The organism is Streptomyces sp. NBC_01508, from assembly GCF_045040315.1.
Classification (GTDB): domain Bacteria; phylum Actinomycetota; class Actinomycetes; order Streptomycetales; family Streptomycetaceae; genus Streptomyces.
In genome coordinates this window covers 4,518,469-4,576,139 of record NZ_CP109419.1, presented here as the reverse complement: position 1 = coordinate 4,576,139, position 57,671 = coordinate 4,518,469, and the positions used below count along the sequence as shown (strand labels likewise).

The following is a 57,671-nucleotide window of genomic DNA, read 5'->3' as shown; positions in this document are numbered from 1 at the left end:
AGTGAGCTATTACGCACTCTTTCAAGGGTGGCTGCTTCTAAGCCAACCTCCTGGTTGTCTCTGCGACTCCACATCCTTTCCCACTTAGCGTACGCTTAGGGGCCTTAGTCGATGCTCTGGGCTGTTTCCCTCTCGACCATGGAGCTTATCCCCCACAGTCTCACTGCCGTGCTCTCACTTACCGGCATTCGGAGTTTGGCTAAGGTCAGTAACCCGGTAGGGCCCATCGCCTATCCAGTGCTCTACCTCCGGCAAGAAACACACGACGCTGCACCTAAATGCATTTCGGGGAGAACCAGCTATCACGGAGTTTGATTGGCCTTTCACCCCTAACCACAGGTCATCCCCCAGGTTTTCAACCCTGGTGGGTTCGGTCCTCCACGACCTCTTACAGCCGCTTCAACCTGCCCATGGCTAGATCACTCCGCTTCGGGTCTTGAGCGCGCTACTATGTCGCCCTGTTCGGACTCGCTTTCGCTACGGCTTCCCCACACGGGTTAACCTCGCAACACACCGCAAACTCGCAGGCTCATTCTTCAAAAGGCACGCAGTCACGACGCGAGGAACAAGTTCCTCGCGCGACGCTCCCACGGCTTGTAGGCACACGGTTTCAGGTACTATTTCACTCCGCTCCCGCGGTACTTTTCACCATTCCCTCACGGTACTATCCGCTATCGGTCACCAGGGAATATTTAGGCTTAGCGGGTGGTCCCGCCAGATTCACACGGGATTTCTCGGGCCCCGTGCTACTTGGGAAATACGCAAGAGAGCCGCACAGATTTCAGCTACGGGGGTCTTACCCTCTACGCCGGACCTTTCGCATGTCCTTCGCCTACCTGTACGGTTTCTGACTCTCCGACCAGCCGGCAGACTGATCAAGTGCACTCCCACAACCCCGCATGCGCAACCCCTGCCGGGTATCACACACATACGGTTTGGCCTCATCCGGTTTCGCTCGCCACTACTCCCGGAATCACGGTTGTTTTCTCTTCCTGAGGGTACTGAGATGTTTCACTTCCCCTCGTTCCCTCCACACTGCCTATGTGTTCAGCAGCGGGTGACAGCCCATGACGACTGCCGGGTTTCCCCATTCGGACACCCCCGGATCAAAGCTCGGTTGACAGCTCCCCGGGGCCTATCGCGGCCTCCCACGTCCTTCATCGGTTCCTGGTGCCAAGGCATCCACCGTGCGCCCTTAAAAACTTGGCCACAGATGCTCGCGTCCACTGTGCAGTTCTCAAACAACGACCAACCACCCGCCACCCCACCGCATACACAGTGAGTTCACCGGGGCCGGCAACCGAAGACACAAGCAGCTCACGCAGCCCGTACCCTCAGACACCCAACAGCGCGCCCGGCCCAGCCCTTCACGATCCCGTTCCACGCCGAAGCAGTACTGGGAAACCACGAAAAACTGTGCCGAATAGTCAACGTTCCACCCATGAGCGACCACCGTCGGACAGGTGCCGACGAAATGGTTCCTGGACCACCCGACCCAAGGGGTCCGATGGTCTAGATGCTCCTTAGAAAGGAGGTGATCCAGCCGCACCTTCCGGTACGGCTACCTTGTTACGACTTCGTCCCAATCGCCAGTCCCACCTTCGACAGCTCCCTCCCACAAGGGGTTGGGCCACCGGCTTCGGGTGTTACCGACTTTCGTGACGTGACGGGCGGTGTGTACAAGGCCCGGGAACGTATTCACCGCAGCAATGCTGATCTGCGATTACTAGCAACTCCGACTTCATGGGGTCGAGTTGCAGACCCCAATCCGAACTGAGACCGGCTTTTTGAGATTCGCTCCACCTTGCGGTATCGCAGCTCATTGTACCGGCCATTGTAGCACGTGTGCAGCCCAAGACATAAGGGGCATGATGACTTGACGTCGTCCCCACCTTCCTCCGAGTTGACCCCGGCGGTCTCCTGTGAGTCCCCATCACCCCGAAGGGCATGCTGGCAACACAGAACAAGGGTTGCGCTCGTTGCGGGACTTAACCCAACATCTCACGACACGAGCTGACGACAGCCATGCACCACCTGTACACCGACCACAAGGGGGGCACCATCTCTGATGCTTTCCGGTGTATGTCAAGCCTTGGTAAGGTTCTTCGCGTTGCGTCGAATTAAGCCACATGCTCCGCTGCTTGTGCGGGCCCCCGTCAATTCCTTTGAGTTTTAGCCTTGCGGCCGTACTCCCCAGGCGGGGAACTTAATGCGTTAGCTGCGGCACCGACGACGTGGAATGTCGCCAACACCTAGTTCCCAACGTTTACGGCGTGGACTACCAGGGTATCTAATCCTGTTCGCTCCCCACGCTTTCGCTCCTCAGCGTCAGTAATGGCCCAGAGATCCGCCTTCGCCACCGGTGTTCCTCCTGATATCTGCGCATTTCACCGCTACACCAGGAATTCCGATCTCCCCTACCACACTCTAGTCTGCCCGTATCGAATGCAGACCCGGGGTTAAGCCCCGGGCTTTCACACCCGACGTGACAGACCGCCTACGAGCTCTTTACGCCCAATAATTCCGGACAACGCTTGCGCCCTACGTATTACCGCGGCTGCTGGCACGTAGTTAGCCGGCGCTTCTTCTGCAGGTACCGTCACTTTCGCTTCTTCCCTGCTGAAAGAGGTTTACAACCCGAAGGCCGTCATCCCTCACGCGGCGTCGCTGCATCAGGCTTTCGCCCATTGTGCAATATTCCCCACTGCTGCCTCCCGTAGGAGTCTGGGCCGTGTCTCAGTCCCAGTGTGGCCGGTCGCCCTCTCAGGCCGGCTACCCGTCGTCGCCTTGGTAGGCCATTACCCCACCAACAAGCTGATAGGCCGCGGGCTCATCCTGCACCGCCGGAGCTTTCAACCGTCCCCCATGAGGGGCACAGTATTATCCGGTATTAGACCCCGTTTCCAGGGCTTGTCCCAGAGTGCAGGGCAGATTGCCCACGTGTTACTCACCCGTTCGCCACTAATCCACCCGAAGGCTTCATCGTTCGACTTGCATGTGTTAAGCACGCCGCCAGCGTTCGTCCTGAGCCAGGATCAAACTCTCCGTGAATGTTTACCCGTAATCGGGTGACACCACGAGAGCGGAACAGTCGACCGGAATAAGGCCAACCGTTCACAGCGTCCTCGCTGTGTTTCTATCAAAGGAACCTCAACCCAATCCACAACAGTGGACGAGGTCGGGGTATCAACATATCTGGCGTTGACTTTTGGCACGCTGTTGAGTTCTCAAGGAACGGACGCTTCCTTTGTACTCACCCTCTCGGGCTTTCCTCCGGGCTTCCCTTCGGTCTTGCTTTCCTTCGTCTCCGACTCTATCAGAACCTTTCGGCGCCTGATTCCCAGTCAGCGGGGCTTGTCTTTCCGGCCCTTCGGCCGTTCCGACGTTTCAAACTCTAGCCCGTTTCCCCGTCGACTCACAAATCGAGTCCCGGTAATGGATTTCGGCATGCCGAAATGGTTCCCGGTCGAGGGCGTCTCGCAGAGTTTGTGTGCCGCATTCAAGCGGCCGGAGTGTGTCGCGGATCCGTTACGGCTCCATGACAACTCGAAGAACCTTACGGACCGGTCCGGGTGGTGTCAACTCGGGCTGTTCGCCCTCCGTCAGTCCAGGTCGGTCAGGCGCCCGCCGGCATCCGGCTGGGCGTGTTCCACGCGGCGGAGCAGGCGGATCAGCAGTTCGCCCAGCACTCCGCGGTCGTCGCCCGAGAGGTCTTGGAGCAGGTCTTCTTCGAAGTCGGAGGCCATGCGCATGGCCTCCAGCCACTTCGTGCGGCCCTCGTCCGTCAGCTCGACGATCACCCGTACCCGGTTGCTCTCGTCCCGGTCGCGCGTGACCAGGCCCTCGGCCGCCATGCGGTCGACGCGGTGGGTCATCGCGGCCGGGGTGAGGCCGAGGCGTTTGGCCAGTTCACCCGGGCCGAGGCGGTACGGGGCTCCCGCCACGACCAGGGTCTTGAGGACTTCCCATTCGGCGTTGCTGATGCCGAGGTCGGCGAGCTGCCTCCCGTACGCCACGTTCATCCGGCGGTTGAGCCGGCCGAGCGCTGTGACGACCTGCTCCACCTGGGGGTCGAGGGCGTCGAACTCTCGCTGATAGGCGGCGATCTGTTCGTCGAGGCTCGGTTCCCCGGGGGTGTCTGACATGCGGCGCAGTATGGCACGCCGGCCGTTGGCGTTGAAGTCCTTCAATGTGTATTGTTGACGTTCTAACTTTAGCTTTGAAGTCTTCAGGTTTGAGGTCTTCCAGTCTTCTTCCTCCGAGGTAGGTGAGTGTGACCAGGGTGATGGGCGCGGCGATGCGCCGGATCCAGACAGGGACCGCGCTGAGCGCGTTCGGGCTCGGGTTCACCGTCCCGTATCTGTATGTGTATGTGGCCCAGGTCCGGGATCTGGGCGCCGGTACGGCGGGGGTCGTGCTGGCGGTCTTCGCCATGGCCGCGCTCGTCGCCCTGCCCTTCGTCGGGCGGGTGATCGACCGGCGCGGGCCGCTGCGCGTCGTCGTCGGTGGTGCGGTGCTGGCCTCCGTGGGTGCCTTGGCCATGGGGGTGGCGGCGGATGTGCCGACCGCCGTGCTCGCGGCGGCGCTGCTCGGCGGCGGCACGGCCGTCATGCAGCCCGCGCTCGCCACGATGATCGTGTGGTGCTCGACTCCGTCGACCCGGACGCGGGCCTTCGCGACGCAGTTCTTCCTGCAGAACCTCGGGCTCGGCATCGGTGGTCTGATCGGCGGGCAGATCGTCGATGTCGGCAGGCCGGGAAGTTTCACCCTGCTGTTCGTTATCGAGGCCGCGATGTTCCTGGTGCTGGCCGCCGTCGCGGGGACCGTACGGATGCCTCGTACGTCCGCCGCCTCGACCGTGCTTCCCAAGGGGGCCGCGCGGGGCGGGGGGCTGCGGGTGCTGCTCGGGCACCGGGCGATGGTGTGGCTGTGCGCGCTGGGCTTCGTGCTGTTCTTCGCCTGCTACGGGCAGTTCGAGTCCGGGCTGGCCGCGTACGGGACCGAGGCCGCCGGGATCGACCCGTCGACGCTCGGTATCGCGCTGGCCGCGAACACCGCCGTGATCGTGGTCGCGCAGTTCGTCGTGCTCAGGCTGGTCGAGCGGCGCAGGCGGAGCCGGGTCATCGCGGCGGTCGGGCTGATCTGGGCGCTGGCCTGGGTCATCGCGGGGTACGCGGGACTGGGGCACGGCAGCCAGACGATGGCGACCGCCGCCTTCATCTCCACGTACGCGCTGTTCGGGCTCGGTGAGTCGATGCTGTCGCCGACCGTGGCGCCGCTGGTGGCCGATCTGGCGCCGGAGGAGATGGTCGGGCAGTACAACGCCGCTTTCGCTCTGGTCAAGCAGCTCGCGCTGGCCCTAGGACCCGCGGTGGGCGGGCCGATGGGGGCCGCGCTGCACGGCCCGTACATCGTGACGTTCGTGCTCTTCTCGCTCGGCGTCAGTGTGCTGGCGCTGCGGCTGGGCCGGCGGCTTACCCCCGTACAGGACCAGCCTTCACTCGCGTACGCGACGCGTGTCGTGGCCGTGCACAAGCCGGAGCCGGAGACCGCCGTGGCCGCCTCCTAATGAGGCAGCGCGAACTCGCACCAGACCGCCTTGCCGCCGCCCGGTGTGCGGCGGGAGCCCCAGGACGAGGCGATCGTCGCGACGATCGAGATGCCGCGGCCCGCCTCGTCCGCCGGTTCGGCGTGGCGGCGCAGTGGCAGGTGGTCGTCCCCGTCGGTGACCTCGATGATCAGCCGGCGGTCCGTACGGCGGAGTCTGAGCCGCATCGGCGGGGTGCCGTGCTGGAGGGAGTTGGCGACGAGTTCGCTGGTGGCGAGGACGCCCAGGTCGCGGAGTTCGACGGGGAAGCGCCACGAGGAGAGCACTCCCGAGGCGAACGCGCGGGCGCGCGGGGCTGCCTCGACTCCGCCGAGCAGGTCGAGCGCGGCGTTGTGGAACAGCTCGGCGGCCTGCCCGGTGCGGGCGGGGTGCTGGAGGACCAGCACCGCGACGTCGTCGTCGTGCTCGGCCGTGACGCCCATCGCGCGGATCAGCCGGTCGCAGACGACCTGGGGTGATCCCTTGGCGCCGGCGAGCGCGCGTTCCAGGGATGCCACGCCCTCGTCGATGTCCTCGCTGCGGCGCTCGACGAGACCATCCGTATAGAGGACGGCGGTGGAGCCGGGGGCCAGGTCGATGGTGCCGGACGTGTGGATCCAGCCGCCGGTGCCGAGCGGGGGTCCGGTCGGGTCAGCGGCGCGGGCGACCGTGCCGTCCTCCGCGCGTACGAGGATCGGCAGGTGGCCCGCCGACGCGTAGACGAGCCGACCCTCGTTGGGGTCGTGGACGGCGTAGACGCAGGTGGCGATCTGGCTGGGGTCGATCTCGGCGGCGAGTCCGTCGAGCAGTTGCAGGACTTCGTGCGGGGGCAGGTCGAGGCGGGCGTACGCGCGTACGGCGGTGCGCAGTTGGCCCATGACGGCTGCCGCGCGGACGCCGCGGCCCATGACGTCGCCGATGACCAGGGCCGTACGGCCGGCGCCGAGGGTGATCACGTCGTACCAGTCGCCGCCGACCGCCGCGTCCGTACCGCCCGGCTGGTATGTGGCGGCGACGCGCAGGTCGTCGGGCTGCTCCAGCTCCTGGGGGAGGAGCGAGCGCTGGAGGGCGACGGCGGTCTCGCGCAGTCGGCGCTCGCTGGCGCGCAGGCGCTCGGCGGCCTCGGCGTGGTCGGTGACGTCGGCGGCGAAGATGAGGACGCCGCCGGATCCGCTGGTCTCGACGGGGGTGCAGGTCACCGTGTACGAGCCGTCGCGTGCGACGGTGGCGGAGCCGTTCGCCGACGCGTGTGCCGACGGGGTGGTGGAGGTGGTGGTGTCGGCCGCCTGGACCTTGCGGGACTTGACCGTACGGGGCTTTCCGCTGCGCAGCACCTGGTCCATGAGCGGCATCAGGCCCAGCTCGACCAGCTCGGGGCAGCCCTCGGCCGCGGCCGTGCCCGGCTCGCGTGGTCCGAACGCGTCCACGTAGGCGTCGTTGACGTACGCGACGCGGTGGTCGCGGCCGTACACCAACGCGACGAGGGCGGGGAGACCGCCGAGGACGTCGCGGACGGACAGCTCTTCGAGGGCGGGGATTCCCGTCGGTGCTCCGTCCTGTCCTGCGTCCTGCTGTCCTGCGTCCTGCTGTCTTGCGTGCCGGCGTGCGTCCTGGCGCCCGGCGCGGCTGTCGCCGTGTTGTTCGAATTCACCGCGGGCGGCGGGCACAGCACTCGCGGAACTCGGCGATTGCGCCTCCCCAACGTCCGTCCGCGCGGCGATGCGGCGCTGTGTACCGGGGAGCCGGGCGCTCCAACGCGTGAAATTCACGGATTTTCAGGCCTCATGGTGTCGTCGCTGTTCGCCTTGGCGGGCTACCGGATCGCTCTCTGCGGAATCACTCTGTGCAGATGTGAACCCACCTATGGTCACACGTTCAGTGTGGCCGACCGCACTGACATCGGACGTCAGCGGTCTCTGGGTCGTTCCGCTCCGGCGGCGAGTTCGAATTCGGCACGTGGGTGCTCCAGGGAGCCGAGGGAGACGATCTCCCGTTTGAAGAGCCCCGAAAGGGTCCACTCCGCGAGCACGCGCGCCTTGCGGTTGAAGGTCGGGACGCGGCTGAGGTGGTACGCGCGGTGCATCAGCCAGGCCGGATAGCCCTTGAGTTTACGGCCGTACACCTGTGCCACGCCCTTGTGGAGGCCGAGCGACGCGACGGAACCGGCGTAGCGGTGACGGTAGTCGTGCAGCGGTTCGCCTCTGAGGGAGGCGACGATGTTGTCGGCGAGGACCCGGGCCTGGCGGACGGCGTGTTGCGCGTTGGGGGCGCATTCGGCGCCGGGCTCGTCCGCCGTCAGGTCGGGGACGGCGGCGGCGTCACCGGCCGACCAGGCGTGTGCGACGCCGTCGACGGTGAGCCTGGCCGTACAGGCGAGCCGGCCGCGCTTGTCAAGGGGGAGATCGCTGGCGGCGACGATCGGATGCGGCTTGACGCCCGCCGTCCACACGACGGTGCGGGTGGGGAAGCGGGTGCCGTCGCTCAGTACCGCCACCCGGTTCTCGCAGGAGTCGAGGCGGGTTTCGAGGCGTACGTCGATGTTGCGGGCCCGCAGCTCGCGGACCGCGTACTTGCCCATGTCGTGGCCGACTTCGGGAAGGATGTGGTCCGAGGCCTCCACCAGGATCCACTTCAGGTCGTCGGCCTTGACGTTGTGGTGGTAGCGGGTGGCGTAGCGGGCCATGTCGGCCAACTCTGCGAGCGCTTCGACGCCCGCGTAGCCGCCACCGACGAAGACGAAGGTCAGTGCGGCGTCGCGCAGTTCCGGATCGCGGGTGGAGGACGCGATGTCCATCTGTTCCAGGACGTGGTTGCGCAGGGCGATGGCCTCCTCGACGGTCTTGAAGCCGATGCCGTGTTCGGCGAGACCGGGGACCGGGAGGGTGCGGGAGACCGAACCGGGGGCGAGGACGAGTTCGTCGTAGGTCATCTCGAAGGAGCCGGGAGGCTGGTCCGGGTCCGGGACGTGGGCGTACGGGCCGGTGGAGTGGGGGCCGTTGGGGTGCGGGCCGTTGGGGTGCGGGCCGTTGGCGGGCGCCTTCGCCGCGGCCTCTTCCTCCGAGGCGAGGGTGGTGAGCGTCGCGACGCGCTTGGCGTGGTCGATGGATCTGGCCTCACCGACGATGATCGTGCAGTCCGGCAGAACACGGCGCAGCGGCACCACGACATGGCGCGGGGAGATCGAGCCGGCGGCGGCCTCGGGCAGGAACGGCTGGTAGGTCATGTACGCGTTGGGCGACACGACCACCACCTCCGCCTCGCCGCGCTTGAGCTTCTGCTGGAGCCGGAGCGCGGTGTACATCCCGACGTAGCCGCCGCCGATGACGAGAACGCGTGCGCGGGGCGGTGGTGCGGGGGTCGTCCCCCGGGAGATCTCTGCCTTCACCACCCCATCAGGCATCGGGCTCCTGGGTTTGTCCACAGCCCCGGCAAATTGTGTGACCGGAGCCCTACGACGGTCCCATCTGCGCAAATCCCCCTGTGGCAGGGAAGGTTCGCAGGTCAGCGGGTACGGGGCCAGTGGCAGGAGAGTGCCGAATCAGGCATCTTCCGGTCCTTGCTCCGATCGGGGGGCGCACTGTGCGGAACCACCCCCTTCTGAATTCACCGGGGCTCAACTATGTTCGTACTTCGTCGGGGTGTCGACCGTGACTAGGTCGAAGCCCCGACTGTCAGGCGGGGAGGTCTCCGGGGGGAGACGTCATTACCGGGGGAACGCTTATGCACATTCAGGATTCTCATTGGCAGGCCGTCGTATCCGTGGACGGCAACGGACGCGCGGGTTCGGGCGGGATCGGCCGCGCCGCGCCCCTGCGCGTCGACGCGCAGCGCAATCTTGAGCACGTCCTGCGGGCGGCTCGCGAGGTGTTCGGCGAACTCGGCTACGGGGCGCCGATGGAGGACGTGGCGCGCCGCGCCCGGGTCGGGGTCGGTACGGTCTACCGGCGGTTTCCCAGCAAGGACGTGCTGGTCCGCCGGATAGCCGAGGAGGAGACCTCCCGGCTGACGGAGCAGGCTCGTGCGGCTCTGGGGCAGGAGGACGAGCCGTGGTCCGCGCTCGCCCGTTTCCTGCGGACGTCGGTGGCTTCCGGCGCGGGCAGGCTGCTGCCGCCGCAGGTGCTGAAGGTCGGGGTGGACGTCGACGAGTCGACTCTCGTGCAGGGCCTGCCGGACCAGGCGGACGAGGCGCGGGTGCCGCAGCAGCGGCAGTCCGGGCATCCGGATCTGCGCGTGGTCGGGGCGGGTGAACACACCGGGCAGCACGCTTCGGTGGCCCTGGGGGCCACGGAATCCGCCGGCTCGGCGGGCGGCGCTGTGGGCTCGGTGGGCGCTGTGGCGTCCGTGGGCGCCGGTGGCGGCGACCTGGTGGAGCAGGCGTCCGGCACGGTCGAACTGCTCGATGTCGTCGGTCAGTTGGTCGAGCGCGCCCGGTCGGCCGGCGAGCTGCGGCCGGGTGTGACGGTGGCCGATGTCCTGCTGGTGATAGCCACGGCGGCGCCCGCGCTGCCGGACGCGGCGCAGCAGGCGGCGGCTTCGGCACGGCTGCTGGACATCCTGCTCGAAGGGCTGCGGTCCCGGGCGGCTTAGGCCCTGTCCGGCGGGGTGCGCCAGGGCGTTCGGCGCGTCAACTTGAGGCTGTGGGGCGGCTGTCGGACGGCAGTTCGCCCGACGATCGCGCCGCCTCCGCCATGATCCGTCGTCCTGGCTGCCCGCCGGACATCTGTGGTGCGGAACATCCAGGTAAACGGCGTTTCAGCCGTGGCTGGTCGCCCCAGGCGCGTGCGGTCGCGGGCCGGGGGGCCGTTCCGGTGACGGATCACGGAGGAGTGGTCCCTGTCAACGGGGGTTTGGCGGTGGCGGGCGCTGTGGCACGCTGGCCCGGTGTTTCGGGTCTGCAGGACGCTACGGGGGCTTCCGCGATGAGCGGTGACGGACGGGACGAGCCACTGGGTGGCGGCGGCGCCGGCGGTACGGAGACGGGTGGGCCGCCGTCCGGGCAGGTGCCGAACCAGGGCGGGCCAGGTGGGTCTTCGGGGGCGGCCGGTCCGACCGAGCCTGTCGGGCCAGTTGTTCCTGCCGGGCCTGTCGTTCCTGTGCCGCCACCGGGCGAGGCGGACCCGAGTGTGCCGCCGCAGCGCGAGGGCGGTGGCCATCCGGCCGATCCGCCCGAGCCGTACGTCACGGAGCCGTACGTCACGGAGCCGTACGTCACGGAGCCGTACGTCACCGAGTCGTACGCGACCGAGGCGGGGGACGCGGGCGCCGCCGGGGCGGAGACCGGCACCAGGACCGTCGGGGCCGATGCGCTCGGCGACGGGCCGGACGTCGAACTGCCGCCCTCGGACGCCGAGTTGATCCAGCGGATGCGGGACGGCGACGACGGCGCGTACGAGGAGCTGTACCGGCGGCACTCGACAGCCGTACTGCGCTACGCGCGTACATGCTGCCGTGACGCCCACACCGCCGACGACCTGACGGCCGAGGTGTTCGCGCGCACGCTCCAGGCGGTGCGCGGGGGTGCGGGGCCGGAGCAGGCGGTGCGCGCGTATCTGCTCACGACCGTACGGCGCGTCGCCGCCGCGTGGACGAAGACCGCCAAGCGCGAGCAACTGGTCGACGACTTCGCGGTGTTCGCCACGCAGTCCGCCCGCGCGGCCGAGGTGTCGGACGACGACACCCTCGATCTGGGCGCCGACGTGCTGGCCATGCACGAGGCCGAGCGGTCGCTCGCGATGCAGGCGTTCCGCAGTCTGCCCGAGCGCTGGCAGGCGGTGCTCTGGCACACCACCGTCGAGGAGGAGTCGCCCAGCGAGGTCGCGCCGCTGTTCGGTCTGACGGCCAACGCCACGGCCGTGCTGGCCAGTCGGGCGCGTGAAGGTCTCAAGCAGGCGTATCTCCAGGCGCATGTGAACACGGCGGTCGCCTCGGCCGGCGACTGCGCGCGGTACGCCGACCGGCTCGGCGCGTACGCACGCGGCGGGCTGCGGATGCGGGCCGAGCGCGGGCTGCGCAAGCACTTGGACGAGTGCGCGAAGTGCCGTCTCGTGGCGGGCGAGTTGGCGCATGTCAACGCCGGGATTCCGGCGGTGCTGCCGATCGCGGTCATCGGCTGGTTCGCGGCCGGGTACTCGTTCAAGGCCGCCGGGGTCGCCGCCGGTGGTGTCGCGGGTGCGGCCGGTGCGGGTGCGGCGGCCGCGGCCGGTGGTGCGTCGGGTTCGGCGGGAGGTACCGCCGCGGCGGGTGGTGCCGCGGCCGAGGGGCTGGGCGCGCCGATGAAGGCGGGGATCGCGGCCGTGGTCGCCCTCGCCGCCGCGGCCGGGCTGGTGTGGGCCCTGTCGGGTGACGAGGTGCCCGACAAGCCGCAGGCGAAGCCGCCCGTCGTACTGCCGGTCCAACCGGAGGAGCCCGCGCCGCCACCGGAGTTGAAGCCGCCGGCGGCTCCCGCCCCGGCGCCCCGGCCGGCCCCGCCGTCCGAGAAGCCCGCGCCGAAGCCGGAACCGAAGCCGAGCCCCACGCCGACGAAGGCGAAGCCGACCCCGCCGAAGCCCAAGCCCCCGGCGCCGCCCCCCGCCACGCCGAAGCCGCCCGCCCCGCCGCCTCCGCCCGCGCCGGAGGTGTACCAGGTGAACCAGCTCAAGTTCGACGTGACGGGCGACGGGTCGGGGCCCGAGGTGCTGATCGGGCAGAGCAGTTGGCTCTGGCAGCGCCCCGGCATGTCGATCGGCGGCACGCGGTACGGGCACGGGGCGTCCATGCACGCTCCCGGTTCGGTGACCATCCAGCTCAACCGCCGGTGCGCCGGTTACCGGGCGATGGTGGGTGTCGACGACATGACGCTCGGGCTGGGCGCGCTGCGCTTCTCGGTGTACGGCGACGGCGGCCGGCTCTGGCGGTCCCCGGTGGTGCGCGGTGGCGACGCGGCGGTGCCGGTGAATGTGGGCATCGGCGGGCAGGAGAGGATCCGCCTGGTGGTCGAACCGCACACGCCGTTCGGATCGGTGGCGGTGGCCGACTGGGCGCAGTCCAGGATCAGTTGCGGCTGAGCCGGCCCCGGCGCGCCGACCCCGGCGCGGCGGCCCCGTGCGGCGGCCGGGACCGACGAGCCCGACGGATCCGGTGAACCTGCCGGTCACCACCCGCCTACGGTTGCAGCGTCCGGCCCGGCATCACACCGCCCGGCATCACGCCACCAGGCATCACGCCGCCCGCCACCGCGCGTTGGCGGGGGGCCGCCGTGCCCGTCCAGCAGGTGCCGCGGCGCGAGAGCAGGCGCCTGAGCCACAGTTCCGTGGAGACCAGGTCGGCGATCCCGTCGAGCGGGATCGGCTCGCCCTCGGCCGCCTTGCGCAGCGCCTTGCGCACCACGCGTGCCTCGATGAGGCCCGCGTCGGCCAGCAGCGGCGCGTCGAACAGGGCCATCAGGTCGCCGACGGCGGCCCGCATCCCGGTGCGGGTCGCGGCGGCCGATGTCGCGTGCGTCGCGGCGCCCCAGCCCGGCGGCAGGTCGTGGATGCCGGCCCCCGCGAGGACCGTGCGCAGGATGTCGGAGCGGGCGCCGGGCTGGACCCGTAGCGATTCGGGGAGTTCCCGGCAGGCCCGTACCACCTGGTTGTCGAAGAACGGCGCGTGGAGCCGCTGGCTGCGGATCTCGGCGGCTTGCTCGAAGATCCGGTGGTCGGCGGCGTGCCGGGCCAGCGCGGCCCGTGCGCGGGCCTCTCCGGGCCGCTGGACGGACGTGGGGCGGATCGCCGCCGCCGTCAGCCGAACCGATACTTCAGCCAGCGCCTCCCCCGTGAGCCAGCGCGCCGCCGGTCCGGGCCGCGACCAGGTGAGCGCGGCGAGCGAGGCGCCCAACGGCCCGTCCGCGGCGGGGGCGTCGCGGTCGCGGTGGGCGCCGGGGAGCTGGGCGGCGGCCTCTTCGAGGCCGGTGCGGTACGGCGTACGGGCGAGGCGGCGGGCCGCGCGGTAGACGGTCAGCGGTACGAACAGCGAGCCCGCCGAGGGTCCTTGGGCCTTGGCGAGCGCGGTGGTCGGCCGCAGCAGGTCGCGGCGGCGCCGGTCGATCAGCAGGTCGGCCAGGCGTGCGGGGTGGGCGTCCAGCACCTCGCGGGCCCCGGCCCCGGTGAAGTGGTCGGCGCTGCCGGCGGCGAGCCGGCGGCGGTGGCGTTCGGCGGTGACGAGGGACGGGCCGGGCTCGTCGGTCAGCGGGCCTTCCAACTCGGCGTACGGCAGGGCCTCTTCGCCCGCCGCGACGACCACGTGGTGCAGCCGGGGGTTGGAGGCCATGGCGCGGGCGCGTTCCAGTTCGGCCTCGCGCCCGCCGGTGGCCAGGTCGTTGAAGGTGACGGCGAGGAGCCGTTCGCCCGCGCCGGTGCCGTGGCCGAGGACGGTGCCGGGCGCGCCGGGCAGTCCGGCGGCGAGCAGGGCGAGCGTGCCCGACGCGCTGCCGCCCGACAGGTCGGCGCCGATGCCGGGGACGGGTCCGCCGCGGGCCGCGCGCCGGTCGGCCGGTCCCATGCCGGGGACGGGCCCGGGGTCGGGCGTCGCCGTCTCGGGGGCGTGCCGCGGCGCCAGGAGCCTGGCCCGTACGGCTTCGACGAGGGCGTCCCTGACCCCCTCGACGGCCCGCTCGGGGTCGACCTGGGGGGCGGCGACGGCGAGCGAGGCGACCTGTTCGTAGCCGGTGATCTCGCGGGAGCCCTCGCGCAGGACGAGCGCGTGGCCGGGCGGGACGCGTTTGACGCCCTGGTACGGCGTGGAGTCGCGTAGCGCCTCGGGTGTCTCGGGGCAGGCGAGCAGCGCCGCGAGGTGCCCGATGTCCAGCTGTGCCTCGATGAGGTCGGCGAGCGGCAGGGCGGCGGTGGCGAACGCGGTGCCGTTCGCCCACGGCGTGTGGAAGACGGGTCTCGCGCCCGCCAGGTCACCGGCGACGGTGATCCGGCGGCCGATCTGGGCGACGGCCGTGTAGCTGCCGGGCCAGGCGGTGAGATGGCGCAGGGCGCCGCCGCGGGCCGCGAACAGACCGATCTTCAGCTGTTCGTCGGTGGCCGAGCAGCAGCCGAACACGGCGAGCCGGGTGAAGGGGTCGACGCTGACGACGCGTACCTCGTCATCCCGCCAGTCGCCGACGGCCCACAGCGGATCCGGGTCGCCCCACAGGAGTTGGGACCCGACGGGGTGGATCGTGCGGCCCTCGGAGCGGTCGCCCACGGAGCCCGCCGTGCCGAAGCTCGCGGCGACACTGCTCCACCCCACCAACCAGCGCATCGCCGCCTCCACAGCCTGTGGATCAAGAGTTGTACCCGTCGTCTTCGGTCGTTCGTGAACATGCTGCCACGACAACGGCGCACAGGAGGGGCCCCGAGGAGGGAGCGCGAAATGTGAACGCGCCCCCGGCAAAGGACAATTGGTGCAGTGAGGGGCTCAGGCCGGACAGGCAGCATTCAGCCAATCTCCGAGCCCGATCCGCCGACGACACGTCGGCAAACGTACAGTCCGGGAGGCACCTTCGCCTCCCGGACCGATCCGCCACCCGCGGGGAAATGAGGCGGCGGTGTCCCCCAGCCCACTGGTTCCAGTACGCAGTGGGCCGACCCACGCAGCACTCATGGAAGCGCTCCCGGTCTCTTTTGGCCAAGAGCGCACGGCCGGGCGCACGGCCACACACCCGGAGCACGTTCGATCCCGGGCGGGTTTTACCCGTACGCGCGTACGGACAACAATCCCGCCATCCGGACGTCCGCCCCTTAACGGTAGGGATGCGGCGAACTACGCTGGGTTTACGAATGCCACGGGGTCCCTCACAAGAGGGTCCGGCGGGGCGGCCGTCTGTGTGTCGAGGGGTGGCGCATGTCCAGGGAGCTACGCGGGCCGAACGAGAAGCTCGGCACCGTTCTCGCCCTCGCGGGAATCAGCAACGCCGGTCTCGCCCGGCGGGTCAACGACCTCGGGTCGCAGCGCGGTCTGACGCTTCGATACGACAAAACCTCAGTGGCGCGGTGGGTTTCGAAGGGGATGGTTCCGCAGGGTGCGGCGCCCCATCTGATCGCCGCGGCCATCGGCGCCAAGCTGGGCCGGCCCGTACCACTGCACGAAATCGGCCTGGCCGACGCCGATCCGGCGCCGGAGGTGGGTCTCGCCTTCCCGCGCGACGTGGGTGAGGCGGTGCGCTCGGCGACCGATCTCTACCGGCTGGACCTGGCGGGCCGGCGCGCGGGCAGCGGCGGCATCTGGCAGTCGCTGGCCGGTTCCTTCGCGGTCAGCGCGTACGCCACGCCCGCTTCACGGTGGCTGATATCGCCCGCCGACTCGTCCGTCGCGCGGGACGCGGCGATGGCCGAGGCGGCACGCAGAGCGCACGCGGCGCACGGCGGACCCCCGTTGACCGCACCGGGCTCACCGGGTGCCGCGGGCGCGCCGGGCGCCCCGGGGGCCGACGCCGCCGGCGAGCTCTCGCCACTGCGGGTGGGCCACAGCGACGTCGCGAAGCTCCGCGAGGCGGCGGCCGACGCCCGCCGCTGGGACTCCAAGTACGGGGGCGGGGACTGGCGTTCGTCGATGGTGCCCGAGTGCCTGCGGGTCGACGCGGCGCCGCTGCTGCTCGCCGCGTACAGCGACGAGGTCGGCCGCGGTCTCTTCGGCGCGACCGCCGAACTGACCAGGCTGGCCGGGTGGATGGCCTTCGACACCGGTCAGCAGGAGGCCGCGCAGCGCTACTACATCCAGGCGCTGCGCCTGGCCCGCGCGGCGGCCGACGTACCGCTCGGCGGGTACGTACTGGCCTCGATGTCCCTCCAGGCGACGTACCGCGGCTTCGCCGACGAGGGCGTCGACCTGGCCCAGGCGGCGCTCGAACGCAACAGGGGTCTCGCGACGGCCCGCACCATGAGCTTCTTCCGCCTGGTCGAGGCCCGCGCGCACGCCAAGGCGGGCGACGCGGCGGCGGCCGGAGCCGCGCTCAAGGCGGCGGAGGGCTGGCTGGAGCGCTCGCGCGGGGGTGACGCGGATCCCAGCTGGCTGGGCTTCTACTCGTACGACCGCTTCGCCGCCGACGCCGCCGAGTGCTACCGCGACCTGAAGGCGCCGCGGCAGATGCGGCGCTTCACGGAGCAGGCGCTGTCCCGGCCGACCGAGGAGTTCGCGCGGTCGCACGGGCTGCGCCTGGTGGTGAGCGCGGTCGCCGAGCTGGAGTCCGGCAATCTGGACGCGGCGTGCGCGGCGGGGACCCGTGCCGTGGAGGTGGCGGGGCGGATCTCGTCGGCGCGCACGACGGAGTACGTACGGGACCTGCTGCACCGCCTTGAGCCGTACGGCGACGAGCCGAGGGTCGCGGAGCTGCGGGAGCGGGCACGTCCGCTGCTGGTGGCGCCCGCGTAGCCGTACGGGGCCGGCCGGGCGGGGCCTCGTCCCGGGCCGGCGGCCGCTCGCTGCTCGCTGTTCGCTGTTCGCTGTTCGCTGCCCGAATGCTTGATGAACGATGTGGGACACGCGTAGCACCCCGTTGGTTTAAGGGCATTGTCAGTGGGCCAGTGCACTATCGGGGCGGGAGGTTGCGCGGGTGATGAAAGACGGCTCGGGCCGCGTGGGCGGCCGTGGCTTCGACTGCGACGTGCTGGTGATCGGCGGAGGCATCGTCGGTCTCTCGACGGCGTACGCACTCACCCGGGCCGCCCCGGGCACCCGTGTGACGGTCCTGGAGAAGGAGCCCGGCCCGGCGCGGCACCAGACGGGGCACAACAGCGGCGTCATCCACAGCGGGGTGTACTACCGCCCCGGATCCCTCAAGGCGCGCTACGCGATCAAGGGCGCCGCCGAGATGGTCAAGTTCTGCGCGGAGTACGGCATCACGCACGAGGTCACCGGCAAACTCATCGTCGCCACCGGCCGGGACGAACTGCCCCGGCTGCACGCCCTGGTCCAGCGCGGCCGGGAGAACGGGATCCCGGTCCGGGAGCTGGGCCCCGCGCAGATCATGGAGTACGAGCCGGAGGTGCGCGGCCTGGCCGCGATCCATGTCGGCACGACCGGGGTGTGCGACTTCGCTGCCGTCGCGGCGCGGCTCGCCGATTCGGCCCAGGCCTCGGGCGCGTCCGTGCGGTACGGCGCGGAGGTCACCGCCGTCGACCGGCGGGCGTGGGGTGTCGCCGTCCGTACGGCCGCCGGGGAGGTGATCAGGGCCCGCGCCCTCGTCAACTGCGCGGGGCTCCAGTGCGACCGGGTGGCGCGGCTGGCGGGCGACGATCCGGGCATGCGGATCGTCCCGTTCCGGGGCGAGTACTTCGAACTGGCCCGGCCCTCCCTCGTCCGCGGTCTGGTCTATCCGGTGCCGGATCCGGCCTTTCCGTTCCTGGGGGTGCATCTGACGCGCGGTGTCGACGGCGGCGTCCATGTCGGCCCGAACGCGGTGCCCGCGCTGTCCAGGGAGGGCTACTCCTGGTCCGCCGTGCGCCCCCGTGAGCTGGCCGGCACACTCGGCTGGCCCGGCTCCTGGCGGATAGCCCGCAGACACTGGCGCTACGGCGCGGGCGAGCTGCGCCGCTCGCTGTCGAAACGCGCCTTCGCCACCGCCGTACGCCGGCTGCTGCCCGCCGTGACGGACGCGGACCTGCGCCCCGCGACGGCCGGGGTGCGCGCCCAGGCGGTGCTGCGGGACGGCACACTGGCCGACGACTTCCTGATCCGGCGGGCCCCGCGCACGGTCCATGTCCTCAACGCCCCGTCACCGGCGGCGACGGCGGCGCTCCCGATCGGCCGCGAGGTGGCGGGGCAGGCACTGGCGATACTGAGGGAGGCCGACGGCGGCTAGGGTCTTTCGTTTGGATCAGGCCGGATGAGGGAGCGGGGTCTGGTGCCGTGGATCGCAAGGCGGAGGAGGGAGGCATGGCGGGAGCCGTGCCTCCCCTTCCGCCATCAACGCGGCGAGGCGCGGCACCAGACCCCGCGAGCCCGGCAAGATCCAAACGAAAGACCCTAGGGCCTGCCCGGCGGGTCCGTACGATTGGAGGATCCTGTCCGATCCGACGTGCCCGGGAAAACGTGTCCGAGACCCAGATGAATGTGAACAGCGACGGTGACCGCGACGGTGACGGTGACAGCGTGCGCACCGACGGCGGGCGCGCCGACCGCGCCGACCCCCGGAGCCGGATGTTCCCCGAGGGCACGGGCCCGGCCGCCGACCCCGCCGGATCGCACTTCGAGCGGCGTATCCGCAGCTTCCAGCCGCGCCGCAGCCGGGTGACGACCGGCCAGGCCGACGTCCTGCGGCGGCTGTGGCCCTCCTGGGGCCTGGACATCGACGGGCAGCGGGTCCTCGACCTCGACGCCCTGTTCGGCGGGCTCCCGGTGGTCCTGGAGATCGGGTTCGGCATGGGCGAGGCGACCGCGCTGATGGCCGCCGACGATCCGGGCACCGGGATCCTCGCCGCCGACGTCCACACGCCGGGGCAGGGGAACCTCCTGCGTCTCGCCGAGCGGAACGGGCTGTCCAACATCCGGGTGGCCAACGGCGACGCGATCATCCTGCTGCGCGAGATGCTGCCGCCCGCGTCGCTGGCCGGGACGCGCGTCTACTTCCCCGACCCGTGGCCCAAGACGCGCCACCACAAACGGCGGCTGATCCAGCCCGAGTTCCTCGACCTGGCCGCGCTCCGGCTGAAGCCGGGGGCCGTACTGCACTGCGCGACCGACTGGGAGCCGTACGCCGAGCAGATGCTCGACGTGCTGACCGCGCACCCCGCCTACGAGAACACGTCCCCGGACACCGGCTACGCGTCCAGGCCCGGCTACCGGCCGCTCACCCGGTTCGAGGGGCAGGGCCTGGACAAGGGGCATGCCGTAAGGGACCTGGTCTTCCGCCGGGTCGCGGACGAGGCCCCGGCAGAAGCGGCCCCGCCCGAAGCCGACCGGCGCTGACCGGCGCTGACCGGCGCCGACCGGGACGAGTCGCCGGAAGGAGTCGCCGGAAGGAGTCGCAGGGAGGAGTCCGGCACCGTCGCGCGTTGTCAGTGGCGCTCGTTAGGGTCAGTGGGTGTCCGAACCGTCCCGACCGCCGCCGCAGCACCCGCGTCAGCCTCCGCACGCGCACCCACAGCCGCAGCAGCACCCGCACCACCAACACCCGCCGATCCCCGCGTACGAGCGGCAACAGCAGCTCGGTGACATGTGGGCCGCCGTGCCGGAGCGTTCCCGCTGGCGCTACCGGCCGCACCGCTCGCTCTGGCGGCACCCGGCCGTCCGCGCGGGTGCGGTGGTCATCCTGCTCGCCCTGTGCGGCCTGCTGATCCTGTCGCTCGTCCGGGAACAGACCGGCACCCAGGGCTTCCTGGTCGGCCTCGGCCTGGCGCTCCTGCCCGTGCCGCTGCTGCTGGCGGCCTTCCGCTGGCTGGACCGGGTCGAACCGGGCCCCTGGCGGAATCTGATCTTCGCCTTCGCCTGGGGCGCCTGCGCCGCCGCCCTCGTGGCGATCACGGCGAACTCCTTCGCGACCGAGTGGATAGCCACCGCCACCGCCGATCCCAGCGGGGCCGAGTCGCTGGGCGCCACGGTGGTCGCGCCGATCGTCGAGGAGAGCGCGAAGGCCGCCGCGATCCTGTTGATCTTCCTCTTCCGTCGGCGGTCCTTCACCGGCCTCGTCGACGGAGTCGTGATCGCCGGCTTCACCGCGACCGGTTTCGCCTTCACCGAGAACATCCTCTATCTCGGCAGCGCCTTCGGCGAGGACCAGCAGATCGGCAACTCGGGCCTGGCGTCCGTGACCGCGGCGACCTTCTTCGTCCGGGTCGTGATGTCACCGTTCGCGCATCCGCTCTTCACGGTCCTGACGGGCATCGGCTTCGGCATCGCGGCCCTCGCCACCCGCCGCCAGCGCGTCCGCCGCCGGCTGATGCCGGTGCTCGGCCTCGCGCTCGCCATGGGCATGCACGCGCTGTGGAACGGCTCCGCGTCGTTGTTCGGCCCGTACGGCTTCTACGCGGTGTACGCGGCCTTCATGGTGCCCGTCTTCGCCCTGCTCACCTGGCTGGCGATCTGGAGCCGGCAACGCGAACTGCGCACGGTCTCGGCCGAGTTGCCCGCCTACGCGGCGGCCGGCTGGCTCGCCGAGACCGAACCGCTCGCCCTGTCCTCGATGCGGGCGCGCTCGATGGCGCGCGAGATCGCGGGACGCACGTACGGCCCCGCGGCGGCCCGCACGGTCCGCGAGTACCAGGCGTTCGCGACGTCCCTGGCATTCCTGCGCCGGCGCGCGGGGCGCGGCACGGCGGGCCCCGACTACGTCGAGCGCGAGCAGGAGCTGCTGCACCACCTGTGGCAGCGCCGGGAGATGGCGTCGCCCGCGCTGGCGTACGCGGCGCGGGCGACGGGGCGGGTGTGGACGCCGCCGCCGTACATCGACTACGGCGGCTACAACCCGTACCGGAACTGAGTCCTGCTCCGGTACGGGTTCATCCTGCTTCGGTCCTGCTTCAGTCCTGCTTCGATCAGGGCGTGAGGCCCTTGCCCCGCAGCCAGCTCATCGGGTCGATCCCGCTGCCGCCCGCGGTGTGCACCTCAAGGTGCAGATGCGCGCCGGTGACGTTGCCGGTGGCTCCCACGCGTCCGATCGTCTCGCCGGTGGTGACCTTCTGGCCGACGCCGACGGTCATCGAGGACAGGTGGGCGTACCAGATCTCCGTACCGTCCTGAAGCTCCAGCACGATGCGGTAGCCGTACGACCCCGACCAGCCGGCCGACTTGACGGTCCCGCTGTGCACGGCCTTGGTCGGCGTGCCCGTGGGGGCGGCGAAGTCCAGGCCGGTGTGCTGCCCGGAGGACCACATGGAGCCGGCCTGGCCGTAGGTGGAGGTGAGCGTGTACGAGGAGGTGGGGAGCGAGAAACTGGCGGCCAGCTTTTCGAGGCGCTCCTTCTCGGCCTTGCGCTCCGCCGCTTCCTTGGCCTTGCGCTTCGCCTCGGCGGCCTTCTCCTCCGCGTCGGTCTGCTGCTTCTTGGCCTCGGCCGCGGCCTTCTCGGCGGCGGCCGTCTCGGCGCTCGCCTTCTGGGCGGCGTCGGCCTCGGCCTGCTGCTGCTCCGCCTGCTGGAGGATGCGGGCGCGCAGCGCCTCGCCGGAGTCGGTGGTGCCCTGCTGGGCGTCCGCGGCGGTGAGGCCCGCGGTGGTGAGCGGCGCGGGCGTCTCGTCGCTCTTCTTGTCGCCGTCGGACATGAAAGACCCGACGCCGGGAAGGGACTTGGCGTCGGGGAAACTGTCCGAGATCGCGTCGGGAAGTGATATCGAGACCGCGGGCTTGTCCTGCGCGGAGGCGATGCCTCCCGCGCCAACCGCGGCGATGACTCCCACTCCGAGGACCGTGGAGCTGCGGGCGAGAGCGTTGCGCTGTTTGGCGACACGGTGCTTGCCGCGTACGGGACGGATGGACTCCGCAGTGGGATTCCACTCCTCCCAGTCCCTGTTCGCCTCGCCGTCGGCGAGATCTGTGCCGGTGAACCGGCTGCCGGGGCCGAAATGGGCCGGGGCTGAGGCTTCGGGGGCAGGCCTGTTGGACGCCACTGGGGCGCTCTCCTTTCCTTCCTTCTCGCCTACCGGGTTAGCTGACGGGTTCGGAGCAGGAAGGTCTCCTACGAGCGTTCTTGACCACACGAGGCAGCAAGAGGCGCCCGATTCACCCCAATTGGTGGTTCCCCGGTTTCCTTGCGGAATTCGGCGCGTGCGCACGGTGCCGTCTCTTTCGACGGCTGGGACAACCGCGCTGCGTTATCGAACGTTAATAGACGACGGGGGCTTATTCCAAGCTGTTCCGGGTGATCGTTAGCGACAGCGGCCCGGACCAACCGGGACACAAGCAGGCGGAATCGGGCGAGTTGATCGCCCCTCGGAGGGTGTGCGATCACACACTCGAACTGACGGTGCGTCAAGTGTTATGCGGAGTGGTGTGCCCCAACTACGCAGCGTGGTAGGCGAGATGACACCACGACGGACGGGCGGTGGGACGGGACAACGGAACGGGACGGCAGTTGGACGCGTATCACGACAGGGCGGGACGGCGTCACGGCACGACGGGCATCGTCCGGCGCCGATCCGGCTGCCCCTCGGTGGGCCGTATGACGGCCAGCAGCGCCATGTCGTCCGTACTGCCGCCGCCGGTGTGCAGCCGTACGTCCCCGACGATCGCCTCCAGCATTTCGTCCGGGCCGGGGAAGATCCGGCCCGCCAGCCGTTCGCGCGGGTCGTAGAAGACGCCCTTCGTGTCGCGCGCCTCGGTGAGCCCGTCCGTGTAGAGCAGCAGCGTCGCCCCGGACCGGTAGGGAACCTCGTCCGCGCGGTCCGGCCACGCCCCCAGCTCGCCCATCCCGAGCGGCAGCGCCGGGTCGGCGGGCACCACGACCGTCAGCCCGCCGTCCGGGCCGAGCAGCAGCGGCTCCGGGTGCCCGCGGTTGACCACACGCACCATGCCTTCGGTATGCGGGATCTCCGCCAGTACGGCGGTGGTGAAGCCCTCGAACAGGTCGATGCCGGTACGCCGCGTGCCCTCACGCGCCAGCGCCCGCTCCAGCCGCTGCGCGACCCCTTCGAGCGAACTCTCCTGCTCGGCGGCCTCCCGGAAGGCACCGATGATGACGGCCACGGTCTCGACGGCGCCCATGCCCTTGCCGCGTACGTCGCCGACCACCAGCCGTACCCCGTACGCCGTGTCCTGGACGGCGAACAGGTCACCGCCGATGAACGCGCCCTCCTCCGCCGCCTCGTAGCGCGCGGCGACGTGCAGCCCGCCGATCCGGGCATCGGGCGTGGGCAGCACGGCGCGCTGGGCCGCCTCGGCGATGACCCGCGCCGACGCGAGCCGCTCACCGCTGCGGCGCACGACACCGTTGATGGCCAGCGCGAGGACGGAGACGGTGAAGACGGTCAGCCCGTCGCTGAGCGTTTCGATCTGGGCCGCCCCGTTGTACAGGTGCAGCCCGACGGCGGCGCTGGTCGCCAGGGCACCGATGACGAAGGTGCGCGCGAAGGAGAAGAACGGGGCGGCGACCAGGGGAGCGGCCGAGAAGAGCGGGGCGGAGGTGAAGGCCGTCGGGGTCGCCTCGTCCAGGATGACCGCCACCACGATGACCAGGCCGGGCAGGATCTCCAGGAACGGATGCGGCGCGCGGGCGGCGTGCCGGGCGCGCCGGCGCCTGGCCGTCCTCCGGCCACCGGAACCGAAGCCGGGGAAATGCTTGCCCGTGGCACGCCAGCCGTTCCACGTGGGGTCGTCCGGGGGAGTGTCGGCCTCGCGGAAGCCGGCGTCGGCCCGCCGGAAGGCGCGCCCGAACCCGCGCCCGAACCGGCGTTCGATCCTCTGCCCGATCCCCCGCCGGACGCCGTGACCGAGGCTGCGGAGCCCGGTGGGCCGACCGGGACGGCGGACAGCTCCCCGGTCGGGACGCTCGTCGCGCCCGCCGTCGCCGGTCCCGCCGTTGCCCGCCGTCCCGTCGTCCCCGCTGTCTCTCAGGTGCCCCACCGGTGGCCTCCTGCCCGGTCCGTCGACGGCTGCGGACGGTACCGCGCCCTTCCCAGGCTGGCCCCTTCCGCGCCGTGCGGCGACCCGCCGTCGACCGAGTGGGCTACCGCTGGGCCGGTGCGGCGACCGGGGCGGCATGGACACACCGGACATGCCCGGATGCACGCGGGCACGACGAAGGCCCGGATCCAGTGGATCCGGGCCTTCGTCTTCTACCAGTAGCGGGGACAGGATTTGAACCTGCGACCTCTGGGTTATGAGCCCAGCGAGCTACCGAGCTGCTCCACCCCGCGCCGTTGAATGCAACAGTACGCCATCCGGACCAAGATCATCTCCATTTACCCGGCCGGGCTCCCGATCGGCCTAAGCCGCCTCCACCACATCGGCGTGGACCGCCGCCGCCCACTCGACCAGCAGCCGCTGATACTCCTCCTGCTCGGCGGGGGACAGCGTCCGGCCCGCACGCGCCCACAGGGCACGGATCTGCGTGTTGACGACGGCGGCGGGACGCACGGACGCACTCGCGTCAGAGGAAGCTGACATGGAGTAAGGCTACGGCCAGCCACTGACAATCGGCAGAGCGTGTATCCCCAAGACCTCGTATAGCCACCGTCCGGAGCCCCGCAGCACCTACGCTTACACCGGTGATCGAAACCATCGTGTTCGACGTCGGCGAGACTCTCGTCCGCGACGACCGCTACTGGGCTTCCTGGGCCGATTGGCTCGGCATCCCCCGCCACACCATCTCCGCGCTGGTCGGCGCCGTCACCACCCAGGGCGGGGACAACGCCGACGCCCTGCGCCTCATCAAGCCGGGCATAGACGTCGGCGAGGCGTACCGGGCCAGAGAGGCCGCCGGCCGGGGCGAGCACCTGGACGAGTCCGACCTCTATCCCGACGTACGGCCCGCCCTGGCCGGTCTGCACCAGCTCGGCGTGCGCGTCATCATCGCCGGCAACGAGACCACCAAGGCCGGTGAGCTGCTCCGGGGCCTCGATCTGCCCGCCGATCTGGTCGTCACGTCCGGCGACTGGGGCGTCGCCAAGCCGTCGGCGGAGTTCTTCGCGCGTGTCGTGGAGGTGGCGGACACCACGCCGGAACGGATTCTGTACGTCGGCGACCACCCCATGCACGACCTGTTCCCCGCCCGGCGGGCCGGGCTGCGGACGGCGCATCTGCGCCGGGGGCACTGGGGCTATCTGTCGGCGGACGATCCGGACGTCGTCGCGGCGGCGGACTGGCGGATCGATTCGCTCACGCAGCTGACGCCGATCGTGGCGGAGCTGCGGCAGCCGGCCTGAGCGGGCGGGCCGAGTCGGGCCGGGCCGCCGGTCATTCGGAGCCGTACTCGTGCGGCAGCCCGCCCTGCCACTCGACCCAGGCGGCATCGTCGAGCAGTTCCCACGCGTCAGGCAGCCCGGCGAGCCGCAGGAATTCGATCAGGTGGTCGTCGTTGTGGGCGAGTCCCATGATCCGGCCGCGGACAGTGACCCGCCGGCCGCCCGTCCCGGACGGCCGGTGTACGACGATCGGTGCGTCACTCATACGGTCAAGAGTGCGACTCCCGGGGCCGGGGCGCAGCCCCGGGGTCCGGTCTTTGCCCGGAGAGCACCGCGAAATGGACCGTTTACCAGCCCTTCCATGCGCTTTGTCGCCGCCCGGATGCGGGATGCGACGGGCGCCCCGATGCTGGGGAAGGCAGCAACCCCACGAGGGAGGACGAGCCATGTCGATGCTCGACAAGCTCAAGGGCCTGGTCAAGGGCCACGAGGACACCGTGCGAAAAGGCGCCGACAAGGCGGGTGACGCCATCGACAAGAAGACCGGGAACAAGTACAAGAGCCAGGTCGACACGGCCCAGCAGAAGCTCGACGAACAGCTGGGTTCCGAGCAGCGGCCCACGCCGGGCGACAACCGCCCGCCGCAGAGCTGATCCGAGTCAGCGGCCCGCCGAGGGCTCCGACCGGTCCCCCGTTCCGGTCGGAGCCTTCGCGCGTCGTACGGCCCGGCTGCGACCGCACCCGCGACCGCGGCTACGGCTGCGGCTGCGGCTGGGCCGTGTCCGCGCCGACGTACTGCTCCGCGAACTCCCCCACCGGCTCGATCGGCGCGATGATGTCGATCAGCACCCCGCTGGGGTCGGCCACGATGAAGTGCCGCTGCCCGAAGTCCTCGCTGCGCAGCGCGAGTACGGGGGTCAGCCCCGCGCCGCCGACGAGCCGCTCCCACTCCGCGTCCACGTCCGCCACCTCGAAGTTGAGGAGCAGGCCCTGAACGGGCTTGCCGTAGCCCTCGGGCAGCGTCGGGTGGGTGGGGTCGAGGAGCGCCAGTTCGTACGGGACGGGCGGCCCCGGCCGCCGCAGGCTCACATACCAGTCGGCCTCGAACGCGATCTCGAAGCCCAGCAGCTTGGTGTAGAAGTCGCGGGACTCCTGGAGCCGCGGGGTGGCGATCACGGGATAGAAGCTGGTCAGCTTCATGGCGGATTCCTCTCGCACTCTTTCGCATACCATCGGCATGCGAAAGCCACGCTATTCGCATACCTTTGGTATGTCAACTGGGAATGCCCATCGTGAATGTCAATCGGAGGGGGCCGCGATGCCGCAGCAGTACGGAGTCAGGGCCAGGCAGCGGGAGCAGACCCGGCAGACCTTGCTGCGCGAGGGCCGCAGGCTCTTCGAGGAGAACGGCTACGGCGCGGTCAGCCTCGCGGAGATCGTCACCGCCGCCGGGGTGACCAAGGGCGCGCTTTACCACCACTTCGACGGCAAGACCGCGCTCTTCCGTGCCGTACTGGAGGACGTCCAGGCGGAGGTGGGCCGGCGCGTCGCGGACGCGGCCGACGCGCGGGACGACTCCTGGGACCAACTGGTCGCGGGCTGCCAGGAGTTCATCACGGCGACGACCGCGCCGGACATTCAGCGGATCATGCTGGTCGACGGGCCCGCCGTACTGGGCTGGACCGAGTGGCGGGCGATGGACGAGGCGTCGTCGGCCCACCATCTGACGGAGGCGCTGACCGCGCTCGTCGAAGAGGGCGTCATCGCCGCGCAGCCGGTGGCGCCCCTCGCGCACCTGCTGTCGGGCGCGATGAACGAGGCGGCACTGTGGCTGGCGACCTCAGCGGACCCGGCGGATCTCGTCGACACCCGGGCTGCGCTGGGGCGGCTGCTCGGGGTGCTGCGGGTCGGCTGACGGATCGCCGGACGACGGGGCGGGGACGGGGGCCGGAGCAGGAGCCGGGGCCGTCGGAGAGTGGCGCGGCTGCGCCAGCACCACCGCGGCGACCACCGTCAGCGCACCCACGATCTGGAGCGGTGACAGCGCCTGGTCCAGGACGAGATAACCGAGAGCCGTCGCGGCCAGCGGCGACGCGAAGCCGAGGAAGGACACGGCGAGCGCGGGCAGCCGTTCCACGCCGCGGAACCACACCACGTACGAGAACAGCGCGCCCACCAGGCCGAGATAGCCGAATCCCGCGACGTTGGCACCGGTGACGGACGCGGGCAGCCCCTCGGCGAGGAGCGTCACGGGCGTCAGGACCAGCCCGCCGACGGTCAGTTGCCAGCCCGTGAAGTTGAGCAACCCCACCCCCTCCGGCCGCCCCCAGCGCTTCGTCAGTACGATCCCGGCCGCCATGCTCACCGCGCCGAGCAGCCCGGCCGCGACGCCCACCGCGTCGAGACCGGCGTGCGGCCGGAGCACGAGCAGCCCCACACCGGCGACCCCGAGCACACAGGCGCCGGCATGGACCGGCGTGATCCTCGCCCTGAGCAGCGGCACCGACAGGAGCAGTACCACCGTCGGCTGGACGGCCATCACGAGCGCCGCGACGCCGCCGGGGAGGCGGTAGGCGGCGACGAAGAGGAGGTAGAGGAAGGCGCCGATGTTCAGCACACCGAGCACGAGCGCGCGCCACCACCAGATACCGCGGGGCAGCGCCCGGCCGACGGCCAGGAGTATCAGCCCGGCGGGCAGGGCTCGTACGGTCGCGGCCAGCAACGGCCGGTCGGGGGGCAGCAGTTCGGTGGTGACGAGGTAGGTGGAGCCCCAGATCAGCGGCGCGAGGGAGGTGAGCGCGGAGTCGGCGATGACGCCCCTCGGGCCGCCGCCGCGGCCGTCCTTGCCGGTCCGGCCGGCCGTTCGGTTCACGGCGCGCCCACCGCGGCCTGGGCGGTACGCCGCCGCGTGGAGCCGGAGTCGGATCCGGAGGCGGAGTCGGAGCCGTAACCCCGTCCGTACCGCGCGTCGAACGCGTTCCGCGCGAGCGGGCGTCGGCCGGGGTGGCCGCGCCGTTCGGCCGGTCTGCCCACCGGCAGCAGCAGCGCGACGTGCAGGTCGTCGCGGTCGTCGCGGTCGTCGATGCCGACGACCTTCTTGACCTCGGTCTCGTCCCAGCCGTTCATCGGCGAACTGGCGAGGCCCATCGACGCGGCGGCGATCATCGCGTACGTCGCGGCGATGACCGCGTCCTTGACCGCGTACTCGCGCAGCAGTCCACGCCGCTCCAGGTCGCGCTGGAAGTCGAGGGTGGCGCGGGAGAAGCCGGTGACGAACTCCTCGTTCCAGGCGCCGTTGCCGCGCGCCTGCTCGTAGATGTCGCTCAGGTCGCCGCGCCACGACTGGCTGGACGCGACGAAGACGAGCGTGACCGGTGCCTCGCGCGGCTGCGGCTGGCCACCGGCGGCCCGCGAGAGGCCGTCGCGGCCGTCCTGGTCGGACACGACGACGACGGAACGGGCCTGCACGTTCCAGCTGGAGGGTGCTTCCAGGGCGAGGGTGAGCAGTTCGGTCAACTGCTCGTCGGGGAGGGGGTCGGGGAGGTAGTGGCGGATGCTGCGACGGGCGCGGATGGCTTGGGGGACGGTCAGCGGTCGGGCTGTGGTCATGGCGGAAGCGTAGGCATTGCCTTAGCGCTAAGACAAGTAGTTATCTCAACACTAAGACAATTGCTACACTCGCAGCATGAGCGACGACGGCGCGGTGGACGACGCGGACAACGCGGACAACGCGGACGGCGTGGTGGACGACGCGGGCCACGTGGATCACGTGGATCACGTGGATCACGTGGATCACGTACTGGCGCAGTGGGCCGCCCAGTTCCCCGAGCTCGACGCCTCCCCCATGGCGATCGTCGGGCGCGTCAAACGCCTCGCCCGCATCGTCGAGAGCAACCTGAACGCCACCTTCCAGGCCCACGGCCTCGACGCCCCGTCCTTCGACGTCCTCGCCACCCTCCGCCGCAGCCCTCCCCCGCACCGGCTGACCCCCGCCGAGCTGATGCGCGCCACCATGGTCACCTCGGGCGCGGTCACCCAGCGGCTGGACCGCCTCGAAGAGCGCGGCCTCGTCACCCGTACCCGCAGGGCGGAGGACGCGCGCAGCTTCCATGTGTCGCTCAGCCCCGAGGGTCTTGCCCTCATCAACAAGGCGATGCTCGACAACGTGATCACCCAGAACAGGCTGCTCTCCGGCCTCGGTCCGGCCCAGCGTGACGAACTCGCGGGTGGGCTGCGGGCGCTGCTGGAGTCCCTCGGCGACACCCCGCCGCCGCCACCGGGTAAGCCGTAAGGCACACGGGGTCGCGCGGTTCACCGGGTCGCGCCGGGTCACCGGGTGAGGAGGTCGCGTACCGCCTTGACGACGTCCTGCGGTGCCTCCTCGGCCATGAAGTGGCCGCAGGAGACGGTGGCGTGCCGCAGGTCGGGCGCCCAGGCGCGCCAGCGCTCGGCGGCGTCGAATCCCATGGCCTTGCCCCAGTCCTGCTGGAGCACGGTCACCGGCATCCGCAGCTGGTTCCCGGCGTCGCGGTCGGCCCGGTCGTGGGTGACGTCGATCCCGGCGGAGGCGCGGTAGTCGGCGACGATGGAGGGAACGGCCGCGCGGGAGGCAGCCAGGTACTCGGCACGGATCCCGGCCGGGATCGCCCCCGGATCGCGCGTCCAGATGTCGAGGAAGTGGCCGAAGAACGCGTCCGCGCTCGCGGCGATCATCCGCTCGGGCAGGCCGGGCGGCTGGGCCATCAGATACAGGTGGAAGCCGACCGCCGCGCTGATGCCGTGCATGACGTCCCAGGTGTCCAGGGTGGGCAGGACGTCGAGCGAGGCGAGGTGGGTGATCGCCTCTGGGTGGTCGAGCGCCGCGCGGATCGCGACGAGCGCGCCCCGGTCGTGGCCCACCAGCGCGAACCGGTCGTGCCCCAGGGCACGGGCGAGCGCGACGGTGTCGGCGCCCATGGTGCGCTTGGCGTACGTGACGCCTTCGGCCTCGGCGGGCTTGTCGCTGGCGCCGTACCCGCGCAGGTCGGGGCAGATGACGGTGTGGTGGGCGGCGAGTTCGGCGGCGACGTGCCGCCACATGAGGTGGGTCTGTGGGAAGCCGTGGAGGAGCACGACCGGGCTGCCCGAGCCGCCGACGGCGACGTTGAGGGTGACGTCGTCGGCGACGGGGACGCGCCGGTAAGTGAAGCCGGGGATGGTGGAGGCTGTGGGGATAGTGGGGTGCATGGTGCGCCCTTTCGTAGAGTGCCGTGCCTTGCTTCGAGCGTGCGGGCGACGAATCAGCAGTGGGTCAGCGCCGACGGAGGCAAATGCAACGGGAACAGGAACAGGAACGGTCACCGGTCGTATTCGGCGTACTCGGCCCCGTGAGCGCCCAGAGCCAAGGCACCCCCATCGCCCTCAAGGGACCGCGCCACCGCGCCGTACTGGCCCGCCTGATCGTCGCCCGCCGCCGTGTCGTCCCCGTCGACCGGCTCGTCGCCGACCTGTGGACGGATTCGCCGCCGCCCGGCGCGGTCGGCGCCGTACAGACCTTCGTCGCCGCGCTCCGCCGCGCCCTGGAACCGGACCGTGCGCCCCGTACCCCCGCCCGGCTGCTCGTCACCGAGGGCCCCGGTTACGCGCTGCGCGCCGAGCCGGACGCCGTCGACGCCTGGCGATTCGAGACGGCGGTCGGCGAGGCGGCGACACTGCCGCCCGTACGGGCGCTGCCCCGGCTGGACGAGGCGCTGGAGCTGTGGCGGGGGCCCGCGTACGCCGACTTCGCGCACGAGGAGTGGGTACGGGGCGACCGCGCCCGCCTCGCCGAACTGCGGCTCCGGTCGGTCGAACGCCGGGCCGACGCACAACTGGCGCTCGGCCTCGCCGCCGAGGCGGTCCCCGACCTGGACGCGCATCTGGCCGGCCATCCCTGGCGCGAGGACGCGTGGCGGCTGCTGGCGCTGGCGCTGTACCGGACCGGCCGCCAGGGGGACGCGCTCGCCGTGCTGCGCCGGGCCCGGTCGACGCTGGTGGAACAGCTCGGCCTGGATCCGGGGCCGGGGCTGCGCACGCTGGAGGCCGACATCCTGGCGCAGGATCCGGCGCTCAGTCCCGCCGGGCCGGCTGACCCCGCCGACACGGCGGCCCGTCTGTGGACCCGGGCAACGGCGGCGTACGACCGCACGGTCGCGGCCGGCGCCCGCGCCCGCCTGGAGACGACGGTGGGTCTGCTGCGCGACCTCGCGGTGACCGGCGGCGGCGGTCTGACGGCCGCCCGCGAGCACCGCGTGGCCGCCATCGCCGCCGCCGAGGAGTTCGGCGACCCGGCACTGACCGGCCGGGTGATCGGCGCTTTCGACGTCCCCGCGATCTGGACCCGCGGCGACGATCCGGAACTGGCGCGGCAGGTCGTCGCCGCCGCCGAACGCACCCTGGCCGCGCTGCCGCCGCCCGACGGGCGCGGTACGTACGACGCGGTGCGCTGCCGGCTGCTCGCGACCATCGCGGTGGAGACGCGCGGCTCGCACTCCTCGCGCGGCCCGCAGGCGGCGAGCCAGGCGGAGGCGATCGCCCGGCGCCTGGACGATCCGGCGCTGCTGGCGTTCGCGCTGAACGGCACGTTCATGCAGTCCTTCACCCGCGCGGGCCTCGCACCACGCCGCGCCGGGATCGGCGCGGAACTGGTCGCGCTGGGCGCCCGGCACGGCCTGGTGACCTTCGAAGTGCTCGGCCACCTGATCGGCCTCCAGGCGCACAGCGCACTGGGCGACTTCTGGTCGGCCGACACCCACGCCGCCGCCGCGGACCGCCTGGCGGCCCGCCACGAACTCCCGCTGGTCGGCGTCTTCACCCGGTGGTACGGCGCGCTGCGCCTGTCCGCGTCCGGGGATCTCGCCGGGGCCGGACCGGCGTACGAGTCCGCCGCCGGCGACCTGGCGGACGCGGGCATGCCGGGCCTGACCCACGGCCTCCTGCCCCTCGCGCTGCTGTCCCCGCACTTCGCCGACGGCCCCCGCCTCCCGGCGCGCGACGCGGTGGACCCGGCGGCGGACTGGGGCCCGTACCGCCCCTGGATCACCCCGCTCGCCGCCCTGGCCACGGGCGACCGCCCCGCCGCGCGCACCGCCCTGCGCGCCCTGCCGGACCCGCCCCGCGATCTGCTGTACGAGGCGTGCTGCTGCCTGGAGGCGACGGCGGCGCTGGAGCTGGACGACCGCGCCGTCCTCATCCGCGTCCGCGAGCGGCTGCTGCCCGCGTCGGCCGAACTCGCGGGCGCGGGAAGCGGGTTGATCACCCTCGGCCCGGTGGCCAACTACCTCAAGGCGATCACCGCGGCGCTACGAGACTAGGGCGTGTTTCGAAAGTCCCGCCTGGCCGACGACGCCTGGCACGCGCACTCGCCGCGTTGTCGGAATCATCCAAGTACGTCCAGTACGAGAACGATCCTCCGCCTTGCGATCGCACGCACCAGACGCCGTCGGCCCCGCCCTTCGGGCGGACGGCGCTACTTTCGCAACACGCCCAGGCCCTGTCCGGCGCCGACTCCCGCCGACGCGCTGTCGGCCACTCGGCCACTCGGCCACTCGGTCAACGGATGAGGCTTTGGTCCGCGATGCCGTTGGCGGAACGCGGCTCGGTGAGCAGACCGTCCGCCGTTCGGATGTGGTGGTGCATCGTGGCGGCGTCGGTGTCCAGTCCTCGGTCGGCGTAGATCGCGGCGGCCTCTCGCCAGCAGTCGACGGCCTCGTTCACGCGCCCGAGGTGGCTCAGCGACGCGGCGAGGACGGCGAGGGGCCAGGCGAGTGTCTCGTCCTGGCTGCCGAGGGACGCGCGGCCGAGTTCGATCGCGCGCCGGCAGTGAACGATCGCCGTGTCGTGGTCGCCGATGCCCTGCCGGCCCCTGGCGATCGCCGACAGTGCGCACGCCTCGCCGTCCGTATCGCCGAGTTGGTGGCGCAGCCCCGCGCTGCGTGTGCCGTGGTCGATGGCCTGCTGGTGGTTGCCGAGATCGGCGTGGAGTTCGGCGATGTTGCCTTCGGCCACCGCTTCCCACCGTCCGGTGTCGAATCCTTGGCTGAGCACACGCACCTCGTCGAAGTGATGCAGCGCTTCGGCGAACCGGGCTTGCCGGCGCAGCAGTTGACCGAGTTCGGTGCGGGCGGCGATCTGGATGTGGACGTTGCCGGCGTCCTGGGCGAGTGTGGAGGCGCGGGTGAGGTCCGGTTCCGCGTCGGGATGTTGCAGGTGCGCCAGTGCTTCCCCGCGAGCGAGCAGGACGTTGGCTTCGTGGTCGGTCCGGCCGGACCGCCGGGCCGCGCGCAAGCCCGCGGTGGCGGTGTCGATGCGTTCCTCCCAGCCGCCCATGAGCACGAGGAAGCCGAGAGCGTCGACGAGGTGCAGGGCGTACCGGTCCATGGCGCGGTCGACGGCGTGGTGCAGGGCGGCGACCAGGTTGGCCCGTTCGGCGGTGAACCATGCCCAGGCCTGGTCACGGTCGGCCACGGGGTGGGGGTGGGCGGGCTCGGCGGGGTTCGCCACCAGGCGCGTACAGGTGGGGTAGAGCCGGCGGTCGGCGGTGTGAGCGGTGTGGCTGTACCACGTGAGCACCGCGTCGAGGGCGTGGCGGCGCTCGTCCTCGGTGTCGTGTCTGCGGGCCAAGTCGTCCGCGTAGGCGCGCAGCAGGTCGTGGAAGCGGTACCGGTCGTGCGTGAACGGTTCGATGAGGTGCGCGTCGGCCAGCGCCTTGAGCAGCCGTCGTGTCTCGCGTGGTGGCAGGTGCGCGAGGGCCGCCGCGGCGGGTGTCGAGATGTTCGGACCGGGGTGCAGGCCCAGGCGCCGGAACAAGTGCGCCTGCGGCGCGGTCAGTTGTTCGTAGGACCAGTCGAGTACGTTGCGGACCGCGGCGTAGGGATCTTGGCCCCAGCTCAGTGCGTCGAGTCTGGAGTCCTCGTCGGCGAGTTCGGCGACGATGTCGGCGACGGAGACGTGCTCGTACGCGGCCGCGCGCCCGGCGGCGATCCGCAGCGCCAGCGGCAGCCGCGCGCACAGCCGGATGAGGTCCTCCACCGCGGCTGGTTCCGCTTGGGCCCGGGTGGGGCCGATGATGCCGACGACCAGGTTGAACGCCTCGGCCAGGGAAAGCACGTCGAGGGTGAGCCGGTGCGCGGCTTCGGTGACCACCAGGCCGGTCAGGCTGTCGCGGCTGGTCACCAGCACCATGCACCCGGGCGCTCCAGGCAGCAGCGGCCGGACCTGTTCGGCGCTGTTGGCGTTGTCCAGCACGATCAGCAGGCGTCGCCCCGCCGCCAGCGTGCGGAACAGTCCCGAGCGGGCGCCGGTCCCTGCGGGCACCGCCGCCGGATGTACGCCGAGCGCGACCAGGAAGTCGTCGAGCACCTCGTCCGGGCCGGCGGGCCTGCCGGGACCGTAACCGCGCAAGTTGGTGTGCAGTGTGCCGTCCGGGAACCGGTCCTGGACGCGGTGGGCCCAGTGCACGGCGAGCGTCGTCTTGCCCACTCCGCCCGATCCGTCGAGTGCGGAGATCACCACGGCCCGCCCGCCGGCCGGCGGCAACAGGGCGTCGAGCGCGGCCAGATGGCGGGTGCGGCCGGTGAAGTCGCGGATCGTCTGGGGCAGTTGCCGAGGCACCGGTGACGCGACGGGCCGGGGCGACCTCGGGGCGGGCAGGGCGCCGACGGTCCGGGCGCGGTCGTCCCGGCGGGGTTGGGGTTCGCCGCGCAGGATCCGCTCGTGCAGCCGCCGTACGTCGGATCCGGGGTCGACTCCGAGCTCTTCGGCGAGGCGGGTTCTGAGGCGGTGGAAGACGTTCAGCGCGTCCGCGCGCCGGCCGCAGTGGTCCAGCGCCGCCATCAGCTGCGCGTGCAGCCCTTCGCGCAGTGGATGGTCGTGCACGAGATCCGCGAGATCGCCGGCGACCTCGTGGTGCTCGCCGAGTTCCAGCCGCCAGCCGGCACACAGCTCCAGCGCGCTGAGCCGCCGCTCGTCCAACCGTGCGGCGGATCTGGTCAACGCCGCGGTGCCCAGGCCGTCGAGCGCGGGTCCACGCCAGAGGCTCAGTGCCGGCCGGATCACCTTGACCGCCCGATCCAGCCTCCCCTCAGCGGCGTGGCGGCGGCTTTCGGCGACCCCGGCGGCGAACCGGAGCGAGTCGAGCCGCTCCTCACCGACACGGATCCGGTAGCCGACTTCCTCGGTGAAGATGAGCCGCTGTTCGATGTCGCCCAAGCGTTCCCGCAGTGCCGAGACAGAGTTCCGCAGCTGCTTGACGGCGGTGGCGGGTGGCTCGTCGTCCCAGGTCATCTCGGTGAGCCTGGACAGCGGCACCACCGAGTTCGGTGCCAACAGCAGTGCGGCCAAAACCCGTTGACGACGCGCTCCAGGCAGCAGCACCCGTTCATGGCCCGCTCGGACCTCAAGCGCGCCGAGTACCCGAAAGTCCATCCCCCCGGCTTCCCCCTCACCGACAGTAATTGGAGCAGAGCATAGCGTTCGCCGGAGTGTCCGTCCGACGGCCGATGGTGACGTGGCGATGACGCCGTGAGGACGCCGAGGGGACGCCGTGGGGACGGCATGCGCGACGGTGGTCATCGTCCCGACCAGTCCCCACAAGCCGGTCGCCGAAGGCATCCGCGCGGCGGCGGACAGGGGGCGAACCATCATCCAAACGAGGGGATCAACCATGGAACCCAAGCGAAGCCTCACCCGACTCGCCGGTGTGGGCGCGGCGATGGCGTTCGGCTCGACGCTGCTGGTCGGCGCCACGACCTCGGCGCAGGCGGAACAGACGCAGGCGCAGGCACAGGCACCACAGGCGGTGCTCTACCAGGTGATCAATGGCAACAGCCGCAACGCCTGCCTCCAGGTGGTGGACATCGCGCACAACAAGGGAAACGTCACCCTCGGCACGTGTAACGGCAGCGCGAGGCAGAAGTGGGAGGTCATCGACGGCTACTTCGTGAACAAGGCGGTATCCCCACACCACTGCCTCGACGGCAACGGCGCGGATGTCTACACGTTCGAGTGCGACTTCGACAACGGGTTTCAGAAGTGGACAACCACGTCCGGCAGTCCGAAGTCCATCAGGCACAGCCAGAGCCGCAAGTACCTGCACGCGAACGGAAATATCGGGGAGAATGCCGTCTTCAAGCCCTCCATCGGGACGGCGTCCCGATGGGTGATCGAGCGGGTGTGACCGGCTGAACCCGTGAGTGCGGCGGGCCGTCCCCTCTGGCGGCCCGCCGTCCCGGAAAGCGGTACAGGGTGGGGCATTCGCGGGCGCCCTTGCCCGCGGTGACATCAGGCGTGGCAGTGGAGCCGGACGAGGACCGTGTCGCACGCGTGCGGATACCCGCCCCGGGCCGTGCCGCGCCCGGAGTTCCGCGCAACCGGCTGCCGTCGGCGGGGGTGCGTCAGCTCTGTGCGGTGTCGTCGTCCGTCTGCCCGTCGCCCTCGGCCGCGCCTGCCTTCTCGCGCATCTTGCGCACCAGCTCCGCCTTCTGCTCGGCGGCGCCCTGGCGGTCGAGGTTGCGGTGCGGACCGTTGTTCTGCCGTTCGGCGCGGGACAGCCTCTTGCGCTGGCCGCCGCCCATGCCCACGGGGTTGTTGATGTTCTTGCTCACGGTCACGGGTTCTCCCGGTAATGAAGTGAAGTGATCTACGGATTCATCGGCGGGCGGCGACGTCGAAGGACCAGGGCCGGTAGCGACGAAGCGCCTCGACCGGCCGAAGCCGGCCGAGGCATCGAGTAGCGGGTCGGTAGGGGCTTCCCCTCATTCCCGAAAAGTCCCGGCACAACCCTGCCAGGACTTCCGTCATCCTACGCACTGATCCGGAAATGCCTGGTCAGAGATGCGTCGTGGGCTGACCGGTCCAAGTCTGCGTGCGTCATCTCCGCACGTCCGCTCACGCATCGCTCCCCCATCGCCACGCATTCGGTCAGTTGGCAGCACGAGTGGGCTGACGTGGCGCCGTCTCCCGTGTGAGCATGGTCAGTTCGGTGCGGATCGCAGGCTGGCGGAGTGAGGGTCTTGGTGATGAGGCGGGGGCAGGGCGCGACACAGATCGTGCGGATGGTGGTGCGTGGTCTGTTCGCCGGGGTCGTGGGCGGTGTCGTGGGAATCGCGGCGTACTCGATCAGTCAGACGGGCGGTCAGCGGCTGTCGATCGTGGTGGGTTGCCTCATCGGAGTCGCGCTGGTCCTGGGCGCCGAGCTCTACCGCAAGTCCGCTCAGCTCACCGATGTCCGTCTTACCGTGATGGGCAGCGAAATGTCGTTCAAGACCAAGACCGACATGCGGCAGGCCGCTCAGCAGATGTTCTTCCAGGCGGCGACCCGCGTGGCTACGCGCCCGCTGGACGACAGTTCCGGAAATCTCCGTGAGGCGCTGACGTCCCTCAAGACTCTGTTCGATCTCTACCGCGAGCCGCTGGAATCCGACTCCGCCCCGCTCCCTCCGGCACGAGGTAATTCGGTGTACGAGTTGGCCTTGGCCATCCTCAACATCGAACTCGCGCCCTTCCTCGCCACGTGGCACCCGCGGCTGAAAGCCTTCGAGGACGCACACCCCGATGAGGACGAGTCGGAGTGGGCCGACAACGGTGCGTTCCGCGCGGAACTCCGCGCACTTCAGACGAGACTGCGGCCGTACGTCATCGGGTTGGGAGAGATCGCCGGCATCCCCGATCCCGAAGGCCATCTGAGCCGTTCTGCCCGGTCGGCGCATCAGGCTTCCGCGATCCCCGGTCAGCGTCCGGCCACGGACCCGGACCCGGACCCGACCACGGACCCAGACCCTGCCCCGGCCACAGACCCATCGACAGCGGAACACCCAGACCGGTAGCCCGGTCGAGTCCTGGCCGTGTCGCATGATGGTTCGGTGATGATCCCCCCTGCCTCGGACACCCGGCGCCCGCGCCCTGTCGCGCGACCGGTCTACCTGCCACCCCCCCCCGGCTGTTTTCCGGGGCTGATCCCGGATGTCGAGTGCCGGTCTCTTGACGGTTCAGGGAAGGTGCGTTGATGGAGGCTCCTGGCCCCTTCCGGGCCGAGTGGGATGTGTTCGTCAGTTACAGCCGCTCGGACGCGCAGAAGATCGATGTCCTGGTGCCCGCTCTGCGGGATCTCGGCCTGCGTGTCTTCGTCGACGACACGGCCGTCGACGACTTCACGTCCATCACCGCCACGATCACCGAGGCCCTGTCCCGGTCCAAGATCCTGCTCGCCCTGTACTCGGCCGACTACCCGCAGCGGCGCGCCTGCCAGTGGGAACTGACCTATGCCTACCTCGCGGGGCAGCACGAAGGCGACCCGCGCCGCCGCACCTTGGTGATCAATCCAGAACCCTCCTCCGATCACGTACATCCCATGGAACTCCGAGACGCCCGGCACTGGCCTTGGCCCTCCATGCCGAAGGCCGTGAGCCGGCTCGCCGAACGCGTCGCCGCCCATGTCAACGCCATCACCACCCCTATGGGAGAGCTGGCCCACGCACCGTTCGTCCCCTGGCTGCCCGCACCCGCCCGTACCGGGTCGGCTCACTTCACCGGTCGTCTCGCCGAGCAGTGGCGCGTCCACACCGCACTCCACCGCCACCGTGCTCCGCTGGTCGCCCAGGCCGGCGCGGGGCGCGCGGCACAACTGCGCGGAATGCCCGGTATCGGCAAAACGCTCCTCGCCCAGGAGTACGCCCTGCACTTCAGCTCCGCCTACCCGGGCGGAATCTTCTGGTTCGACCTGCATCACTGTGTGGAGGCCCAACCCGCAGAGGTCATGACCTCCTACACGGAGCAGATCTCCACAGTGATCTCCGCCCTCGGGCTGGAGCCGCCTCTCTCCACCCTGCCCGGCCTGCTCAGCCACCTCGCGGTCGCCCTGGGAGAACGCGGCACCCACTGTCTGTGGGTGGTCGACGGCGTGCCCGACGGCCTGTCCGACGATCAACTGCACCTGCTGCGTGGGCCACACCTCCTCAGCGCCACGCTGATCACTTCCCGGTCCCTGCGTTACACCTCGTTCGCCGAATCCATCGACATCCCGCCGCTGGACGACGCCGACGGCTTTCGTCTGCTCACAGCGCACCGCCTGCCCCAAGACGATCTGGAGCGCGCCGCCGCCACGGCGCTCGTTCACGACGTGGACGGCCATCCGCAGTCCCTGGGCCTTCTCGCGGAACTCGCGGCGCACAGCGACTTCATCCGCCTGCGCAACCGGTTCCACGTCCCCGCATCCGATGTTCTGACAAGCCGGCGCCCTCGCACCGGCACCGGAGAACCGGGCTCCCACGCACGCTCGACGGGCTTCCTGTCCCACCCCTTGTCGGGGCAGCTTCCCGCCGACGACATCCTTCGACTGCTCGCCACGGCCAGCCCGGAACCACTGCCGCGGGCCACGCTGGAGGATGTCCTGTCCACCGTCAGCCCGTACGACCCCTGGGAGGTGACCTCCCTCGTCCCAGAGGCAATCGAGACCTTGCTCGGCTCCGGCGCCCTGCGCCCGGACCGGACGCAGCAGCAGACCTGGACCATCCACCCCCTCCTGGCCCGAGCCGTACGCCGCCACGACACCGACACAGCCAGACAGGAAGATCTCCGGCGCATACTGCTGCACACCCTGACACCAGCGCTTCAGGTACGGGCCCCAGTGCCTACAGGCACCTCCGCGGCCTCTGCGGCCTCTGCGGCCTCCCGGCCGGTGACCGCGCCGGCGACGCAGGCAATGGCCTCTCTGTCCGCGCCCCCTGGGACTGTCGAGCGCGCCGCCGCGTTCGACCTCCAGATCGAACTCGTCACCCGAGTGGGAGTGCAGACGCTCGCGGCGGACCAAGGGTCGTTGCGGGAAGCCCTCAACTCGCTGTATTCACTCTTCGCCACGACTCGCGACGTGCTTCACCGCATGGCCAGGGAAACCACCGGTCCCCTCACCCTCCCGGGCATCGCGGCAAACCTCGCCAACGGGTACCTGCGCCCCTTCCTGGCGACCTGGCATCCGGCTCTCCAGGAGTACGAAGCCACCCGCCCGCCGACTGCCAGTCACGTCGAACACGAACGCCAGTGGGAAAGATCCGCCGACATGCGTGCCGCCCTGACAGAACTGCACGGCCCGCTCACCGCGGTGTCCAAAGAACTCGCCACGTTGTGCGGCATCGACCTGCTCACCGCGCAAACGGATGAAGGATGAGGGCCAACCTCCCCCGCAGAGCGAGGAATTCACCCCCTGCCTTCTCCCAGGACCACGTCAGCGATCTCCTGAGCGATCTCCTCGACCGACCAGTCGCCGATGCTCATCAGTAGCGCTCAAGCCGTGCCAGATCGGAAGGAGGGACTACTCTCCGGCAACGGTCATCTCGGCCGGCACACCAGTCCAGGTCGTTCTTGCTTCTGTCGTGGAGTACCGCTGCTTGAGTTGGTCGGACGGCTGGTGATTACAGTCATCTCTCATGTCGAAGCTTGACGAGTTGCTTGTTGATGTCGCCGCTCTGGTGGAGTCCGGGCGCAGCAATCAGATGTCTCTGACCGTGGTCGCCGGTGGTGCTGTCATCACAGGGCGGCTGGCTCCCGAGGCCGTTTGGAGGCAGCGGGTGTCGGAGGTTCTGGCGGACTCGGCCCGCCTGAACGATTTCTCCGCAGTGTTCACCACTGCGACGCAGGGGGAGGGGCGGCCCCCGCCCGGAGAGTAGCGTTTCAGGAAAAGCTGGCACTGTTCAGGCTCGGAGGGCACCCGTAATCCGGTGGTACCGTCTCGTCGGCATCGACCCGTGGCCGGTCTCGACACAGGTCGGAGCGGCGGTCAGTAGATGGCCAGGATGACGGCGAAGTAGTGCGCGGGGAAGGGCTGCCACGGTCAGGGCGAGTACGGCCGCTCCGCCGGTATGCAGGAAGTCGCGGGCGCGTAGGTCCTGTCCGGCGGGCGCGCTGCCTCAAGCGAGGGGCGGTCCCGCCGCTTTGGCGGCGTTGCGGTGTTCGGCGTTGATGCGCTGGGCTTCCTCAAGTTGGTCTTCGAGGATGACGATGCGGCAGGCGGCCTCGATGGGGGTGCCCTGGTCGACGAGCTCCCGGGCACGGGCGGCGATGCGCAGCTGGTAGCGGGAGTAGCGGCGGTGGCCGCCCTCGGAGCGCAGCGGCGTGATGAGGCGGGCTTCGCCGATGGCGCGGAGGAAGCCCTGGGTGGTGCCGAGCATCTCGGCGGCCCGGCCCATCGTGTAGGCGGGGTAGTCGTCGTCATCGAGTCGGCTGAACGAGTCGTCTGCTGTCATCTGCACCTCTCTGGAACGCGTGGAGGGGCCTTGGTGCCATATGGCACCAAGGCCCCGAAGGAACTGCTACACCATCTGCCGGCCCTGTTCTTGCGCCGGCCTTCTGTGTCCGCCGACCCGACCTGGAAGTTGTCGGGGTTGCGGGGATCGCGGTTGCTTGACCGGAGACCACCTCACTATCGATGTCCTGCGGTACCCGGGCTCATTGTTTCCGCCCGGGCGATCCTGATGGCGCTCGGCTCCTCCGTTCTTCCCTCTGGGATCAATCACTTGCCTACTGCTGGTACTGCGCACTGCTCTGTACTACTGGTGATGCGAACTGCTGGTGACCTGAGTAAGCGCCACTCTCCGGCAGCCAGCCCCGTCGCCCGTCCTGCGTCCGCTCTGGCTTAGAACCCCACTGCCGAATCTCCCGGCACGCGCGCCCGCAGCCGACGCCTTCACCGAGGTGCTGCTCGTTCACTGCACTGCTGGTACCGCACTTGTTTCCCTGCGGTACTGCTCATGGCGGCCCCTGATCACTGCGGGCCACCCGGTCCGGCCGTCAGTCCCGTCACCGTCCCGCAATCGCTCTGGCTTCGGAACTCCACTGCCGTACCGCCCTGCGAACTGCAACTTCCTTACATCTGCCCGGCAGTTCGTCTCTGCCAGGCCCTGCTGTCACTCTGGGGTACGAGAGAAACCATAACCACGCCACCGCTCAATGTCTACTCCGGCCGACATAGATTTCCGTGCGCCGATCAAGGAGATAGCCGACCACGACCGCAGAAGGGTCACCCGGCGACCCCACTCCCGCCGGGGACACCCGCTCCGAGCTGCACCGTTACGCAAGCCTCGATGCCGCGAGCACCGCAGCCCCCCATCTGACCGCGTGGACGACCAGCCGGACACACTCCCCAGCGGACACCCCACACGGTTCGCGGGCCGCGGACGCACCAGGCAGACCAGACCCGGTATTGACGATCCAGAGACCAGGGTGAACCTGATGGACACAGTGCGCGTCAACGTCGCAACCGTCCGCTCCGCGGCCTCCGTCGCCGACGCGCGAGAGCACGCGGGTTTTCCTAGAAGGTCTCGCAGATCCGGTCGCGGCCGAGGCCGCCGACACCGTGATCCTGGTCGTCTCGGAGCTCGTCACCAACGCCCTACGCCACGGGGGTCGGCAGGTCCTGCGCCCGGTGCCGGGTCGGCTCCTTCCGGGGGCCGGTCAGGTCGGACCCCTGTCACGCCCCCCTTGGCGGACGGCACCGCGCCTACAAGGGCCCGCTGCCGTCCGCCGGATCTGGCGCGAGGCCGCAGGACATGCCTGCCAACCGCTTGACGGAACGTGCCGTGCCGTTCGACGGGTCGTCCCGCGGGTGCTGTCGACGCCTCTTCGGGCGGGTCACGAGCGCAGATGGCGCGGGTGGTGCTTCACGAGGCGCTGGTCGCCGACGGTGTCGAACCAGCGCTCCCCGGGGCGGCCGATCGCCCGACTCGCGTTCCTGCCCAACCCGGCTGACGGCCCGCCTTCGTGCCGCCCGGCCGTACTTGGTCGTGAACCCGTCTACCCGGGGCTTCACCCGTCTGTCACGCCAACGGATCACTTCGGGACTTGCGGCATGTCGCGGCCACGCTCACGCACGGCGGGGTCGGCGACCTCCACACGATCAAGGAGACCCTGCGCCACTCCACGATCACGCTCACCTCGGACACGTACACAAGCCTGCTTCCCGAGGTCGACCGGGCCGCAGCGGAAGCCGCCACCGCGCTGGTGCCACGTGCCCGAACGGCCCTCCCGGTAGCGCCCCCTGTCGAACCGTCCGCTCACGCATCGCTCACGCACGAGCCCGGAAACGACGAAGCGCCTCGACCGAAAGATGCCGATCGAGGCGCTAAGTAGCAGGTCAGAGGGGGTTTTCCCTCATTCCCGACGGTAGGCCGTGTGGGACTCGAACCCACAACCAACGGATTAAAAGTCCGCTGCTCTGCCAATTGAGCTAACGGCCCTCGACGAGTCGTCCACGAGCATATCCCGCCGGGGACGGCGCGCCGATCGGGTATCCCCCGTGGGGCGTTGGCGCCAGGGCCTGTCTTTGGGATCAGGCCGGATCAGGGGGTACGGGGCGGGGCCCGTACCGCAGCCGGGACGGTGCGGTACGGACCCCGTCGTGCGTGGACTCGGGAGTCCAGGGGGTCGGACGGTCAGCCGTTGCGCTTCCAGCGCGGCTTGTCGTCGCGGCGGCCGAACGAGCCCGTGCTCGTGCCCGTGCCGGTCGTGCCGCCGCGGTGGTCGTCGCGGCGGCCCGAGGGGCGGTCGTGGCCGCCGGAGCGGAAGCCGCCCGAGGGGCGGTCGTCGCGGCGGTCGCGGTTGACCGGGCGGTCACCGGTGGGACGGTGCTCGCGGCGCTCGAACGGGCGGGCGCCGTCGCGGCGGTCGCCGCCCGAGGGGCGGTCGTCGCGGCGGTCGCGGTTGAAGCCACCCCGCTCGCCGCCGCGGTCGTCGCGGCGGAAGCCGCCACCGGCCGGACGGTCGTCGCGGCGCTGGAAGCCACCACTCGCGGGCCTGTCGTCGCGGCGCTGGAAGCCACCACTCGCCGGACGGTCGTCCCGGCGCTGGAAGCCGCCGCGGTCGCTGCCGCCGCGGTCGTCGCGGCGGTCGCGGTTGAAGCCGCCCCGCTCGCCGCCGCGGTCGTCACGGCGCTGGAAGCCGCCGCGGTCACCGCTGCCGCCGTCGCGCGGGGTGTAACCCTTCGCGCCGCCACGGCCGCTGCGCTCACCGCGGTCGTCGCGACGGCCGTAGTTGCCACGCTCGTCGCGGGGCGCCTGGGCCGGTACGGACGCGGCGGCTGTCGCCGCCTCGATGGCCGCCACGGCCTCCGCCGCGACCTCGGCCACCGCGGCCTCGGGGTCGTCCCCACGCTCGCGCGCCGCACGGGCGACGAGGCGGTCGGCCTCTTCGCGCAGCTCGCCGGCGCGGCGGGCGAGGCGCTCCAGCTCCTTGGTCAGGTCGGCGACCTCGCGCTCCGCCTGCTTGGCGGAGTTGTTCGCGGAGTCGGCCTGCACCTCGGTGAGCGAACGGGCGCCGGTGATCTCGGCGACCTCCGGCTCGAACGCGCCGGCGCCGGCGACCATGTGACGCGCGGCGTCGACGCCCGCGTCCTCCATCAGCCGGAAGATCTGGCGGCGCTGGTGCGGCAGGGCCAGCGAGACGACGACGCCGGACTTACCGGCGCGCGCCGTACGGCCCGAGCGGTGCAGGTAGTCCTTGTGGTCACCGGCCGGGTCCACGTTCAGGACCAGGTCGATGCCGTCGACGTGAATACCGCGGGCGGCCACGTCGGTCGCGACGAGCGCGTTGACGTAACCCTCCTTGAAGTCCGCCAGCGTTCGCGTGCGCGCGCCCTGCGTCATGCCGCCGTGCAGCGCGTCCGCCTTCACACCGGAGTCGCGGAGCTGCTCGGCGATACGGTCGGCGCCCAGCTGCGTACGGACGAAGATGATCGTGCGGCCCTTGCGCGCCGCGATGGCGGCCGTGACCGGCGCCTTGTCCTTGGGCTTCACGACGAGCACGTGGTGGCTCATGGTCGTGACGTTGCCCTGCGCGCTGTCGACCTCGTGGTGCACGGGGTTCTTCAGGTAGCGCTTGACCAGCGTGCTGATCTCGTTCTCCATCGTGGCGGAGAAGAGCATGCGCTGGCCGCCGGCCGGCACCAGGTCGAGCAGTTCGGTGACCTCGGGCAGGAAGCCCAGGTCGGACATCTGGTCGGCCTCGTCGAGGATCGCGATCTGGACGTTCTCCAGCGAGCACGCGCCGCGGTTGATGATGTCGCGCAGCCGGCCCGGGGTGGCGACGAGGACGTCGACACCGCGCTCCAGCGCGTAGATCTGGTTGCCCATCGACGTACCGCCGCAGACGACCTTCATCTTCAGGCCGAGGACGTCGCCGTACGGCTGGAGGGCGTCGGCGACCTGCATCGCCAGCTCGCGGGTCGGGGTCAGGATGACGCCGCGGGGCTTCTTCTTCTCGGTGCGGCCCTCGGCGAGCGTGGCCAGCAGCGGCAGACCGAACGCGAGGGTCTTGCCGGAGCCGGTACGGCCGCGGCCCAGGATGTCCTTGCCGGCCAGGGCGTCCGGGATGGTCGCGGCCTGGATCGGGAAGGGCGCGATGACGCCGTTCTGGGTGAGCTTGCGGACGATGCCTTCGGGCAACCCCAGGTCGCCGAAGGTGATTTCGGGGGTCTTCGGAGCCGCGGGAGCCTCAGGGACCTCGGCCTCGTCGGCAGCCTCGGCGGCCTCGGTGACGTCGGCCACCTCGGCGGGGGTCTCTACGGCCGCTACGGCCTCGGGGGCCACTACGGCCTCTGCCGTGATGCTCTCGATCGAGTCGTCGGAGTCGTTCTCGGGCATGACGGCGTGGTCAGTACTGGAAATGGACATGCGAAATGCGAAACCTTCCGGAGTCTCGGCACGCGCCCAAACTCCGTGATTCGCAATTCGACCGCCTCAATGCGGTCAGCCACGGCAAGGGAGAGTACGCGCCACGCGGCGCTCTTCTGTGTCGGCGCCGGGCAATGATCAAACGATCTACTACCATACGCACCCCTCCCCCTCCCTGGCAAACCGCCCCCGCACCATCCACGTCACACCACTGCCGCCACGGCCCTCACACCGACTCCCACACCGGATCTCATGCCGGCTTTCACACCGGCCCGGGCTGCGGCGACGCCACCGGCTCCTTCCGCATCCCGGCCCCGTCGCCCGGCGCCAGCGCGCTCGTCCGTACGTCCGCCATCGGCGAGGCCGACGGCGGGTCCGCCGGGCCGCTCGGCTCGGGCGGTGTCGGGGGCTCCGGGTCCGGGTCCGGCACCGGCGGTTCGGAGGCCGGCGGCGGGGTCCTGGTCGGCTGTTCCTCGGGCGGTACGACACCGCCCGGCGGCCTCTGGGCGGGGGGAAGCGGCTTGCCGTCCGGTCCCTTCGACGGCTTCGCCGACGGGTCGCCCGACGCCTGCGGATCGCCCGGCTTCCCCTTCTCGCCGTGCGCACCGCCGTGCTCGGCGCCGTTCGGTCCCGCGCCGCCTTGGCCGCCGGCGGGCAGGCCCGCGCCGGCGTCCGCCGCCGTACCGCCGTCCGGCTCGGCCGCGGCCCCGCGCGGTTCGGCCGACCGCGAGGGGGCCGGTTTCCCCGCGTCGTCGCCGACGCTCACGCAGCCCGTGGAGGTGGCGACCGCCAGCGAGGTGACGATCCAGACGGCGAAACGGCCGCGAGCGGACAAACGGCCGGCGGCGGACAACTGGCGCACGCGGGGCACCTCCGGGGGCGTGAAACGGCTCGCCCCTGCCGGCGGCTGCCCGCCGGCAGGGGGAATGATTGCCCTGCCCAACTTCCTTTTCCCCACAAGGGACACGCTCCCCAGGCGCCAACCACGTCACAGCCCGCGCGCCACCGCCCCCGTCACAGCGCCCCCAGCTCCCACCCCGCCCACACCGCGCCCAGCCCCACCAGCAGCGACGCCGAGACATACGCGCCGGCCAGCGGCGCCTTCCCCCGCTCGGCCAGCCGCAGCGTCTCGTACGAGAAGGTCGAGTACGTGGTCAGCGCCCCGCACAGCCCCGTACCGACGACGGCGTACGTCGCCGACGACACCGCCGCCCCGGCCAGCGCCCCCAGCGCCACGCTCCCCGCCACGTTGACGGCGAACGTCCCCCACGGGAACAGGGTTTCGTGCCACGACTGCACCGTACGGTCCGTCAGATAGCGCAGTGGCGCGCCGATCGCGCCGCCCACGAAGACCAGTAGCCAGTTCACGGCACCCTCACCCGCCCCACCGCTCGCTCCACCACCCGCCGCGTCACCGTGGCCGTCAGCCACACCGCCGCCATGGCACTCACCAGCGTCACGGCCGCGTACCCCAGCGCGGCCGGCGCCTCCCCCCGCCGCACCAGCAGCAGGAAGTCCAGCGTGTACGTCGAGAACGTCGTGAAACCGCCCAGCACCCCCACCCCGAGGAACGGCCGCAGCAGCGGATGCGCCGACCAGCCGCCCTCGGCGACCAGCACCATGAGCACGCCGATCAGCCCGCAGCCCAGCACGTTCACCGCGAACGTCGTCCACGGGAACGCGCCATCGGTGGTCGGCCACAGCCGCGCGGCGCCGTAGCGCGCCGTCGCGCCGACCGCACCGCCCGCCGAGATGACGGCCAGCACGTGCCACAGCCGGTGCCCGGCCGTCTCGGCGAGCTGACCGGGCACCCGCAGGTCGACGTCGGAGTCGACCGGCTCGACGGACCCGCCCACCTCGCCGGGATCCGTACCGCTCACCCGTACCCCAGCTCGTGCAGCCGCTCGTCGTCGATCCCGAAGTGGTGCGCGATCTCGTGCACCACCGTGATCTCCGTCTCGGCCACCACCTCCTCGCGCGTCCCGCACATCCGCAGCGTCGGCCCCCGATAGATCGTGATCCGGTCCGGCAGCACCCCCGCGTACCACTCGCCGCGATCGGTCAGCGGAGTCCCCTCGTAGAGCCCGAGCAGATCCGGGTCGAACTCCTCGCCCGACTCCTTCGCGGCAGCGGGATCCGGCTCGTCCTCCACGAATACCGCGACGTTGTCCATCAGCCGCATAAGCTCCGGCGGGACCCGGTCCAGCGCCTCGGCCACCAGTTCTTCGAACTCCTCGCGCGTCATCTCCAGCACCCGGCCATTGTCACGCAGGTCACCACGGTCCAGGTCACCACGACCGGGGAAAGGCGGCCACGCATGATCGCTCACCGCTCTGGGCATACGCGACCAATGGCCCGCGACGTACGCCGTGTCCCGTTCCGTACCGCGATCTCCGCGATCTCCGCGATCTCCCCGATCAGCCGGTTCCAGCGGCACTACCGCTCCCGCGGCGACGGCCCGACCAACGCCCTCGTCAGCTCCCCGCACCCCTACACCCGCGCGCTCGCTCTCGTCGCCGTCGTGCTGCTCGGCGCCTGGCTCGGACTGCTGATCGTCGGCAGCGTGCGGACGCCGGTCGGCCCCATGGACACGAAGATGACCCTGCGGCCCTCCCTCACCGGCGGTACGAAGATCAACGTCTCGCCGCTGGGCGCGCTGGAACTGGACTCGCACACGGCCCCGATCCGCCTCGACGTCGACGTCGACCAGCTCGACCCGGTCCGCTCGCAGGCCCTGGTCGAGCACCCCGAACGCCTCGCCGGACTCCAGGACGAGGTCGCGCACGATGTCGCGGCCGGTACGACGGAGCTGGCCGTACGGTCCTGTGTCGCCGTCGTCTCGGGCGCCACCGCCCTCGGCCTGGTCGTCTTCCGCCGCCCCCGCCGCGCGCTGGCCGCCGGCGGGCTCGCGCTCGTACTGCTGAGCGCGGCCGGCATCACCGCGTTCGCGACCTGGAACCCGAAGTCCGTGCTGGAGCCCCGCTTCTCCGGGCTGCTCTCCTCGGCCCCGCAGGTCGTCGGCAGCGCGCGCTCGATCGTCACCGAATTCGACGTCTACCAGAAGGAGTTGGCGCGCCTCGTCACGAACGTGACCAAGCTGTACGACGCGACGTCGACCCTGCCCTCGTACCAGCCGGACCCGGGCACCCTGCGGGTCCTCCAGGTCTCCGACATCCATCTCAACCCCGCCGCCTGGGCCATCATCGGCTCGCTCGTGAAGCAGTACAAAATCGACCTCATCATCGACTCCGGCGACACCATGGACCACGGCTCCGCCGCCGAGAACAGCTTCCTCGACCCGATCCCCGATCTCGGCGCGCCGTACGTCTGGGTGCGCGGGAACCACGACTCGGCCGACACCCAGAAGTATCTGAAGGGCCTGAAGAACGTCCATGTCCTCGACAACGGCCGCGCCGTCACCGTCGCCGGGATCCGGGTGGCGGGGACGGGCGACCCGCAGTTCACCCCCGACCGCTCGCTGGCCACCGGCGGCGACCCGGCCGAGGAGATGGCGGGCATCCGGCTCGCGTCGGCCATCCGCGACCAGGAGCGGGCGGGCACCCCGGTGGACATCGCCGTCGCGCACAACCCGACCGCGGCGAGGGAGACCGACGGCACGGTCCCGCTCGTGCTGGCCGGCCACGTCCACCGCCGGGACACCGAGATCATGCCGTTCGGGACGCGGCTGAAGATCGAGGGCTCGACGGGCGGCGGCGGGCTGCGCGCGGTCCAGAACGACGAGCCGGAGAAGGTACGGGCGTCGCTGCTCTATCTGGACAGCACGACGAAGCGGCTCCAGGCGTGGGACGAGATCACGCTGGGCGGTCTGGGGCTGACGACGGCGGAGGTCAGCCGCCATCTCCCGGAGGAGGCGGGCGTACCGGGCACGGACCCGTCACCGTCGGGACCGCCCTCGGGACGACCGTCCGGACCGCCTTCGGGATCCCCATCGGCCGCACCGTCCGGACAGCCGTCCGGCTCCCGCTCCCCCTCCCCGTAAACCGTTTTGGCGATAGCTCCCCGCATCCCATATGCTTCTCACGTCCCCGACGCGCTGCCAAGCGCACAGGCGGGCCCTTAGCCCTCATCGTCTAGTGGCCCAGGACGCCGCCCTTTCAAGGCGGTAGCACGGGTTCGAATCCCGTTGGGGGCACGCAACACTGTGTGCGAGACTCGTCTCGCACATTGCTTGGTCCTGTGGAGCAGCTTGGAGTGCTCGCCACCCTGTCAAGGTGGAGGCCGCGGGTTCAAATCCCGTCAGGACCGCTGTGGCTCGCGAGAGCCGCGTGGCTGGGTAGCTCAGTTGGTACGAGCGATCGCCTGAAAAGCGATAGGTCGCCGGTTCGATCCCGGCCCCAGCCACCACTTTCTTCTCCCCTGGCATCGATGTCGCAGGCAGACGCCCCTCCGAAGAATTTCGGCAGGGGCTTCTTGTTGTCCGCCGCGAAATGGGTTCGCCACTCGCCCGGCCCGGGTGAGACCCTGGGCTCGGTATGTCTACTTCTCTCGCCGACCTTCAGTCCCTGCTGGCCGAGGTGTCGCTGCGCGACTCGCAGCGCCTCGGCCGCCGTCTCGAAGGCGTCCGGCGCATCCGTAAGCCCGAAGCCCGGCAGGCCGTCCTCGACGAGATCGCGGTCGAGGCGGGCAGGTCGGCCGAGCGGGTGCGCGCCCGCGCGGCCCGGATGCCGGCGATCACGTACCCCGAGCAACTGCCCGTCAGTCAGAAGAAGGACGTGATCCTTGAGGCGATACGCGACCACCAGGTCGTGATCGTCGCCGGTGAGACCGGATCGGGGAAGACCACCCAGATCCCCAAGATGTGCATGGAGCTGGGCCGCGGCGTCCGGGGCATGATCGGCCACACCCAGCCCCGCCGGATCGCCGCGCGCACCGTCGCCGAGCGCGTCGCGGACGAGTTGAGGACCCCGCTCGGCGAGGCCGTCGGCTGGAAGGTCCGCTTCACCGACCAGGTGAACCAGGACGCGACCTTCGTGAAGATCATGACGGACGGCATCCTGCTCGCCGAGATCCAGTCGGACCGCGACCTGCGCGCGTACGACACGATCATCATCGACGAGGCCCACGAGCGCAGCCTCAACATCGACTTCCTGCTCGGCTATCTCGCCCAGCTCCTCCCCCGGCGCCCGGATCTCAAGCTCGTCATCACCTCGGCGACGATCGATCCCGAGCGTTTCTCCCGCCACTTCGGCGACGCCCCGATCGTGGAGGTGTCGGGGCGTACGTTCCCGGTCGAGGTCCGCTACCGCCCCCTCCTCGAAGAGGAGGGCGACGACGGCGACCGGGACCAGATCACCGCGATCTGCGACGCCGTCGACGAGCTCCAGTCGGAGGGACCCGGCGACGTCCTGGTCTTCCTCTCCGGCGAGCGCGAGATCCGCGACACCGCCGACGCGCTCGACAAGCGCAGGCTCCGGCACACCGAAGTGCTCCCGCTGTACGCGCGCCTCTCGCACGCCGAGCAGCACCGCGTCTTCCAGAGACCGGGCGGCGGCGCGACCCGCAGGATCGTTCTGGCAACCAACGTCGCGGAGACCTCGCTGACGGTGCCGGGCATCAAGTACGTGATCGACCCCGGCACCGCCCGTATCTCCCGCTACTCCCACCGCACCAAGGTCCAGCGCCTGCCGATCGAGCGGATCTCGCAGGCCAGCGCCAACCAGCGCAAGGGGCGCTGTGGCCGTACGTCGGACGGCATCTGCGTCCGGCTGTTCTCCGAGGACGACTTCGAGTCGCGGCCCGAGTTCACGGACGCCGAGATCCTCCGTACGAACCTGGCCTCCGTCATCCTCCAGATGACGTCGGCCGGCCTGGGCGAGATCGAGAAGTTCCCCTTCATCGACCCGCCGGACCACCGCAACATCCGCGACGGTGTCCAACTCCTCCAGGAGCTGGGCGCGTTCGACGCCGCGCAGAAGGATCCGCGCAAGCAGCTCACCCCGCTCGGCCGCAAGCTCTCGCAGCTGCCCGTCGATCCGCGCCTGGCGCGGATGGTCATCGAGGCGGAGCGCAACGGCTGTGTACGCGAGGTGATGGTGATCGCCGCCGCGCTGTCCATCCAGGATCCGCGCGAGCGCCCCTCGGAGAAGCAGACCCAGGCCGACCAGCAGCACGCCCGCTTCCGGGACGAGACCTCCGACTTCCTGGCCTTCCTGAACCTGTGGCGCTACGTCCGCGAGCAGCAGAAGGCCCGCGGCTCATCGGCCTTCCGGCGGATGTGCAAGGCGGAGTATCTGAACTTCCTGCGGATCCGCGAGTGGCAGGACATCTACTCCCAACTGCGCACGGTGGCCAAGCAGATGGGCATCAAGTTCGAGGAGGGGGACGACAGCGCCCCCGCCCCCGACCAGTCCGTGCACATCTCGCTGCTGGCCGGGCTGCTGTCGCACATCGGCCTCAAGGACGTGAAGGACGGCGCGAAGAACGAGTACGTGGGCGCCCGCAACGCGAAGTTCGCGGTCTTCCCCGGCTCGGCCCTCTTCAAGAAGCCGCCGCGCGTCATCATGTCCGCCGAGCTGGTCGAGACGTCCCGGCTGTGGGCGCGGGTCAACGCGAAGATCGACCCCGAGTGGATCGAACCGCTGGCCGGGCATCTGATCAAGCGCACGTACAGCGAGCCGCACTGGGAGAAGGACCAGGCGGCCGTGATGGCGTACGAGAAGGTCACGCTGTACGGCGTACCGATCGTCGAGCGGCGCAAGGTGAATTTCGGCCGAATCGACGCGGAGGCGTCGCGCGACCTGTTCATCCGCAACGCGCTCGTCGAGGGCGACTGGCGGACGCACCATCAGTTTTTCCATGACAATCGCAAACTCCTCGGCGAAGTGGAGGAGTTGGAGCACCGCGCTCGGCGCCGCGACATCCTCGTGGACGACGAGACGCTGTTCGACTTCTACGACGAGCGGGTGCCCGACCATGTGGTCTCCGGCGCGCACTTCGACTCGTGGTGGAAGCACCGGCGCGCCGAGGAGCCGGAACTCCTCGACTTCGAGCGCTCGATGCTCATCAACGAGGCGGCGGGCGCCGTCACGAAGGACGACTACCCGGACTCCTGGCGGCAGGGCCGGCTCAAGTTCCGGGTGACGTACCAGTTCGAGCCGGGGGCCGACGCGGACGGCGTAACCGTGCACGTACCGCTCCAGGTGCTCAACCAGATCACGGGCGAGGGCTTCGACTGGCAGATCCCGGGGCTGCGCGAGGAGGTGGTGGTGGAGCTGATCCGCTCCCTGCCGAAGCCGATCCGCCGCCACTACGTCCCGGCGCCGAACTACGCGGCCAAGTTCCTTCAGCGCGCGGTGCCTCTTCAGGAGGCGCTGCCCGTGACGCTGGCGCGTGAACTCCAGCGGATGGTCGGGGTGCCGGTCACGGCCGACGACTTCGATCCGGGCCGGGTGCCGGACCACCTCAAGATCACCTTCCGGATCGTCGACGAGCGGCGCCGCAGGATCGCCGAGGACAAGGACCTGGAGGCGCTGCGGATCGCCCTCAAGCCCAAGGCCCGCCAGGCGATCTCGCAGGCCGCCGCGGCGGTGGCGGGGCCCACGGGCGAGTCCGTGGAGCGCTCGGGGCTCACCGACTGGACGATCGGCACGCTCCTGCGCACCTTCGAGACCCGGCGGGCCGGCCAGCCGGTCAAGGCGTACCCGGCGCTGGTCGACCAGGGCGCGACCGTGGCCGTACGGCTCTACGACACGCAGGCCGAGCAGCAGCAGGCCATGTGGCGGGGCACGCGGCGGCTGATCCTGCTCAACATCCCGGTCAATCCTGCCAAGTTCGCCTCGGACACCCTCACCAACAAGCAGAAGCTGGCCCTGTCCCGTAACCCGCACGGCTCGATCCAGGCGCTGTTCGAGGACTGCGCCACCGCCGCGGCGGACCGGCTGATCGCCGAGCACGGCGGGCCCGCGTGGGACGAGGAGTCGTACCGCAAGCTGTACGACAAGGTCCGCGCCGACCTGGTCGACGTGACGGTGCGCACCATCGGCGACGTCGAGCAGATCCTGGCGGCCTGGCAGGCGTGCGAGCGGCGCCTGAAGACCACGAACAGCCTGGTCCTGATCAACAACGTCCAGGACGTGAAGGACCAGTTGGCGCAGCTGGTGCCGGCGGGCTTCGTGACCCGTACCGGCCTGCGCCGGCTGCCCGACCTGATGCGCTACCTGGTGGCGACGGACCGGCGGCTCCAGCAGATGCCGACGAACGTCCAGCGCGACACCACGCGTATGGAGAAGGTCCACGAGATGCGGGACGAGTACGCCTGGCTGCTCGAACAACTCCCGCGCGGGCGGCCGGTACCGCAGCAGGTCCTGGAGATCCGCTGGATGATCGAGGAGTTGCGGGTGAGCTACTTCGCGCACGCGCTGGGCACGGCGCAGCCGGTGTCGGACAAGCGGATCGTGAAGGCGATCGACGCGGCGGTGCCGTAGCCCTCCGGGGGCGCCGATCCAGTTCGACCGCACCCTGTGAGCTGCTGTACAGTCTGACTTCGCAGCCGCCGGTGGGAATCACACCGCAGCCGCGAATTCTGGTCCTGTGGAGCAGCTTGGAGTGCTCGCCACCCTGTCAAGGTGGAGGCCGCGGGTTCAAATCCCGTCAGGACCGCGTTGTACGACACGGAGCCCGCATCCTTGTGGATGCGGGCTCCGTTGCTGTGCCCGGCCGGGATGCCCGGTACCCCTCGGAGCGGGCTCAGTTGCTGTGCGGCGGGTTGACGGACTTTCGTGGCGCGGGTATGTCATCAACAGGGGCCGGCATCCGGAGGTGGCGCGCGTGGTGGCATCGGCAGCGGCGGCGAAGCACGAGACCCGCGCGCTCCTGCGCGCCCATCTGGCGGCCTCGACGGGCTATCGACATGTCACGCGGCACTGCGCGGTCTGCCATCGCCTCCAGCGGCTCGCCATGGAGCCTTCCGCGGCCGCTCCCCCGGACGCCGGGGTGACAATCAACAGCTCCGCCCCGAACCGCACACCAGAAACGGCCAGCGACCCCTATTAGGCGCTGTGCCGGTGGTTGGCAAGGGGTTCACACTGTGACGGGTGTCACCGCTCACGTTTTCAGAACGGCTGCGCTTACACCCCACATACAAACCACGAATTTAATATGTGCAATTGCACTCCCCTGCCAGCACCCCCTCCTCTCCCCCAACTCCCGCCCCACAGCACAAAAAAGATCGCGCTGGACCCGGCGGAGTCCAGCGCGATCAACGTGACGTTGCCCCGTTTCGCGGGGGCATGGGACCTGTTGGGGCAGGTGCCCGTCGTGTGGAGCGTTGTGAAGCTATGTGGATCAATGTGGAGCTATGAAGCGGGGCGACCGGATTGGGGACCCGGGTACCCGGTTGGGTTGATTGGTTGTCAGCTGTGCCCTGACGAGGTTTTCAGGCCTCGCTGCGCTGCTGCGGAATACCCGCGAGCAGTGCGCGGACCTCTGCCTCGCGGTACCGGCGATGCCCACCGAGCGTGCGGATGGACGTGAGCTTGCCTGCCTTTGCCCAGCGTGTGACCGTCTTCGGATCCACACGGAACATCGTGGCAACCTCAGCCGGGGTCAGCAGCGGCTCGGCATCAGGGGTGCGAGCGGTCATGAGCGGCCTCCTCGGGAGAACCGAACCATCTCGGTTCTTTCCTCTAAATTCTGCACCTTGACCCACGTTGCCCGAAATGGCGGACGCGGGCCGAGTCGGTTATAGGACGAACGGCTTGTCCTCGGCACTACAACTACACCATCTGTCCAGCCTCGTCGGCCAAACCGATGGAATTGCCCTCTCAGGTGTTCATCAACGACGGAAGCCGATGGACCATGCCATAGCGGACAGTTACGCCGCAGTGACGATCAGTCACAGGAGCAATCAGGAGTCCCCAGACCCCCTATAGAGCGCAATGTCGAGCATTCCACCCACACTTGGACGGAAGGAACCCTCCCCGGACTCCTTGTCCTATTTTGACACGAGGGTGGGTGATGGGCGCAAGAGCGCCGTAAAGTGCGGTCCGTCACGCTTGAGGCATAGAGCCCGGATCGGGGCCTACGTCCCATGGAGTGGGACGCCGGGGCGCCGCCGGCCCCGCCCCGCGCACTCCAGGTGCGCCCTCAGTTGGCGAACTGACGGTCCCTGACCGCCCGCCAGCGCTCCGCCAGCCGTTCGTACGCCTCGCCCGCCGCCTCGCCGTCCCCGGCCCGCAGCGCGGCGATCCCGGCCGCCACGTCCGCCGCCGACCGGTCGTCGGCGAGCTGCGGCCCGGTCAGGGCGTGCACCAGCCCGCCGTAGTCCAGTTCGACCAGCGAGCGGGGGTGGAACTCCTCCAGCCACCGCCCCACGTCCATGAGCCCCGCGATCAGCGGCCCCTCGTCGACCGACTCCCGCAGCGCCTTCAGCGCGCGGGCCAGCCGGCGCCGCGCCTGCACCATCGGGGTCCGGTAGCGCAGGGTCGGCGCGGTGGGTCCCTCGGCCTCGTACGCCCGGTACTCGCGCTCGTCGTCGGCGAAGAGCGTGAACCAGCGCACGGGCACCTGCCAGACCGCCGTCCTGATCCACGGCCGGGCGTCCGGATTCCGCTCCCGCCACCGCTCGAAGTCCGCCGCCGCCTGCCCGCGCACCACCGGCGGCAGCACCGCGTCGAGCAGCGGCGTCGGCAGGGTGTCGCCCAGCGACTCCAGCGCCAGCCAGCCGCGCAGCCGGGTGCGCCACGGGCAGACGCACACCACGCCGTCCACCTCCGTCACGAACGCGTCGGCGCTCTCGTGGACGGGCACCGGGACCGGCGGTGTGGGCAGCAAGTCGGCCAGGGAGCGCCGCAGTTCGTCCTGTGCGGTCGGGGTGCGCTCCCGGGCGGCATAGCGCGCCCAGTGGCTCCTCTCGGGCTCCGGAAAGGCCGCCAGGGGCTCGTACACCCGCAGGTAGGAGGCGTAAGGGACAAGGAGTGCAGACACCGCTGGCATGCGGCGAATCGTCCCATGCCCGTACCTCTCGGAAGGGTGATCCTCGGCACTGCGTCGGATCTACGTCACGGTAGGACTTACCCTCATGCCCAAACAGTCCCTCCCCACCCCCAGGAGGGGCTACTCACCGCTTCGTACTTGGGAGTCACCACCGTGACCGATGTGACCGGAGCCCCTGTCGCAACCGTCGACGTACTGCACACCCTGTTCCACTCCGAGCAAGGTGGCCACGAGCAGGTCGTCCTGTGCCAGGACCGCGCCAGTGGGCTCAAGGCAGTCATCGCCCTGCACTCCACCGCCCTGGGCCCCGCCCTGGGCGGCACCCGTTTCTACCCGTACGCCTCCGAGGGAGAAGCCGTCGCCGACGCGCTGAACCTGTCACGGGGCATGTCGTACAAGAACGCCATGGCCGGTCTCGACCACGGCGGCGGCAAGGCCGTGATCATCGGTGACCCCGAGCAGTTCGAGGGCGACCGGAGAACGGAGCTGCTGCTGGCGTACGGCCGGTGCGTGGCCTCGCTCGGCGGCCGTTACGTGACGGCCTGCGACGTCGGTACGTATGTCGCCGACATGGACGTCGTCGCCCGTGAGTGCCGCTGGACGACCGGCCGCTCGCCCGAGAACGGCGGCGCCGGCGACTCCTCCGTACTGACGGCCTTCGGTGTCTTCCAGGGGATGCGCGCGAGC

At 70.5% G+C, this 57,671-nt stretch carries 41 protein-coding genes, 6 tRNA genes, 2 rRNA genes, 2 pseudogenes and 1 riboswitch (2 of these 52 only partly in view); of the genes and pseudogenes, 25 read left to right on the top strand and 26 right to left on the bottom strand.

Annotated elements, in window-relative coordinates; all coding sequences use genetic code 11:
• The 3 genes from OG700_RS21195 to OG700_RS21185 all read right to left on the bottom strand — a co-directional run.
• Window positions 1-1,209, bottom strand: a 23S ribosomal RNA gene (locus tag OG700_RS21195) (it extends 1,915 nt beyond the left edge of the window).
• A 318-nt stretch (window positions 1,210-1,527) separates the two neighbouring features.
• Window positions 1,528-3,051: ribosomal RNA gene (locus OG700_RS21190) — 16S ribosomal RNA — on the bottom strand.
• The 16S and 23S rRNA genes sit together here, the layout of an rRNA operon.
• Before the next feature lie 551 nt (window positions 3,052-3,602).
• Window positions 3,603-4,145: a MarR family winged helix-turn-helix transcriptional regulator gene (locus OG700_RS21185; RefSeq protein ID WP_405615847.1), complete on the bottom strand. Its 543-nt coding sequence runs from the start codon at window positions 4,143-4,145 to the stop codon at window positions 3,603-3,605.
• 140 nt (window positions 4,146-4,285) lie between these two features.
• Between OG700_RS21185 and OG700_RS21180 the strand changes: the two genes are divergently transcribed.
• Window positions 4,286-5,569, top strand: coding sequence for an MFS transporter (locus tag OG700_RS21180; RefSeq protein ID WP_405621854.1), 1,284 nt, complete (start codon window positions 4,286-4,288; stop codon window positions 5,567-5,569).
• Here OG700_RS21180 and OG700_RS21175 read toward each other — a convergent pair.
• Together OG700_RS21175 and OG700_RS21170 are read right to left on the bottom strand one after the other, a co-directional pair.
• Window positions 5,566-7,356 carry a SpoIIE family protein phosphatase gene (locus OG700_RS21175; protein WP_405615845.1) on the bottom strand — a complete coding sequence of 597 codons (1,791 nt, stop codon included), beginning with the start codon at window positions 7,354-7,356 and terminating at the stop codon, window positions 5,566-5,568. The two genes, OG700_RS21180 and OG700_RS21175, sit on opposite strands and share 4 nt — an antisense overlap.
• A gap of 137 nt (window positions 7,357-7,493) precedes the next feature.
• Window positions 7,494-8,987 (bottom strand): NAD(P)/FAD-dependent oxidoreductase, encoded by a 1,494-nt coding sequence (locus OG700_RS21170; protein ID WP_405615843.1) that lies wholly within the window; start codon window positions 8,985-8,987, stop codon window positions 7,494-7,496.
• A gap of 320 nt (window positions 8,988-9,307) precedes the next feature.
• Between OG700_RS21170 and OG700_RS21165 the strand changes: the two genes are divergently transcribed.
• Together OG700_RS21165 and OG700_RS21160 are read left to right on the top strand one after the other, a co-directional pair.
• Window positions 9,308-10,174 (top strand): TetR/AcrR family transcriptional regulator, encoded by an 867-nt coding sequence (locus tag OG700_RS21165; RefSeq protein ID WP_405615841.1) that lies wholly within the window; start codon window positions 9,308-9,310, stop codon window positions 10,172-10,174.
• A 332-nt stretch (window positions 10,175-10,506) separates the two neighbouring features.
• Window positions 10,507-12,630 carry a sigma-70 family RNA polymerase sigma factor gene (locus tag OG700_RS21160; protein ID WP_405615839.1) on the top strand — a complete coding sequence of 708 codons (2,124 nt, stop codon included), beginning with the start codon at window positions 10,507-10,509 and terminating at the stop codon, window positions 12,628-12,630.
• A gap of 97 nt (window positions 12,631-12,727) precedes the next feature.
• Here OG700_RS21160 and OG700_RS21155 read toward each other — a convergent pair whose 3' ends face one another.
• Window positions 12,728-14,854 carry an asparagine synthase-related protein gene (locus OG700_RS21155; RefSeq protein WP_405615837.1) on the bottom strand — a complete coding sequence of 709 codons (2,127 nt, stop codon included), beginning with the start codon at window positions 14,852-14,854 and terminating at the stop codon, window positions 12,728-12,730.
• Between the two features lie 582 nt (window positions 14,855-15,436).
• Here OG700_RS21155 and OG700_RS21150 point away from each other — a divergent pair.
• The 4 genes from OG700_RS21150 (at window position 15,437) to OG700_RS21135 (ending at window position 21,008) form a co-directional block, all read left to right on the top strand.
• The gene (locus OG700_RS21150; RefSeq protein WP_405615835.1) at window positions 15,437-16,963 is read left to right on the top strand and encodes a sporulation protein; all 1,527 of its coding nucleotides are present in this window, start codon (window positions 15,437-15,439) and stop codon (window positions 16,961-16,963) included.
• Between the two features lie 184 nt (window positions 16,964-17,147).
• Window positions 17,148-18,392, top strand: a complete 1,245-nt coding sequence (gene lhgO, locus OG700_RS21145; protein ID WP_405615833.1) for an L-2-hydroxyglutarate oxidase — start codon at window positions 17,148-17,150, stop codon at window positions 18,390-18,392.
• A 338-nt stretch (window positions 18,393-18,730) separates the two neighbouring features.
• Window positions 18,731-19,498, top strand: a complete 768-nt coding sequence (trmB, locus tag OG700_RS21140; RefSeq protein ID WP_405621852.1) for a tRNA (guanosine(46)-N7)-methyltransferase TrmB — start codon at window positions 18,731-18,733, stop codon at window positions 19,496-19,498.
• 247 nt (window positions 19,499-19,745) lie between these two features.
• Entirely contained in the window at window positions 19,746-21,008 is a 1,263-nt protein-coding gene (locus OG700_RS21135; protein WP_405621850.1) for a PrsW family intramembrane metalloprotease, read from the top strand.
• Window positions 21,009-21,063: 55 nt separating this feature from the next.
• Here the strand turns inward: OG700_RS21135 and OG700_RS21130 are convergent, their stop codons facing one another.
• The 4 genes from OG700_RS21130 to OG700_RS21115 form a co-directional block, all read right to left on the bottom strand.
• Window positions 21,064-22,128: a M23 family metallopeptidase gene (locus OG700_RS21130; RefSeq protein WP_405615830.1), complete on the bottom strand. Its 1,065-nt coding sequence runs from the start codon at window positions 22,126-22,128 to the stop codon at window positions 21,064-21,066.
• A gap of 11 nt (window positions 22,129-22,139) precedes the next feature.
• Window positions 22,140-22,294: riboswitch (cyclic di-AMP (ydaO/yuaA leader) on the bottom strand.
• 330 nt (window positions 22,295-22,624) lie between these two features.
• Window positions 22,625-23,710, bottom strand: coding sequence for a PP2C family protein-serine/threonine phosphatase (locus OG700_RS21125; RefSeq protein WP_405621848.1), 1,086 nt, complete (start codon window positions 23,708-23,710; stop codon window positions 22,625-22,627).
• A gap of 588 nt (window positions 23,711-24,298) precedes the next feature.
• Window positions 24,299-24,372 (bottom strand) — tRNA-Met (locus OG700_RS21120).
• A gap of 70 nt (window positions 24,373-24,442) precedes the next feature.
• On the bottom strand, window positions 24,443-24,622 hold the full coding sequence (locus OG700_RS21115; RefSeq protein ID WP_405615828.1) for a hypothetical protein: 180 nt from the start codon (window positions 24,620-24,622) through the stop codon (window positions 24,443-24,445).
• A gap of 104 nt (window positions 24,623-24,726) precedes the next feature.
• Between OG700_RS21115 and OG700_RS21110 the strand changes: the two genes are divergently transcribed.
• The gene (locus tag OG700_RS21110; RefSeq protein ID WP_405621846.1) at window positions 24,727-25,380 is read left to right on the top strand and encodes an HAD family hydrolase; all 654 of its coding nucleotides are present in this window, start codon (window positions 24,727-24,729) and stop codon (window positions 25,378-25,380) included.
• Window positions 25,381-25,411: 31 nt separating this feature from the next.
• Here the strand turns inward: OG700_RS21110 and OG700_RS21105 are convergent, their stop codons facing one another.
• On the bottom strand, window positions 25,412-25,624 hold the full coding sequence (locus tag OG700_RS21105; RefSeq protein WP_405615826.1) for a hypothetical protein: 213 nt from the start codon (window positions 25,622-25,624) through the stop codon (window positions 25,412-25,414).
• 181 nt (window positions 25,625-25,805) lie between these two features.
• Here OG700_RS21105 and OG700_RS21100 point away from each other — a divergent pair, with 181 nt between their 5' ends.
• Window positions 25,806-26,012, top strand: a complete 207-nt coding sequence (locus OG700_RS21100; protein WP_405615824.1) for an antitoxin — start codon at window positions 25,806-25,808, stop codon at window positions 26,010-26,012.
• A 100-nt stretch (window positions 26,013-26,112) separates the two neighbouring features.
• Here OG700_RS21100 and OG700_RS21095 read toward each other — a convergent pair whose 3' ends face one another.
• Complete coding sequence (locus OG700_RS21095) at window positions 26,113-26,559, bottom strand: VOC family protein (RefSeq protein ID WP_405615822.1); 447 nt, start codon at window positions 26,557-26,559, stop codon at window positions 26,113-26,115.
• A 118-nt stretch (window positions 26,560-26,677) separates the two neighbouring features.
• On the opposite strand from OG700_RS21095, the gene OG700_RS21090 reads away from it, so the two are divergent.
• Window positions 26,678-27,274, top strand: coding sequence for a TetR/AcrR family transcriptional regulator (locus tag OG700_RS21090; protein WP_405615820.1), 597 nt, complete (start codon window positions 26,678-26,680; stop codon window positions 27,272-27,274).
• Here OG700_RS21090 and OG700_RS21085 read toward each other — a convergent pair.
• Window positions 27,200-28,171 (bottom strand): EamA family transporter, encoded by a 972-nt coding sequence (locus OG700_RS21085; RefSeq protein ID WP_405621844.1) that lies wholly within the window; start codon window positions 28,169-28,171, stop codon window positions 27,200-27,202. The two genes, OG700_RS21090 and OG700_RS21085, sit on opposite strands and share 75 nt — an antisense overlap.
• Window positions 28,172-28,227: 56 nt before the next feature.
• Entirely contained in the window at window positions 28,228-28,968 is a 741-nt protein-coding gene (locus OG700_RS21080; protein ID WP_405615818.1) for a nitroreductase family protein, read from the bottom strand.
• Window positions 28,969-29,044: 76 nt separating this feature from the next.
• On the opposite strand from OG700_RS21080, the gene OG700_RS21075 reads away from it, so the two are divergent.
• Window positions 29,045-29,650, top strand: a complete 606-nt coding sequence (locus tag OG700_RS21075; protein WP_405615816.1) for a MarR family winged helix-turn-helix transcriptional regulator — start codon at window positions 29,045-29,047, stop codon at window positions 29,648-29,650.
• Between the two features lie 38 nt (window positions 29,651-29,688).
• On the opposite strand, the gene OG700_RS21070 is transcribed toward OG700_RS21075, so the two are convergent.
• The gene (locus OG700_RS21070) at window positions 29,689-30,585 is read right to left on the bottom strand and encodes an alpha/beta fold hydrolase (protein WP_405615814.1); all 897 of its coding nucleotides are present in this window, start codon (window positions 30,583-30,585) and stop codon (window positions 29,689-29,691) included.
• An 83-nt stretch (window positions 30,586-30,668) separates the two neighbouring features.
• On the opposite strand from OG700_RS21070, the gene OG700_RS21065 reads away from it, so the two are divergent.
• Window positions 30,669-32,690 (top strand): BTAD domain-containing putative transcriptional regulator, encoded by a 2,022-nt coding sequence (locus tag OG700_RS21065; RefSeq protein WP_405615812.1) that lies wholly within the window; start codon window positions 30,669-30,671, stop codon window positions 32,688-32,690.
• Between the two features lie 238 nt (window positions 32,691-32,928).
• Here the strand turns inward: OG700_RS21065 and OG700_RS21060 are convergent, their stop codons facing one another.
• The gene (locus tag OG700_RS21060; RefSeq protein ID WP_405615809.1) at window positions 32,929-35,802 is read right to left on the bottom strand and encodes an AfsR/SARP family transcriptional regulator; all 2,874 of its coding nucleotides are present in this window, start codon (window positions 35,800-35,802) and stop codon (window positions 32,929-32,931) included.
• Between the two features lie 238 nt (window positions 35,803-36,040).
• On the opposite strand from OG700_RS21060, the gene OG700_RS21055 reads away from it, so the two are divergent.
• Window positions 36,041-36,553, top strand: a complete 513-nt coding sequence (locus OG700_RS21055; protein WP_405615807.1) for an RICIN domain-containing protein — start codon at window positions 36,041-36,043, stop codon at window positions 36,551-36,553.
• 217 nt (window positions 36,554-36,770) lie between these two features.
• Here OG700_RS21055 and OG700_RS21050 read toward each other — a convergent pair whose 3' ends face one another.
• A complete protein-coding gene (locus tag OG700_RS21050) occupies window positions 36,771-36,986 on the bottom strand; it encodes a DUF6243 family protein (RefSeq protein ID WP_405615805.1) in 216 nt (71 codons plus the stop codon).
• A 408-nt stretch (window positions 36,987-37,394) separates the two neighbouring features.
• Here OG700_RS21050 and OG700_RS21045 point away from each other — a divergent pair, with 408 nt between their 5' ends.
• From OG700_RS21045 to OG700_RS21035, 3 genes and pseudogenes are all read left to right on the top strand, one after another.
• Window positions 37,395-38,201 carry a hypothetical protein gene (locus OG700_RS21045; protein ID WP_405615802.1) on the top strand — a complete coding sequence of 269 codons (807 nt, stop codon included), beginning with the start codon at window positions 37,395-37,397 and terminating at the stop codon, window positions 38,199-38,201.
• A 179-nt stretch (window positions 38,202-38,380) separates the two neighbouring features.
• Window positions 38,381-40,537 carry a TIR domain-containing protein gene (locus tag OG700_RS21040; RefSeq protein WP_405615799.1) on the top strand — a complete coding sequence of 719 codons (2,157 nt, stop codon included), beginning with the start codon at window positions 38,381-38,383 and terminating at the stop codon, window positions 40,535-40,537.
• Between the two features lie 259 nt (window positions 40,538-40,796).
• Window positions 40,797-41,021: pseudogene (locus tag OG700_RS21035) on the top strand (hypothetical protein); the annotation flags it as partial.
• 255 nt (window positions 41,022-41,276) lie between these two features.
• Here OG700_RS21035 and OG700_RS21030 read toward each other — a convergent pair.
• Window positions 41,277-41,612 (bottom strand): MerR family transcriptional regulator, encoded by a 336-nt coding sequence (locus tag OG700_RS21030; RefSeq protein WP_189111173.1) that lies wholly within the window; start codon window positions 41,610-41,612, stop codon window positions 41,277-41,279.
• 1,582 nt (window positions 41,613-43,194) lie between these two features.
• Here OG700_RS21030 and OG700_RS21025 point away from each other — a divergent pair.
• Window positions 43,195-43,494: pseudogene (locus tag OG700_RS21025) on the top strand (site-specific integrase); the annotation flags it as partial.
• Between the two features lie 34 nt (window positions 43,495-43,528).
• Here OG700_RS21025 and OG700_RS21020 read toward each other — a convergent pair.
• The 6 genes from OG700_RS21020 to OG700_RS20995 all read right to left on the bottom strand — a co-directional run bounded on the left by OG700_RS21020 (window position 43,529) and on the right by OG700_RS20995 (window position 48,285).
• Window positions 43,529-43,601 (bottom strand) — tRNA-Lys (locus OG700_RS21020).
• A 195-nt stretch (window positions 43,602-43,796) separates the two neighbouring features.
• Entirely contained in the window at window positions 43,797-46,001 is a 2,205-nt protein-coding gene (locus OG700_RS21015) for a DEAD/DEAH box helicase (RefSeq protein WP_405621842.1), read from the bottom strand.
• A 292-nt stretch (window positions 46,002-46,293) separates the two neighbouring features.
• Complete coding sequence (locus tag OG700_RS21010; RefSeq protein ID WP_405615797.1) at window positions 46,294-46,893, bottom strand: hypothetical protein; 600 nt, start codon at window positions 46,891-46,893, stop codon at window positions 46,294-46,296.
• A 152-nt stretch (window positions 46,894-47,045) separates the two neighbouring features.
• On the bottom strand, window positions 47,046-47,399 hold the full coding sequence (gene crcB / locus OG700_RS21005) for a fluoride efflux transporter CrcB (protein ID WP_405615795.1): 354 nt from the start codon (window positions 47,397-47,399) through the stop codon (window positions 47,046-47,048).
• Window positions 47,396-47,911: a fluoride efflux transporter FluC gene (locus OG700_RS21000; protein ID WP_405615793.1), complete on the bottom strand. Its 516-nt coding sequence runs from the start codon at window positions 47,909-47,911 to the stop codon at window positions 47,396-47,398. Before OG700_RS21000 ends, crcB begins: the two co-directional genes overlap by 4 nt.
• Entirely contained in the window at window positions 47,908-48,285 is a 378-nt protein-coding gene (locus tag OG700_RS20995) for a metallopeptidase family protein (RefSeq protein ID WP_405615791.1), read from the bottom strand. Before OG700_RS20995 ends, OG700_RS21000 begins: the two co-directional genes overlap by 4 nt.
• A 96-nt stretch (window positions 48,286-48,381) precedes the next feature.
• Here OG700_RS20995 and OG700_RS20990 point away from each other — a divergent pair, with 96 nt between their 5' ends.
• The 7 genes from OG700_RS20990 to OG700_RS20960 all read left to right on the top strand — a co-directional run bounded on the left by OG700_RS20990 (window position 48,382) and on the right by OG700_RS20960 (window position 55,043).
• Entirely contained in the window at window positions 48,382-50,031 is a 1,650-nt protein-coding gene (locus tag OG700_RS20990; RefSeq protein ID WP_405615789.1) for a metallophosphoesterase, read from the top strand.
• Between the two features lie 80 nt (window positions 50,032-50,111).
• Window positions 50,112-50,184: transfer RNA gene (locus OG700_RS20985), tRNA-Glu, on the top strand.
• 38 nt (window positions 50,185-50,222) lie between these two features.
• A tRNA-Asp gene (locus OG700_RS20980) sits at window positions 50,223-50,297 on the top strand.
• Window positions 50,298-50,319: 22 nt separating this feature from the next.
• Window positions 50,320-50,396, top strand: a tRNA-Phe gene (locus OG700_RS20975).
• A gap of 128 nt (window positions 50,397-50,524) precedes the next feature.
• Window positions 50,525-54,475, top strand: coding sequence for an ATP-dependent RNA helicase HrpA (hrpA, locus tag OG700_RS20970; RefSeq protein WP_405615787.1), 3,951 nt, complete (start codon window positions 50,525-50,527; stop codon window positions 54,473-54,475).
• Between the two features lie 100 nt (window positions 54,476-54,575).
• Window positions 54,576-54,650: transfer RNA gene (locus tag OG700_RS20965), tRNA-Asp, on the top strand.
• Between the two features lie 168 nt (window positions 54,651-54,818).
• Entirely contained in the window at window positions 54,819-55,043 is a 225-nt protein-coding gene (locus OG700_RS20960) for a DUF6274 family protein (protein WP_405615785.1), read from the top strand.
• A 382-nt stretch (window positions 55,044-55,425) separates the two neighbouring features.
• Here OG700_RS20960 and bldC read toward each other — a convergent pair whose 3' ends face one another.
• Window positions 55,426-55,632, bottom strand: coding sequence for a developmental transcriptional regulator BldC (gene bldC, locus OG700_RS20955; RefSeq protein ID WP_003949541.1), 207 nt, complete (start codon window positions 55,630-55,632; stop codon window positions 55,426-55,428).
• 503 nt (window positions 55,633-56,135) lie between these two features.
• Window positions 56,136-56,984 (bottom strand): hypothetical protein, encoded by an 849-nt coding sequence (locus OG700_RS20950; protein ID WP_405615783.1) that lies wholly within the window; start codon window positions 56,982-56,984, stop codon window positions 56,136-56,138.
• Between the two features lie 153 nt (window positions 56,985-57,137).
• Between OG700_RS20950 and OG700_RS20945 the strand changes: the two genes are divergently transcribed.
• On the top strand, window positions 57,138-57,671 hold the 5' end (the start) of the coding sequence (locus OG700_RS20945; protein ID WP_405615781.1) for a Leu/Phe/Val dehydrogenase. It continues 576 nt past the right edge of the window; the window shows 534 of its 1,110 coding nt (coding positions 1-534); it begins with the start codon at window positions 57,138-57,140; its stop codon lies off the right edge, out of view.

Coding starts and splice junctions, on each gene's coding strand:
- trmB (WP_405621852.1), top strand. CDS start 18,731: ATGTTCCCCGAGGGCACGGGCCCGGCCGCCGACCCCGCCGGATCGCAC.
- OG700_RS21105 (WP_405615826.1), bottom strand. CDS start 25,624: ATGAGTGACGCACCGATCGTCGTACACCGGCCGTCCGGGACGGGCGGC.
- hrpA (WP_405615787.1), top strand. CDS start 50,525: ATGTCTACTTCTCTCGCCGACCTTCAGTCCCTGCTGGCCGAGGTGTCG.
- OG700_RS21060 (WP_405615809.1), bottom strand. CDS start 35,802: ATGGACTTTCGGGTACTCGGCGCGCTTGAGGTCCGAGCGGGCCATGAA.
- OG700_RS21165 (WP_405615841.1), top strand. CDS start 9,308: ATGCACATTCAGGATTCTCATTGGCAGGCCGTCGTATCCGTGGACGGC.
- OG700_RS21185 (WP_405615847.1), bottom strand. CDS start 4,145: ATGTCAGACACCCCCGGGGAACCGAGCCTCGACGAACAGATCGCCGCC.
- OG700_RS20990 (WP_405615789.1), top strand. CDS start 48,382: ATGGCCCGCGACGTACGCCGTGTCCCGTTCCGTACCGCGATCTCCGCG.
- OG700_RS21065 (WP_405615812.1), top strand. CDS start 30,669: ATGCAACGGGAACAGGAACAGGAACGGTCACCGGTCGTATTCGGCGTA.
- OG700_RS21030 (WP_189111173.1), bottom strand. CDS start 41,612: ATGACAGCAGACGACTCGTTCAGCCGACTCGATGACGACGACTACCCC.
- OG700_RS21135 (WP_405621850.1), top strand. CDS start 19,746: ATGTGGGCCGCCGTGCCGGAGCGTTCCCGCTGGCGCTACCGGCCGCAC.
- OG700_RS21090 (WP_405615820.1), top strand. CDS start 26,678: ATGCCGCAGCAGTACGGAGTCAGGGCCAGGCAGCGGGAGCAGACCCGG.
- lhgO (WP_405615833.1), top strand. CDS start 17,148: ATGAAAGACGGCTCGGGCCGCGTGGGCGGCCGTGGCTTCGACTGCGAC.
- OG700_RS21155 (WP_405615837.1), bottom strand. CDS start 14,854: ATGCGCTGGTTGGTGGGGTGGAGCAGTGTCGCCGCGAGCTTCGGCACG.
- OG700_RS21170 (WP_405615843.1), bottom strand. CDS start 8,987: ATGCCTGATGGGGTGGTGAAGGCAGAGATCTCCCGGGGGACGACCCCC.
- OG700_RS21055 (WP_405615807.1), top strand. CDS start 36,041: ATGGAACCCAAGCGAAGCCTCACCCGACTCGCCGGTGTGGGCGCGGCG.
- OG700_RS21095 (WP_405615822.1), bottom strand. CDS start 26,559: ATGAAGCTGACCAGCTTCTATCCCGTGATCGCCACCCCGCGGCTCCAG.
- OG700_RS21015 (WP_405621842.1), bottom strand. CDS start 46,001: ATGCCCGAGAACGACTCCGACGACTCGATCGAGAGCATCACGGCAGAG.
- OG700_RS21045 (WP_405615802.1), top strand. CDS start 37,395: ATGAGGCGGGGGCAGGGCGCGACACAGATCGTGCGGATGGTGGTGCGT.
- OG700_RS21180 (WP_405621854.1), top strand. CDS start 4,286: ATGGGCGCGGCGATGCGCCGGATCCAGACAGGGACCGCGCTGAGCGCG.
- OG700_RS21160 (WP_405615839.1), top strand. CDS start 10,507: ATGAGCGGTGACGGACGGGACGAGCCACTGGGTGGCGGCGGCGCCGGC.
- OG700_RS21075 (WP_405615816.1), top strand. CDS start 29,045: ATGAGCGACGACGGCGCGGTGGACGACGCGGACAACGCGGACAACGCG.
- OG700_RS21100 (WP_405615824.1), top strand. CDS start 25,806: ATGTCGATGCTCGACAAGCTCAAGGGCCTGGTCAAGGGCCACGAGGAC.
- OG700_RS21150 (WP_405615835.1), top strand. CDS start 15,437: ATGTCCAGGGAGCTACGCGGGCCGAACGAGAAGCTCGGCACCGTTCTC.
- bldC (WP_003949541.1), bottom strand. CDS start 55,632: ATGACCGCTCGCACCCCTGATGCCGAGCCGCTGCTGACCCCGGCTGAG.
- OG700_RS21070 (WP_405615814.1), bottom strand. CDS start 30,585: ATGCACCCCACTATCCCCACAGCCTCCACCATCCCCGGCTTCACTTAC.
- OG700_RS21115 (WP_405615828.1), bottom strand. CDS start 24,622: ATGTCAGCTTCCTCTGACGCGAGTGCGTCCGTGCGTCCCGCCGCCGTC.
- OG700_RS21080 (WP_405615818.1), bottom strand. CDS start 28,968: ATGACCACAGCCCGACCGCTGACCGTCCCCCAAGCCATCCGCGCCCGT.
- OG700_RS21040 (WP_405615799.1), top strand. CDS start 38,381: ATGGAGGCTCCTGGCCCCTTCCGGGCCGAGTGGGATGTGTTCGTCAGT.
- OG700_RS20950 (WP_405615783.1), bottom strand. CDS start 56,984: ATGCCAGCGGTGTCTGCACTCCTTGTCCCTTACGCCTCCTACCTGCGG.